Here is a 57,671-nt window from a genome sequence, read left to right on the forward strand (position 1 = left end):
GCACATAATCCCTTCGCTTTTTGCTAAAAAGCAACCTCACAATCCGGTAACACCAATACGCCGGTATCAGCCACTTATGCTTTACCAGTAGCGGATAATTCTCATACAGCTCCATTCCCGGAAATACTCTGTGCCGATAGTAACTAAGCTTTGACAGATTCTTCTTTCCATCTGCTTTTTTCTGTTTCTCCATGCGGTTTGCGACCATGCGGTCAAAGGTTCCGTACACGCCGGAAGAAAGATAGTATTGAAGCATCTCCAATTCATCTGCCGATAACGACTGTTTAAAGGAAGCCAGATCATATGTCTGTTGTGGTGCAAACACTTTCCTGCATAATATACGGTTATGCTGCTCGAAATCATCAATTCCAAGTTTTTTACACTCTGCCTGGATATAATCAAAATCAAGTGTGGCTTCCTTTGCATTCAGATAGGCATAGAAATCCAATAAGGTACGCAGGCCTGTACCACTACCGCTGTAATGCTTGTAAGCGTGGCTTGTGATGTAAATGTAGAAATCCTCGTCACTCATATGATAGCCATAGCTGGTGTTCTTTCCTTTACCGCCACATGCATTGTTTACTGCATGATTTGCATCGCCTGTATGAACAATTTCATCCGGTATCAGACGTTCCTTGCCCTTTAATTTTTGCTCTGCGCTTGTCTGAAACTCATGCGCATCCGTATCCTGCGTATAAATCATAAGTGTATCCACATCATCGTGATACCATGCAAACACTTCCGCAAGAATCGTCAGTGAAATTTCTCCGGCATTCTTCTTCAGCACTCGTCCTGTTGATAAGGTTCTTCCCGAAATCGGCCATTCATCATACATCTGCTTTAACCATTCTTCCGAAGAATCCATATCTAACAAATCGGCCTTTCGCACATTTCTGCGAAGATAGCGCATCAATTCTGATACTTTTGATACCGCAGCCTCTACAATATAGTACAGGTTTATATCCTCATCACCGACTAAAGCTCCATATTTAGTTTCATCAATCCAGTAAAGTGGGTATCCATTAGATATGAGTTGCTCAACATACACACTTCGATACTCTGAATCCTCGATTTCTTCCATTACCAACTTTGGTATAAGAATCAAATCTTCAAAAAAATCATTACGAACAAGGAATAAACGCTGATTTCAATCAAGATTATGCAATTGATGAGGTTCGATTATTTCGTTTTTTGAATGATACACAAGCCGAAGTAATAAAGGAACTTCATATTCTGGACAGTGCAGCAGAAAAGAAGAAATTTCTAGACCCCCTGAGTAAAAAGCTCTCCGATGATGGTGTTGTTGAGGTTTTGCGTAAACCATTTAAATACAAACACAAAAGCTTAGATTTATATATGGTTTTCCTTCTGACGGAAACAAAGAGGCTTCAGAACAATATGAAAAGAACATATTTAGTGTAACGCGGCAATTACAATATTCTAAGCAACATGGCCGCCGCGCACTTGATATGACTATTTTCTTAAACGGATTACCTATTATGACTTTTGAGCTTAAAAATCAGCTAACCAAACAGAATGTCCAAGATGCAATACACCAATATAAATCAGATAGCGAACCATCGGAACTTATATTTAATTTTAAACGATGTCTTGTTCATTTTGCAGTCGATGATAACGAAGTCTACATGTGTACCGAACTTAAAAAGGAAAAAACTTGGTTTCTACCATTTAACAAAGGTCATAACGATGGTGCAGGTAACCCACCTAATCCGATTGGAATTAAAACAGACTACCTTTGGAAAGAAATCCTTACCAAGGGTGAGCTTTCAAATATTCTAGAGAACTATGCACAAGTGGTATGCGAGGAAGACGAAGAAACAAAGAAGAAAACCTATAAACAGATTTTCCCTGACTTTACCGTGTCTCCGGCAAAGTCGCCGAGAGAATATGCAATGTCAAGAAACCCTTTATTTATCAGTGTTTTGAATAGTCCTATTTCTCAACCCTTGACATCAATACCACGCACTCCACATGTATCGCATAAAAGGACTTAAATAACAGGAACTCTCATCAGCAATTACTTCAGAAACAATGTGATTCATACCGAAGATAAAGACGAATTGTCAGAGACGGAAAATCGCTCCCCCCAGTAAATACAAGGATACGGGGGAGTATCCCAAAATGGACTTGTTAACAAACTCACTTTTTCAGTGTTTATTTCTGCATGTTTTTGAAATGCCATAAAACGGCTCGTAAATTCGGTTATTCAAACCGTTTTTACCAGCCGCTTTAAATTTAATGCCGTTGCCGATAAGAGACATTCTTCTGTCGCTTTCTGAAGACCTCTTTTCTGGATTTTATTCAATTTATGTTCTCGTTTTAAAACTGCGAATGTTCCTTCTTCCCATATCTTCCTAAGCCGCATGACCCTCAAATAATCACCGCTCCCTACTTTCTTGCTATATCGATAAAATGAAGGATAATAGGCACTCGCATTAATCCTAACTGTACCGAGCTCTGTGGCACAAGCTGAAAAATCCGGGCAGTTTTTACATTGTTCTGATATTCACAGATAGCTGTATAACCTTGGACTCTTAATAACTCCATCCCTCTGTGTATCGTTCCTATATCATATCCGCCAGATAACTCAGCCCCTTTTTACAAACCTGATGGATATAGCCACACTCTGGATCTGTCCGGCTTTTTAAAGATTCTTTCTCTTTTTTTACATTCTCCGGTTCTTTATAACTAGGAATGGACGAAAGCTCTGCTTCCAATTCTTCCATATATCTTACAGTAGAGCGTTGGACCGCCTCAACTGCCTCATAGCGGCTGTCCCAGGATAAAACGGTCCTAGGAATACAGTAATTTTTCTTTGTTCAACTGTCAAAGACAGGAATATACTACCTTTTCTTTCGAATTCCAAATAGGCAAATGCTCTCCATATATATATATAAGTTCATCGCATCTTGCTGGAACTTTTTCTGCGATATCATTCAATAAACCGAATGAATTTTTCCCCTTTTTAATTCTTCTGACATCTCATATTCACCAAACTTCTGTTCAAACCAGCACATTACTCTACCACCAGTGGTTCCTCCCTAAAGCAGCCAGCAATTTGGTACTACATGGCAGCCAAAGATTGAACGGGGTCTGATTTATAAGAATCAATACAAATACTGATTTCTCCCTCCTGGCCGCCCTGTTCTCGTATTTTTCCGTTTATTAACACACCTGATCCAAAAGTTTCGCATACAGCATCCAGACCACCTGAAACTATAGGGATCCTCTCACATAGACCTGACTCTGTGCATATTTTTTCGTCACACTGCATGACACGGATATAAAGCTGGTAGCATAACTGAACAAATTTATATCAGTAAAAGATTCATCCCCAATCCTATAATCCCGCAACAGCACATTACCAATATAGGATTACATTTCCATTTTCTCAAAACAATAAACGCTACTAAAAACAGTATCACACCTATCCAATTAATATGGGTCAAATCAATAGACTTTCCTTGAAAAACAACCAACTCCAAAATTGATAGGCCAGCAGATGCAATGAGTGCAACCACTGCCGGTCGAAGGCTTGCAAGTACACATTGAAGGCCTGACATATTTTTATAGCGAAAATAGACATATGCCAAAATAGACACGATTAGACAAGACGGAAGAATACAACCGAAAGTAGCAATAAGAGCTCCCGGAATACCGGCAATCCTAACGCCAACAAAAGTAGCAGAATTTACTGCGATAGGCCCCGGTGTCATTTCCGCAATTGTAATCAAATCAGTAAATTCATTCATTGTAAGCCAATTATGACTTGTCACCACTTGATTTTGAATCAACGGCATAGCTGCATAACCCCCGCCAATGCTAAACATTCCAACTTGTAAAAAACTTAAAAACATCTGTAAATATATCATGATGCATTTCCTTTCCTCTGTTCTACGACCGCTATAATGACTCCTACGAAGGCTGATATTATAATGATATAAATAACATTTATCTGAAAGATGAATGTAGCAACAAAAGCAGCTATTAAAATAATATAGTGAATCCAGTTTTTCTGCTTTATAACATTAGCTCCCAAACTGCATACTACATCAAGTATCACTGCAGCAACACCTGCCTGCATCCCCTTTAAAATAAGCGCAATGTAGGTATTAGTTGCAAATGCAACGTAGAAAAATGAAATGATAGTAAGAATAACCATAGGTGGAATTATTGTTCCTATTACCGCCACAACCATACCGGGAAGCCCACCTGTTTTCCATCCAACTAATATAGCTGCGTTTACGGCAATCGCGCCAGGGGAAGATTGTGCAATGGCCGTCAAATCAAGCATTTCCTCTTCATCAATCCAATGTAATTCATCCACAAATTTTTTCTTCATAAATGTAATAATTACAAATCCACCACCAAAGGTAAACGTACTAATATAAATAGTAGTGAAAAAAAGTTTTAATAATATGTATTTTTTTGAGTTTTTATTCATATTTATTTTTCCTCCTGTTCTCATATTACCACTTGTCAGCTAATAAGTAAAATGCTATTATATTATTATATATATAACATAAATTACATAATATTAAAGAGATCCATATGAATATTAGACATTTGAAAATTTTTGTCATCGTATATCAGAATATGAGTGTCACAAAAGCGGCAAAAATCCTGCATATAGCGCAGCCGGCAGTTACACGATCAATCCAGGATTTAGAAAATGATTATGGCGTGTGTCTGTTTGATCGCTTAAATCATCGTTTATATCGAACTCCACTAGCAGATGAATTATATACAAGGGCATGCTATATTCTTGACTCCTTGGATGAATTAGACAGCACACTCAGACATAATGGCAGATGCAAAATATTAAATATCGGAAGTACAATGACTATAGGCAATTTTATGCTCCCGAATGTTGTGTCTCAATTTAATAGGATATGTCCTACGGTACAGGTAAAAGTTGTTGTTTCGAAGAGTTCTGATATACAACAAAAAATATTAGACAATCGTTTGGACTTTGCTTTAGTTGAAGAAAATGTCAGCGCAGACTACCTGGATAAGGAATATTTAGCTACTGATTACATGCGTTTAATTTTGCCAAAAGATCATTATCTATCTGGTAAAAAAAGAATTTATATGAAAGACATTTCACAGTTTCCTCTATTATTGCGGGAAAAAGGAAGTGCAACGCGAACTTTTTTAGATCACATATTTGCAATTCATGAAATTGAAGTGAATCCCACTTGGGAAAGCGCCAACCCACAAGCATTAATTAACGCTGTATCGAAAGGAATTGGTATATCCATACTGCCCGAGAAATTGGTCCAACAAGATTTTGAAGCGGGCAGAATTGAATTAAGGAAACTCCAGGATGAAGAACTTAAACGTAAAGCATATGTCATTTGGCATCGCCAGAAAATAATGTCTGATGAGTTGAAACTATTAAAGGAATTATGTAAAAAAATTGCTTCAGGAGAGAAATAATATGTTACAAAATATTCTCATAAAACCGGCGTCCGGACTCTGTAATATGAGATGTGATTACTGCTTTTACTGTGATGAAGCTACCAAACGGAACATTCCATCTTATGGAATGATGGAAGAAAAAACAATAAAAAACATTATTCGCAAAGTATTGAGGCAAAACGTAAAAAATGTCTGCTTTGCATTTCAAGGTGGGGAGCCTACTTTACGCGGTCAGGACTTTTTTGAAAAAGTAATCGAATTGGAAAATCAATATAACACTCACCACTGCTCTATTTTAAATTCATTACAGACAAATGGTTTATGTATAGATGAAAACTGGTGTTCTTTTTTCAAAAAGCATAACTTTTTAGTAGGAGTATCTGTAGACGGAATAGAGTCTGTCCACAATTTGTATCGTCATGACAAAAATGAGCAGGGGACTTATCACAGAATAAGAGAAAACATCAAATTACTTGAAAAATACAACGTAGAATATAATATCTTGACGGTAGTAAATCGCCAAGTTGCAGAAAACATCAAACAAATTTACAAAGAGTACCGAGAAAACGGCTGGAACTATCAACAATATATCCTTTGCCTTGACCCTCTGGGGGAACAGCAAGGTCAAAAAGAATATTCTCTTACGCCTGAGATTTATGGGCAATTCTTAATTGATTTGTTCCAATTATGGTATAAAGATTGGAGGAGAAACAGAGCTCCATATATTCGACAATTTGAGAATTATATAGGTATATTATTGGGATATCCCCCTGAATCCTGTGAACAACGGGGAATCTGTAGTGTACAATGCGTAACAGAAGCTGACGGCAGTGTATATCCCTGTGATTTTTACGTCATAGATGAATATAAATTAGGAAACTTCAACACCGATCAGATTACGGATTTTTTTGAATCAAACAAAGCAAAAGATTTTGTAATGCAATCAAAAAAGCTACACAAAAAATGTCTGCAATGCAAATATCTCCCCCTTTGTAGATCTGGATGCAGAAGAAGCAGAATAAAAGACGAAATGACCGGAACATATTACAATTATTTTTGTGAGGGATATCGCCGTTTCTTTGAAATATGTGGTCCTGAACTTGCTAATATTGCAAAATATATTAAACGTCAAAAAGAAGGAATGAAGAAAAATCTGTAAATAGGATTCTTATACGATAAGACGTTACTCCATACCCGAGGGGGGAGGTGCGGACAAAATCTGGACTTCCATAGGGCTCCAAAAGGAGCCTCTTAATGAAATGTCTCACATACTTATCGATTTTGAATGCATCACAAAGTTTCGGATTGGTTTATTTGATAATCATTTTCACGAAATACTATCATATCCTTCCCGTCTATCAAATTTTTGTAAAACTATTCGATCTGATGAATCACTCAATCTGCAATGCCAGCAATGTGATTATCACTCTTTTCAACATTGCAAATCTCATGGTCATTCCTATGTCTATCAATGTCACCTTGGGCTTATAGAAATCATAGTCCCTATAAAAACTAATAGTTCAATTATCGGATATTTAATGTGCGGACAAATTTTTACGCAAAATATAAGCTATGAAAATTTTATAAGACAATATCCCCATATATCCAGTACATCAGTAGATCTCAAACAATTAAAATCAACATTACATAATAAAAAAATAGTTACAAAGGATATTATTACATCTACTACACGTTTTATGAATATACTTCATATTACTTATCACATGCCGAATACCTTTTTTTAAATCAAAACAAGCTGGCAATTTTAATTGATAATTATATTCTGGAACATCTTAAAGATAATTTAAACATAAACCAGTTATCTACAAAATTTAATTTTCATAGAACCACATTTTGTAATCTTTCTAAAAAGTTTTACGGAGTCGGTATTATGCAACATGTTCGTCAACTGCGCATTCAAAAGGCCAAACAGTATCTTTCTGACACAGATCTCCATATATATGAAATTGCTGAACTAGTTGGGATACCTGATTATAATTACTTTACCAAAATCTTTAAAAAAGAAGCCAACTGCACTCCAAAAGAATTTCGTGAAAACTCTATTAAACTTCCTCTATAGATAAAAAGTGTCATAAATCAGTTTTCAAAACCCATTTATGACACTTTTTATATTTCTATACTATACTCATATCTAATAATATTGTAAACGCAAAAATTGCGTTTACATAATATCAGAAATAAATAGTGTTATATCCATCGACTGCTTCATTGAATTGCAAATTCCACAATCTTATATTCATTCCAAATCAATTTTCTTCACGAATTGCAGCTACCAGATCAACTGCTTCTTTCGTCAACTGATAAATTTGCTCAAATGCTCCTTCTTTTATCAGTTTACTATTCACCATCCAACTACCACCACAACAAATAATTTTTCCAAATTCTAAATAATTTTTCAGATTTTTAGAATTAATTCCTCCTGTAGGCATAAATTTTACCATCGTATAAGGTGCAGCCATTGCTTTAATCATTGCAATTCCTCCTGCCTGTTCCGCCGGAAAGAATTTTAAAACTTTTAATCCTCGTTTTACAGCCTGCGCCACTTCAGAAGGAGTGATACAGCCAGGAAACACCGGAATATCTTTTTTGATACAATAATCCACTATTTCCGGATCGAATCCCGGACTCACAATAAATTTGGCACCTGCAAATACCGCTCTATCTACCTGTTCAATGGATAATACAGTTCCTGCTCCTACCAACATTTCCGGATATTTTTTACTAATCAGGCGAATTGATTCCTCAGCTGCTTCTGTACGAAAAGTCACTTCTGCACATTTTAACCCACCTCTTATTAATGCCTCTGCTAAAGGTAATGCGTCCTTTACATCATCCAATACAACAACCGGTACTACACCAAACTCATAAAATTGTTCTTCTACAGTTTTCACCGAATATTCCTCCCACTAGAGTCATAAATTTACAACATATCAGAAAATTATTAACGCTGCACACGAGCGCCTGCTCCTCCCATAATTGCCTCTACTTCTTTTTTTCTCGCCATGGTAGTATCACCAGGTGTTGTCATGGCAAGCGCACCGTGTGCTGCTCCATATTCTACTGCCAGTGCAGCATCCTGAGTCATCATTAATCCGTATATCAATCCGGAAGCAAAAGAATCTCCACCGCCAACACGATCCATGATTTCTAATCCTTTATAATCTCTGGCTTTATAAATCTGACCATCAGCCCAACAGATTGCGCTCCAGTCATTCACTGTCGCTGTCTTTACTTCCCGTAAAGTTGTTGCAACCGCTTTAAAATTCGGATATGTTTTGGCTGCCTCATTAATCATTTTTTTATAGCCATCCAGATTTAATGTCTGTAGATTTTCATCATTTCCTTCAATATTAAATCCCAGACAAGCAGTAAAATCTTCTTCATTCCCAATCATAACATCCACGTATTTGGCAATTTCTTTATTCACTTCCTGTGCTTTTTCAATTCCACCGATTGCACTCCACATAGACGGGCGATAATTCAAATCATAAGAAACAACAGTTCCATATTTTTTGGCTGTCTTTATAGCTTCCAGTACCGTTTTACATGACTGTTCTGATAAAGCTGCATAAATGCCGCCGGTATGCAGCCAGCGCACACCCAGTTTCCCAAAGATATAATCAAAATCAAAATCTTCCGGAGATGCTTTCGATATTGCCGTATTCGCTCTGTCTGAGCACCCTACTGCTCCACGGATTCCAAATCCTCTTTCTGTAAAATTCAAACCATTCCTGCAGATTCTTCCTATTCCGTCGGTTTTCATCCACTTGATCAGCGAGGTATCTACTCCGCCCTGAAGAATAAAATCTTCCATAAGCATCCCAATCTCATTCTCCGCAAATGCTGTAATAACCCCTGTCTTCATGCCAAAGCATTTACGAAGGCCACGAATTACGTTATATTCACCGCCTCCTTCCCATGCTCTGAAACTTCTTGCAGTCCGAATCCGTCCTTCACCAGGATCTAACCGAAGCATAACCTCTCCGAGTGAAACTGCATCAAACATACATTCTTTTTCTGATCTTAATTTTAATTCCATGCTACTCTCTCCTATGTTTACCTTCTCTGTTTATCCCACTTACCATTTACAACTTTATTTCACACGATATGCTTTCAATTTTTCATAGTCAAATTCAACACCCATTCCAGGGTTTTTACATGTCTCTAGATAACCATTTTTTACGCACAACGGATTAACTGTATACTTATAAATAGGAAAACTGTGAAACTCAACATATCCTCGATTCTGCAATGCTCCAAGCACATTGGCATGTAATTCCTGCATACCGTGTGAATGAACCTTAACCGAATACTCTTCCGCAAGTTTTGCGACTTTTAAAAATCCTGTAATTCCACACACATTAGAACAATCCGGTATCGGACAACTAATTCTTCCAATCTTCATTGCCAGCTCATGTTCATAGATAGTATGCAGATTTTCACCCATTGCAATCGGAATGGTTGTCGCCTGTCCGATTTTAGCATATCCCTCATAATCATCTGGATTTGTTGGCTCTTCCAACCATCCAATATTATATTCTTCTAATCGTTTTGCCATTCTGATCGCTTTCGGCACCGACCATACCATATTGGCATCCACCATAAATAATGCTTCCGGACCAATCAGATTTCGAACAGCTTTTACTCTTTGAATATCCTCTTCTTCATTCTCTCTTCCAAGTTTGATTTTCACAGCTGTGTGACCTGCCTCAAGCTGTTTCTCAATATTTTTAAGCAATTCTTTTTCCGAATACATCAAATCAATGCCACCATAATATGTACGTACTCGATCGGCACCACAACCATTTAAATCTTTCAATGCCAGATTTTCTGTTTTTAATTTAATATCCCAAAATGCTATATCCAGAGCTGAAATGGCAAATGAAGCAATCCCACCTCTTGCAACGTAATGAATATGCTGATTCATATAATCATTCATCTTGTCTGGTGTTGTCATTTCAATCCCTACTAGCTGAGAAGTTAAATCATTCTCAATAATTTTTGCGATAGCAGCTCCTCCAAAACCTCCTGTATAGGTATAACCCGTTCCATTTCTTCCATCCTCAAGCTCTATCTTTGCAATAACCAATTCAAAAAAATCATGTTTTCCATGCAATGCATCTACAAGATTTCCTTCCAAAGGCACTCGATAATATTCAGTTTTCACTGTTTTAATTTTATTAGACATATATAGTTCCTTCCTTGTACCCTCCAATACAATAATTAATTATTCTCAACAGACCCCACTCTGTGTTTTCGTTCTTTTTCATTTCTGTTAAATTTTCCCTATCAAAACATTCAATCAATCGACCTTTCAATCCTCTCAATTCTCCTTCCAGTATCGCTTCAACCAGATGAGCTATTGTCAGCGGTGATTGTTCCTTTCCCTGATAAAATGCCTGCTGAATTTCCGGCATATAGGTCTTGCCCTCCGTTGACTCACACAAGGCCAGCGTTCTTTCATTACGCACCAGACCAGGATTCGTACTAAATATGCCTATATTGAATCCTGCCTTCTGGATTTCCAGTGCAACCGACTCCGTAAAACGGGCAATAGCAGCTTTGCTGGTTGAATATGCTGCCGCAAAAACATGCGTTTTACTAGCACCCCCTCCACAGAAATTGAGAATTGTTCCATTATTTTCTAAACACATATATTTTAAGGCTATATGAGTTCCATTCATCGCACTTTTCAAATTCACTTCTGTTTCCATCCACAGATTTTCCGGATCAAGATCCCATAAGCGTCCAATTGCCTTATTTTGTCCTGCACAGTTAATCCATACATCTATTTTTCCGAAACATACGACAATGTGTTCTGCCATCCTGGCAAGATCATTATAATTTCTCGCGTCACCTGTATAAGAATACATCCTTTGATTCTTTCCTTTTGCCTGAGCGCATAATTTTTCCAGTCGTTCTTTTCTTCTGGCAAATATACAGGTGATCGCACCATGATCAGAAAAATACTCGCTAACAGCCGCACCAATTCCACTGCTTGCTCCCACAACAACAATGACTTTATCTTTTAATATGTTCATCTTTTCTTCAGTCATCTTTTATTGGTAATTCATATATACTGTTTTTTTCTGAAGATATCCTTCTAACCCGTGTTTTCCATCTTCACCGCCAATGCCACTGAGTTTATATCCATTATGAAAGGCATTGATCATTTCACCATTTTCTCTGTTAACATAAACTTCGCCGAATTCCAGCTCATTTACTGCACGCATAATGTTTTTAACATTATTGGTAAACAGGTATGCTGACAGGCCATATTCGCTGTCATTAGCGAATTCCAGTGCCTGATTAAAATCACGGACTTTCATCACAGGAAGTACCGGGCCAAAAATTTCATCATGCATAAGTATGTTATCATTATTTGGAACCTCAATAATAACCGGATACATCCAGTTCCCATTTTGAGTAGGTTTCATTTCCGGGGTCATATCTAACAGAACTTTTCCACCCTGTTCTACAGATTTCTGAACCAGCTGATTTATTTTTTCCACTTCGGCTTTATTTACTTTCGGACCAATAAAAGTATCCGGATTCAGTGGATCTCCCACTACTAATTCTGATGTTTTTTCGATCAGTCCCGCCACAAATTTTTCATAAATCGATTCATGTATATACATACGTTCATTACAGGTACAGATCTGTCCACAATTATTAAATTTTGCTATTACGGCTGCCTTTACAGCACGATCAATATCTGTATCTTCCATCACAATAAATGGAGCCTTTCCTCCCAATTCCAGCCGAACAGCCACACAATGATCTGCCGCTGCCCGAAATACTTCTAATCCAGCTCTGGTACTTCCTGTCAAAGTAACCAATTTGACTACATCATTCCTTACCAGAGCATCTCCTACTTCACTTCCTGAACCAGTAATAAAATTCAAGACTCCTACCGGAAGACTGCTTTCCTTTGCAATGATTTCTGCCAGCCGCATAACTGTTAGCGGGGTTTCTGACGGTGGTTTAATAATCATAGTATTTCCACACACCAGAGAATTTCCAAATTTCCTTGCCGCTAATGCTAATGGAAAATTCCAGGCTACAATTCCAACTGTAACACCATAAGGAACTCTTTGAATCCATGTTTGTTCCTGATCTATCTCTGAAGTCACAATTTCTCCTTCAATTCTTCTTGCAGATTCAGCCGCATATCGAATAAATCCACAGGATGCATCTATTTCATCTCTTGCCTGCGTCAATGGTTTTCCATGTTCTTTTGTTAATAATACTGCCATTTCTTCTTTATGCAGTTCTAACAGATCTGCAATTTCCACCAGATAAGATGCTCTCTTTTGTGCGGGCAACTTACACCATTTTTTTTGAGCCTTCTGAGAACTTTTAAGTGCTTCTTCTACATCACTTCTGGTACTTTTAGGCACTGTCCCTATTACTTCCTGATTATAAGGGTTTAATACTTCAATCACTTCTCCCGAAAGAGATGGTGATAATTTTCCATTGATATAATTATTCATTACTAACATTCGAATTCATCCTCCTAACATCTGATATCAGATCAGCTTATTCATACATGGTCCGGTTGGTATATACCTTTTTCTGCCATTCATCAATATCAAATCTCTTTATGTATCCATAATCAGCAAATACATAATGACACAATCCCCATTCCATTCCTTTTAATGGATTGTCCATACTTTCTTCCTGTCGGTATGGTCCACATGCCTCCGGTCCGCCCTTAATTACCGATTTAATTTCAAAATTCACTCCATCCTCAGCAAATTGAAGAGTATTTTTTTCTACACCGTCCGTACGGAGAAATGCTGCAATTCCTCCATTGTACTTCCATAAACAGGTTTCATGCCCACTGTTTGTAACCGGATTGTATTCACTTCTGACATAAGGACCCATGATATCATCTGCGATTGCTACTCCCCATTTTGTTTCTCGTCCGCCCATATACAATTCCTCACCCATTGGCTCTCCTTTGTAATACAGATAGAACTTGCCTTTAAACGGGAATAAAATGGGATCGTGAACTTTATGGCTGTCAAAACTTCCTTTTTTCTTTACAGCAAAACGATTGTCCTCTTCGCCATCCCAGATTCCATCTTTCGTAGGTTCTAAAATAGGGGCTTTTGATTTAACGAAAGGTCCATCCGGCGAATCAGCAACTGCAATAGCAATATTTTCAAAGCTTCGATTTACATATGGGTGTTGAACTACCTGGTACACCAAATAATATTTTCCCTCGTATTCCAGGACTTCCGGGGTAAATACACTTCGGTCATCATACTCACCCTTTTCTCCCCGGGCTACTGCAATCCCTTTTTCCTCCCATTTGTATCCATCTTTGGAAACTGCATACCAGATATCACAGAAATCCCATGGGAATACTTTTGCGTTTTCATCACCTGTATGGAATCCCACATGCTTTCCTACAGATTTTGTATACCAGACATAATATAAATCGCCGACTTTCAGCACACTACTTGGATCTCTTCTATGTACACCAGGCTCATAACCGATTCCTTCCACGTCTGATTCTTTAAAGTCGCAAAACCATTCACAACTCTGATAATAGTTTCTTTCTAACGCTCGTTTTGTTGCACTGCTCATCTTCATAGTCTAATCTCCTCTTTTTAAAACACCGGAGTATCAAAGAAATCGTTACAAAAAGTTTTACATATCCTAATAACTTCACCCTTCAATACTCCGGTACTCTATGCTATACAAAATCAATTTATTTTACGTTTATTATTACTTTATTGGAAATCACATTTCCACATTCAGCTGTAACTTCTATAATCCCAGGCTTATCTGCCTGAATAACCAGCATTGCTCTTCCCTGGTATGTCTCTATTTTCTTTCCCTGATAAGCGTAGACATTTTGTTTCGAACCATTATCAACACTGCATATACGACATGGACCTGATACGTGAAAGATTACTTCCTGTTCCTGATGTCTGATCCATCTGTTCATTTGATCCCTTAAAGCTAAAACCACGTGTACTGCATCATCTACATCTGCATGTAACTCATTTTTGTCTGCTTCAAGACTTAAAGCTTCGAAATCTGATGGCGTTACTAACTCGTCTTCCACTACATACTTTTGGTTTTCTATTCCTTTCACCTTAATCTGACCGGTTTCATATGGAATCACCCATTTTAAGATATGATCCGCATGATCTTTCAGGTACTGGATTCCATATGACTTATCATTGCAGAACAGTTCAGCACATTCACAGTTTGTGTAAGCTTCAATAACGATTTTTTCCCCTTCACGGTATGCCCAATACGGGTTAACATCCTGCCATAACCAAAGCATATGTTTCCAGTTGTCTTTCACCTTTTCAACCAGTACTCCATCTGCATCCATTTCATAAAGAGAATCTTCCAGTCTCTGTGTTTCCATATGGATATGAGGCTCTTCGTTCCAAAGAGCTTTAAACATATGGTAAGAAGGTTTTTCAAATCCACAGAAATCAATTAATCCGCTGCTGGTCCCTTTAACCGGCCACGGATTTCCACGTCCGGCTTCACCAAGATAATCCACCCCCGTCCAGATAAAGATACCCGAAACAAACTCTCTCTCCAGGACCGATTTCCACTCATGCCATTGACCAAGATTTTCTGTTCCAAGAATTGGTTTGTCAGGATAATTTTCATGACAATAATCGTATACTACCTGACGATAGCTGAAACCCACTATATCCAACGCATCGGTATAGCCTGATTCATAACTTGCACTTGGCAAAATACAGTTGGCAACAACAGGTCTCGTTACATCCATCTCTTTAGTCCAGGCAGCCAGTTTATGCGCTGTTTCCCCGATCTCATAATGTTCTCTGGGGATTTGTCTGATATTATCTTTGATTTTTTCTCTGGAATAAGGTGGTAATGTCCAGAAATAATTCCCACTGGCATCTGCATTAAAGTATCCTGTAGCAGCATTATATTTTGGATACGTCCATTCTATTTCGTTTCCAATACTCCACTGGAAAATACATGGATGATTCCGGTCACGTAAGATCGTATTCTGTAAATCACTCTTTGCATACTCCTGGAAAAATTCCGCATGTCCTCTTGTATAAAAATTCACCTTATCCGGGAATTCCGTTCCATTATTACGTTTATCTTTTGGATTGTCCCATTCATCATAAAACTCTTCCTGGACCAAAAATCCCATCTCATCACACAGATTCAGAAAATCTTCTGAAGCAGGATTATGAGCCGTGCGAATCGCATTACATCCGCACTCCTGAAGTTTTTCCAAACGCCTTCTCCACACAGCTAACGGAACAGCAGCTCCTACCGCACCACCATCATGATGCAGGCATACTCCTTTGATCTTCCGAGATTTTCCATTTAAAAAGAATCCTTTTTCCGGATCAAAACGAAACTCCCGAATTCCAAACCTTGTTTGATATGACTGTATTACTTCTTTTCCGGATACTATTTCTACTATAACAGAATACATATTTCCCTGATGTATATCCCACAATACAGGATTTTCTATCTGAAAGGATATATCAATTTCTCTTTTAGAACCTTTATACATCAGTACATTTCTCTTCTGTTTTTCAACCAGAGAAGATTCCAAATCATAAAGATAACAGTTTAATATCAGATTTTCATCGTGAATCTTATCATTGACAAGGGTTATCTTTCCACATGCCACTGCTTTCTCAGCTGTGACAAATGGTGTTGTAAAAAATGTCCCCCAAACCGGAATATGTACTTTCGGTAAAATGTACATAGAAACTTTTCTGTATATTCCAGATCCTGTATACCACCTGCTGTCTGCATATCGCTCATGATCCACCGATACAGCTATGATATTCTCGTCCCCCACTCCATTCAGATATTCTGTAACCTCTATACACAGAGGAGAATATCCGTATGGATGAAATTTCACTTTTTCACCATTCACATAGACCGTAGAACGATTATAAATTCCATCAAAAACAATATAAACGTTCTGGTCTCTCATCTCTTCCGTTGTTCTGAATTTTTTACGATACCATCCAAATCCTCCTGTTAAGAATGCAGTACAGGCTTCTCCTTCTACCGGGTCGAAATCTTTTTCAACGGACCAGTCATGGGGAATCTGAACATTTCTCCATGATGAATCATCATATTCCAGAAGATGTGCACCAGATTCATTTCCCAGCAAAAATTTCCAATTATCATTAAAACTTATTTTTCCCACTACAGCTCCTTCAAACCTTCTAAAAAGTAATCAGCGTTTTTACAATATCTTTTCCATTGGCAATTGTATCTTCAAAAGCTTTTTGAATCTCTTCTACCGGATACGTTCTTGAAATCATCAAATCGGCATTGATTTTTCCTTCATTCAGCCACTCCACTACTTTAGGGAACTGATGACAGTTCATACGTGAACCCACTAATGTCAGTTCCTTTTTAGTAATCTTAACCGGCGGAATCTGTGCAGGTTTGGCATCAAATCCTATAACTGCCACCCGACCAGTCGGACAGGTCAGATCAACAGCCTGCTCTGTCAGCGGTGCAATACCAACTGCATCTATCACTACACTCGCACCACCTGGAGAGAATTTTTCAACAGCTTCCGCAAGATTCTCTTTTGCAGAGTTGACAATCACATCCGCTCCCATTTCTTTTGCTTTTGCAAGTTTCTCATCCACCACATCGGAAACTAAGACCTTTGCCCCAACTCCCTTTGCTGCCTGCAGAATACAAAGTCCAATGGTACCACTGCCAATTACAACCACTGCATCGCTCTCTGATGTCATCGTTCTATTTACAATGTTAACACCTATAGAGAACGGCTCCGCTAATGCTGCCTGTTCATATGTAATACTTGGATCAAACGGATACAGATGATAGTCTTCAACCACGATATAGTCGCAATATCCACCGTCCATCTGTACGCCATAACATTTAACATCACTGCAGACATTCGGGTGTCCTGATTTGCAGATATCACAGGTATTACATGCAAATACCGGATCCAGGACTACTCTGTCACCCACTTTTACATTCGTAACATTTTTACCAACTTCTTTTACAAGACCAGATAATTCATGTCCCATTATTCTCGGCAATGTCACATCAGCTCTTCCATCGTGAAAAATGTGAAGATCTGTTCCACAAATTCCTACAGCTTTAACCTGAACCAATACTTCATTATCTTTTTTGATTTCAGGTTTTTCCATTTCAACTACTTCAATTTTCTGTACTTCCACTAATTTTGCTGCACGCATTTTCCTTCTCCTCAATTCAGATAATATATTATTTAGGCTGTTTTCCAATATATGCAAGAATACCACCATCTACATATAAAATATGTCCATTTACAAAATCAGAAGCTTCGGATGCAAGGAATACTGCAGGTCCTTCCAGATCTTCCGGTGTTCCCCATCTTGCTGCAGGTGTTTTCGAAATAATAAACTGATCAAACGGATGGCGAGAACCATCTGCCTGTAACTCTCTCAGAGGTGCTGTCTGAGGTGTTGCAATATATCCAGGTCCAATACCGTTACACTGAATATTATATTCTCCATATTCAGATGCAATATTTTTTGTCAGCATCTTCAGACCACCCTTGGCTGCCGCATATGCTGAAACTGTCTCTCTTCCCAGTTCACTCATCATAGAGCATACGTTAATAATTTTTCCATGTCCTTTTTTAATCATTCCCGGCACAACTGCTTTAGATACAACAAACGGAGCAATCAGGTCAATATCAATAACCTCTTTAAATTCTTCTGTACTCATGTCCGTCATTGGAATTCTCTTGATGATTCCGGCATTATTTACCAGAATATCAATAGTTCCCATTGTTTTTTCTATGTCCGCAACCATTTCTTTTACCTGATCTTCTTTTGTTACGTCACAGAAATAACCTTTCACTTCTATTCCGTCTTCTTTGTAAGCTTTTAATGCCTCCTCCATATGCTTTTCGCCACGGCAGTTAAATGCAATTTTTGCTCCGGCCTTTGCAAGAGCTTTTGCCATAGCATAGCCAATTCCGTATGCTGCCCCGGTAACAAGTGCAACCTTTCCTTCTAATGAAAACATTTTTTCTGACATAATAATCTCCTTTCTCTGACTCGAGCACTTTTTCTTTTTATTTATTATATACTATATTGTTCATCATTTCAACCTTTTATAATATTATTTAAACGAAAGTTTGACAGTTGAATATTGAAAAAAGTACTCGCAGGCCGCATAAAACCTGCTTTTTTGTGTCAATCGTTTTTATCTGTACTTGTTTGTAATTGTGCGCCATAATAAAAGAAAAGGACTTTTTATCATGTATATCACAATTACTGGCAGTAAAAATAATAAAGACGTATATATTTATCAGTCGTTCCGAAAAGAAGATGGAAGACCTTCTTCCCGTATCTATAAGAAACTTGGAAAATACAATGCCCTTTTAGAAGAATTCAATGGGGATAAGGATAAACTAATGGCATGGGCTAAAAATGAAGCAGCAAAAGAAACGGATCTCTACAACCAGCATAATGGAAAGGTCATCGTGGAGTTTTCCCAGGCATCCTGCATTCCTCTCAATGAAGCCCGCTCTTTTTATGCCGGCTATCTTTTTCTTCAGGAATTATGCACAGAACTCCGTCTTGATAACATTTGCAGAGTGATCAAAAGACGGCATTCGCTGAAAAAAATGAAAAAAGAAGACCGGGAGACTGCCATGGATCCAAAACAGTTCCGAAAAATAGGATCCGCTGATTTCGTTGACCTCACCACTTTAGACGAGACAGATGAAAGTGTTTTCAATTCGATCTACTACAAGGAAGTTCCTGTTGTTACAGGTGATATGGACGAAACACTGATCGTTACCTATTCTCCTAAATACAAAGCTTATCAGAAAAAAGTCAGAGCCCGCCAGATTGAACGTGCCGAAAAAATAATTCAATCATCTGGGGCAAAAAGAAAAGAAAAAAATCAAAACGATCCAATGCGTTTTGTAAAAAAGACTTCCATTACTGAAGATGGGGAGATTGCGGAAAAGAAAGTATACGAGCTTGACGCAGAACAGATTGCAAAAGAAAAGCTGTACGATGGTTTCTATGCGGTTATCACCAACCTGGAAGGGGATGTTGGTGAGATCATAAAGATCAACAAACAGCGTTGGGAAATCGAAGAAAATTTCCGGATCATGAAAACAGAGTTAGAAGCCCGTCCGGTATATGTACGAAGAGATGATCGTATCAAAGCACATTTTATGACCTGCTATATCAGTCTTTTACTTTACCGGTTGTTAGAGCAAAAACTCACCGAAAACTACACAGCAGAACAGCTCATAGCAACATTGCGTTCTATGAAACTAACACTATTAAATACCGCCAATGGTTATATTCCTTCCTACACAAGAACCGAAATAATAGATACGTTGCACAAAGCATTTGGTTTTCGTACAGACTATGAATTTATAAAAAAATCAACTATGCGAAGCATAATTAAACAAACTAAGAAATTAAATTTTCAAGATTAAGAGGAAAACAACATGTCTAAAGGGCGACTCCGCAATCTTTCAAATACAATAATAACAAAATAAATTCAGAGCCGCCATTAGACTTTATATATTTCTGCTTATATTTATCTTTTTCTCAAATCCTGATACACTTCATTATAAAAAAGCGCATTTTCAACTGGTGTATTTGCCGGGATATGATTTCCAACCGCCATAAAGAAACCAGGACACTTTTTACCAATATCCATACATCTTTTCACTTCCCGGTAAATGTCATCTTTTGTTCCATTTAATAAGACTCTGGTATCTACATTACCAATAAACGCATGTGTTTTCCCATATTTCTCAGCAATATATTTCATGTCAGTAATAGGTTCCAACACAAACCCATTAATTCCGCAATCCACTATGTCATCTATAAATTGCGTATAGTTTCCGTCTGAAGTATAAATTATTTTTTTTCCGGCTTCTCTCAATGGTGAAAACAGTTTTTTATAATTAGGAAATACATATTTTCTATACCAGCCAGGATTCACAAAAGCACCCGATGTCCAGACAATATCGTCATGGATTTTTACTACCGGTGCATCACAATCAGCCAGTGCTTTAAAATATTGAAGTATCCATTCTGTATATCGATCCGCAACCTTTCCAAATTGTTCGGCATCCACACCCAGAGCCATCAACAGCATATCCCATCCGAAAATCTCGATCAGACCGGAAACAAGTGTAATATAGATTCCCGTAGTATTTACCGCATCCGGTACCATTTCACATTGTTTCTTATAGTCAGCATTAAATTTGTCCACCTGATCGGAATGATTGATCGTCCCGTATACCTGCAGAGGATCAAATTCTAACACTTCTTCAACATCTTCAAAAGGACAAAACACTTGATTACTATAATCTGTTCCCTCTGCCGCAAAAGCTGCATGACCCATTTGTGTTCTGCATTGATCTAATTCTTTTACATGGACCAGTACATTCCATGAAAAACTGTAATCCCATGCCTTTTTAAAAGCGTTACTGGCAGCCTGCCTGATATCTTCGCTACTTTTAGCATTCACATCAATCCCTGTTACTTTTTTACCAGTTCCCAGTGCTGCGATGCTGAATACTCTGTTCTCGGAACTCTGGACGGCATTTCCAGATTCAGCGCAGCTATTCCATCCTGATATGACATCAAAAAATCTCCTCTCTTTTTAATCAACTATTATCTTGATTCCCACCGGTAAAGTCGTATTCATTCCTTTTGCACTCACTGACAGGTATTCATCACATAACTGAAATTCGCATCCCTGAGGGGCACCCAAAACTTCAACGTTACGAATGACTCCTTTAAAGTTTTTCGATTTTTTCCCAAAAGTTTTAATCCTCACTACTCCGTCCTCCGGCCATTTCATTGAAAAAGCAAAAATACACCCGTTTTTATAGGTGAATCTGAAATCTTCCGATGTAAAACTATGTTCCAGTACATCTGTAAAATGTCCTTCTTCTGTTACGGTAGGACCTTCTCCACTTTTTTTCCAAAATGAAGTTTCATAGATTCCTTCTCCATTGATATCCATCCATTCACCCAGCGCATTCAGTAATTCGATATCTTTTTCCGGCAAGGTACCATCCGCTTTAGGCCCAACATTTAACAACAAGGATCCATTTTTGCTCACTACATCTATCAGACAGCTTATGATTTCTTCCGGTTTTTTGTAATCGTTATTTTCTGTAAAACACCAGGAGTTTTTGGCTACAGAGGTGTCATTTTGCCAATAATCCGGAGATATATCTGACAATTGACCACGTTCAATATCACGTACTCCGCACTGATACATCAACGCATCATTTTTATAATTTACCGTCACTTCTTCTCCCCACTCAAGTGCTCTGTTATAATAGTACGCAATAAATTTTTTAAGATACGGTTTTGCAGCTTCTACTTGTATCCACCAGTCAAAATATACTATTCTGGGTCTGTACTTATCCACAATTTCACAGGTACGCACCAGCCAGTCCTGCATAAACAGTGTTTCTACCTCAAATCCCTGTATCTGTTCCTGATTATAATTTTCAAAAGGCTCTATATAAGAAGGCCAATAAAAATCTCCATACTCCAGTTTTTCCGGGATATCACTTTCTGTTTCTCTCATTCCTCCCATAAACCAGTAGTGCTCTATGCGATGAGAGGATGCAGTAAATACGAGATCATTTTTTTCAACTTCATTCTTGAGCATTCCCATCATATCTTTGCACGGACCTTTTTTAGCTGCACACCACTCTGATAATTCACTGTCATACATTTGAAAACCGTCATGATGTTCAGCAACAGGCATAATAAATTTTGCACCTGCTCTCTTAAATAATTTAACCCATTCCTCAGGATTGTAATTTTCCGCTTTAAACATTGGCACAAATTCTTTATATCCAAATTCTTTTAACGAACCATATGTTTCGATATGATGTCTGTATTCACTTGTATCTTTTTTATACATCCAACGCGGATACCATTCATTACCAAATGCCGGAACAGAAAACACTCCCCAATGAATAAAAATACCGAGTTTGGCATTTCTATACCAGTCCGGGACTTTATGAAAAGCAAGAGAATCCCAGGTATCTTTATAAGGACCTCGTTCTATTACTTCATCAATTTTTTTCAGATATTTTTCTAATTTATCTCTTCTCATCCATATCTCCTCCTGTTATTTGTATTTTTCAAACGTACGCTGCAATTCCACGTATGCTTCATCCTGATCCTGATATTTTTCTTTTAATTCACATAATAATCCTTTCAATTCTTCTCTTATTTCATAATAAGCAGGATCTTCATACACATTTTTAAGTTCGCTGGGATCTTTTTGTAAATCATATAACTCCCAACCTGGTTGCGTAGGTTTATCAACCGCTCCTTCTGCATCCAGAGCCAATCCATAATAAAAAGTAAGTTTATAATCTTTGGTTCGCACCCCATAATGTGCCGGGTTATCATGCTGATGTGCCAGATGCATCCAATATCTGAAATAAATACCTTTATGATATTCCTCTTGAGGCTTTCCAGCTATCATATTCCTGCATGAGATTCCCTGCATATTTTCCGGTATACTGATTTCCGCATAATCCAGCAAGGTCGGAGCAATATCAATATTGGCCATTAATTCAGTACAATTTGTGTGCGCCGGAATCTCCCTCGGATATCGTATCAGGAGTGGTGTGCGCAGACTTTCTTCAAAACTCCACCTTTTATCTTGGTAATCATGTTCCCCAAGAAACATCCCCTGATCAGATGTATAAATAACAACCGTATCTTCCAAAATTCCTTCTGCTTCCAATACATCCAGTAATTTCCCAACTGAATCATCAATCGCTGCAACTGTTCTTAAATAATCTTTCAAATATTTCTGATATGCTGCTTTCCCTTTTTCTTCATAAGTCATGTGCTCTGTTCCCTGTAACGGACCTGTAACATAATCCTTTTTACAGAAATCATAATATAAACTGCGGATCCTGCTCCGGGGCGTAACCGAACTTCCAAAATCTCTCGTAGCAGGGCTTCTATGGCTTCTGTCTTCAAAAAGACTTTCCGGTTCCGGTATGGTTTTGTCATCAAACATATGTTCATGCCGCTGTGCATATTCCCAGAAATCATGCGGTGCCTTATGGTGACACATCAAGAAGAAGGGTTGTTCTTTTTTTCGGTTTTTGATCCAGTTTGTCGTTAGATTTGTTATGATATCCGTCACATAACCCTCATACAAAACATACCCATTATTCTTATCTTTAAAGGAAGGATTAAAATAAACTCCCTGTTCTCCAAACATTCCCTGTCCTTCTTTAGCCAGATACTGGTAATCATCAAATCCTTCCGGATCACATCCCAGATGCCATTTTCCAAACATGGCTGTCTGATATCCGTTTTCTTTTAATATCCTTGCTAAATTCAACTCTGTTTCAGGATTCCATTTATCTCCCAATGTTCTTACACCATTTAACTGACCATACTGGCCAGTCATAATACTCGCCCGTGCAGGTGTACAGATTGCATTCGTTGCACAATAGGCATCCATTCGACATCCTTCCTGGTATAATCTGTCCATATTGGGCGTCTGGAAAACAGATTGTAGAATGGAATGATAACAGCTGATCGCATTTGCAGCATGGTCATCAGACATGATATATAATATATTAGGTCTCATCCTATACTCCTTCTTTCTACTACAATGAATTTATGAATAACCACTAATTCCGTCTGTTTATTGAACATGATAAAAAATACCTTTTACCGAAAACAGTCCGTCTTTTTTCACCTGTAAAATCATATGTACTTTCTCATTTGCCGAAAATCCCTTCAGGCTTATCATGGTATCCTTTTCCTCTTTATTCTCCAGGACTATTTGTTTGTCCAGAAATGTTTCCGGGGTTGGATTCGGCCAGCAATCTTTTTCATGAAAAATCCGGACTCTTATAGATCCCTTGAATTTTTTCCATATCAGGAATAATTCTTTGTTCTCATCAAACTTGGGGATTACAATCGTATTTGTATAAATTTCATAACCATCTCCCACCGTTCTCTGGCATTTCCTGAGATCCACCGGTTCACTTGTATTCATATCATTGAAATCATATCTCTGATCAATAGACATTAAATCCTGTGTATCCGGCCATTTACGAAAATTCTTAATTTCCATACCACCGGAGCATAATACCACTCTTTTTAATCCGGTTTTCTTTTGCGGTATATAAGATTCTGTTTTTATCAGTCCGATTTCCGGACAATTCCACTGTGCTTCAACAAGTTCTGCATTTTCCTCTACCCTGATAATTGTCTGCATTTTGCCGGAAAACATTGTTCTTTCATGCTTCAAACTACTCGACAGATCCTTAGGATCTCCATTGTCCAGAGACAGTATTTCTCCTCCCTGTAACACCTGACACTGAACCAGCGCATCTGCATCCGTACAGATATATCCGTTTTCATCTTCCATCCACAATTCATAAATCAATGCATCTTCACCAGTATCGGATGCTGAATTACACCTTTTTACACATAACTGAGAGGGCTTTCCGGCAGTATGCAATACTTTTTCCAAACAACGTCCATCTTCCATATACCCTGTTGCTTTTATTTCTCCCGGTTCATATATCACTTCATAAATAACAGGCTCAAACGGAGAAACTCTTCTTTTTTCATACTTCTCTCCGTTTACTTCCAGTTCAACTTCTTTCAAATTTGTATAAAGACATACTTCTACCTTCTCGCCTTCATGCCCTTTCAGATTCCAGGATGGCATGATATGCAGCATTGGTTCTTTATTCCAACAGGATTTAACCAGATAGCAATTATCTTTTTCCATGGCACAGTTATCATATATCCCCGAACCGCCGATTGTCATAGGCCACCTTGCCTCTCCACGGTATTCCATTCCTGCCCACAGAAATGTTCCTGCTATATATTCATGTGTTTCAGATTGTTTTATTGCATCACTATAGGAACTTCCAAATGCTACCCTTTTTTTATCATAAGCAGAAGCATATCCCCCTTTTCGTTCACATCCGCTTTCTTCAAAATATATCCCTCTATTATTATTAGATGCTCCTGATTCTGTAGCTACAATTGGCTTATCCGGGTGTATCTCATGCATTTTATCATATTCGTCTATACGATAGTTTACAGCAACTACATCCGAAGCAGTTGCTGCAAACGAATCATAGAATCCTCCATTTAACGCAATTGTTACCGGTCTGAGCGGATCAATTGTATGAATAAATTTTTTCATATTCTCTACTAATCGTTTTCCAACCTCAGAATCCTGCAAAGGTTCTTCATTTCCGACAGACCATAGAATCACAGACGGATGATTCATATCCCGATAGCACATAGATAAAATTTGTTTCTGAGTTTCTTCACTGAAATTAAACTTTCTATTTTCATCAATAACCAGCATCCCGAGACGATCGCATATATCCAGAATTGCCGGGTCCGGATTATGGTGTGCACATCGATATGCATTTACTCCCAGTTCCTTTAATTTTCTGATTCTATACTCAGCCACATTTGCAGGTACTGCTACTCCTAATCTTCCATGATCCTGATGCATACAGACACCTCTTAATTTTATCTGATTTCCATTCAGAAAAAATCCATGATCCGGATCAAATCTTATATCTCTGAAACCAAAGTCTGCACAATCCTGGTCTAGCAGCTCCTCTTTTCTGTATAAGCAAATTCTGACTTTATGCAAAGCACAATGCTCCAAATCCCAAAGAACCGGACAATGAATAGCTGCATTCATCTTTTTCCTGTTCTTTCCAAATTCAACGATTGTATTATCATCTCCTTCACAGACAACTGTCCCCTCTGAATTCAGAACCTGATAAACAATTTTCAGTTTCTGACATTCTTCAAAACTGTAAATATCTAAATCCATCTCCAGATCCCAGCAGTCTCCATGAAGTTTTTTTGGTTTTACCCTTATTCCCCACATATCCAGAGCAATTTTATTCGTTTTAATCAGCCAGACATTCCTGTAAATTCCTGCTCCTTCATACCACCATCCTTCCACATCACCATCATTTGTAATATGTACGGCAATCACATTTTCTTCCCCATTGCAGTAAACATAAGGAGTCAGATCCATATAAAAGCTATTATACATACTTGAATTCTGGCCTACCGGATGGCCATTCAGCCATACCTCCGTATTTTTTCCTGCTCCTTCAAAATATAACACTATTCTTTTATCCGAATCGTTTCGGTTTAATCGAAAAGTCCGGCGATACCATGCATTCTCTCTCTCATATCCCCCCTGCGATTCATTATTATCTGCCGAAGGGATCTGTTCAATCACATAATCATGCGGCAACACAACGTCTGAAAATGCACCTTCATAAAATAATTCTGAAGCTGCATTTTGTCCACTCTGAGCTTTCGCATGCATATACGTCGCAAAATGTCCTCTGATCGTATCATATGGAATTTCTCCCCGGTAAAATTTCCATCCTTGATTCATATTCAGTTTTTCTCTCATACACTTTTACCTCAAAAAAAGTTGTTTGTCCCTACGACCAAAATTTTCTTTTAGCTATCTTTTACAATTATTCGTCCACAAACTACTGAACAATTTTCCCCAAAACTAAATTTCAATTTTGTATCATTAGCACAAACAACTTTCCTTTTTTCTTTTTAACCTTTTATAGATCCAATCATTACACCTTTGACAAAATGCTTCTGTACAAACGGGTATATACATAAAATAGGTACAATTACCAAAATCATCGAAGCAGCCTGAATACCTTCCGGTACGGACTGTACTGTCGAAGCATCAATATTCAGACCAGTCTGAGATGCCATTGTTGCACCCATCATAATATTTCTCAAATACAAAGTAACCGGATAACGATCTCCATCATTCAAATAAAGCAATGCAGCAAACCAGTCATTCCAGTATGCAACCGAAATAAATAAGGTCATTGTCGCTAAAATTGGTTTAGATAAAGGCAAGGCAATTTTAGTAAAAAATCCCAACTGAGATAATCCGTCAATACTGGAGGCTTCTTCCAACTCAACCGGTAATCCTTCAAAATAAGTCTTCATCAGTAATACATTATACGGAATGATAGCTCCAGGTATAACAATCGCCCATATTGTATCTAACATATTCAGATTTTTAATCAAATTATACGTCGGGATCAGTCCACCACCAAAAAACATCGTAAATACAATTAATCTCAAAATGACTACTCTTCCAACCAGTCTCTTTTTCGATAAAGCATACGCACAGATCGTTGTCATAAAAAGGCCAATCACTGTTCCCAATACAGTATACACGATGGTATTTTTATAATTAATCCAGAACTTACTTTCTTTCATCAAACCTTTATATGTATCCAAACTGAAATCAATTGGTAAAAGTTTAACCTCTCCTGTTAAGATTCCTGTATTACTACTCAATGAAACCGCCAATTGATTTAAAATCGGGTATAAAGTAAGAACAATAAGGACGACCATCAAAATAATATTAAATATTTCAAATACAATTCTACTTTTGCTCTTTTTCATTCTTCATTGTCCTCCTACCACAATCCGCATCCCCAGCGTTTATTCGTAATACGATTTGCCATCCACAATAATGTCAGACTGATTACTCCCTGGAATAATCCAACTGCAGTACCATAACTATAATTAGCGCCCATAAGACCAATACGATATACAAACGTCTGAATAATGTCTGCTGTTTCATATGTTGTTGGAGTATACATAAGAAGTACCTTTTCAAAACCTATATTCAGGATATTTCCCAGAGAAATTATCAGATTAATGGCAATCGTAGGCAACATAATCGGGAGTGTAATATGAATGGCCTGTTTAATTTTTCCCGCTCCATCTACCATAGCTGCCTCATACTGTTCCTGATCTGCAGAAGAAAGAACCGCCATATAAATAATCGAATTCCATCCTACAAACTGCCATAATTCAGAGCATATGTAAATAATTCGAAACCAGAAAGGATCATTCATAAAATAAATGGCCTCTCCGCCAAAATATTCTATGATTCTGTTTACAATTCCTGTAGATGGTGATAACATGGCATTCATCATTGCCACTACAACGACCACAGAAAGAAATCGAGGAATAATCGTAACAGACTGCACTACTTTTTTAAATTTCTTTTGCATTAATTCATTCAAAAGAAGTGAAAAAATAATCGGTATCGGAAAACAGATCAGTAAACTGATACCACTCAGAACTACCGTGTTTTTAAAGGCATTCCAGAAAGCCTCATCCTTTAAAAACATTTCAAAATACCGGAATCCTTCCCAGGACACGCCAAAATATGATTGCCCCGGAACGTATTTACGAAAAGCAATAATATTTCCAAACATAGGAATATACTTAAATACTACAAAGTAAATAATAGGAAGAATCAAAAAAATATATAACGTTGTATTCTTTTTCATACTGGTTCCCAGTTCTTTTATGCCTGTAAAACCAGGTTTCTTTTCTTTTTTTTTGCTTTTTTTCATTTTAGGCCTCCGAACTTCACTCGGTTATCTACATGAATCAGATACGGCAGCAAATTCACTGCTACCGTATCCCTTCATTACTTTACAGTTTTCAACTCTTTTTGTCTATCTATTTGCCCATGCTTCACTGTACATTTCTTCTAACTGTTTGTAGCCTTTATTCTCGCACTTTTCCACAAAACTATCCCAGTCTTTTTCTACATCCATTGTTCCAAAAATAAATCCTTCCAAAGATGCACTTACATAGTCTACCAGGGTAGACGATACCGCGGATGTTTCATCCATCTGCTCCGGAGTCAACGGAGATGCCGGATTGACAGGCGGTACACAGTCATTTTCAACACAATAATCATAGATATCCACTACTTCCTGTGGAAGCGTAGCCTTATAATATTCGGTATCGAATCTTACACAGAAATTATTTTCGTAAAGACCATAGTCCGATTGATAATTGATCGTATCATCCAGAAACTTTTTCTTTCCATCTTCTACTTTATATGTAGTACCTTCTTCTCCAAAAGTCATAGCTACCATAGCTTCATCTGAATAAAGCCAATCAATCATTCGTAATATCGCTTCAAAATTATCCTGTTCTGCAACAGTAGCCGGAAGTACCCATGCCTGTTCCCATGGTCCGTTCCACTGCAATGCATATTCATTTTCTAAACCTTCAGGAGGTGCCATTGCAACCATATTGAAATTCTCATCAAAAGCCTTTCCTTCCTGATTGAAAAGTTTACAGTTTGTAGCCCAGTCATATACAATAAATATTTCGCCTTTGGCAATTCTCTGTTCGTACACACTAGAATCCTGTGTAGAAAATTCCGGATCTAACGCTCCTGATGCATATAATTCTCTCGCATAAGTAACAAACTGTTTCCAGTTATCAGTTGTAGGAGCAAACACCCAATTATCCTGCTTTTCATCATAAAACATTCCATCTCCTAATGTCCAGCCGGCAATTGTATTATAAGCGCCTGCAATTCCTGCCATAATATTGTTCGTATAGAAACGATTGGAAATAGGTGTTGATTCCGGATATAACTCTTTTAATTTTAACGCTACATCTTTCAGTTCCTCCAACGTAGTTGGCATTGGCAAATTATTTTTCTCCAGAATATCTTTTCTGATCAACCATTGATGATCCTGAATCGTAGCCGTTTTTGCTTTAATCGGAAGCATATAGTATTTTCCGTCTGCCATTCTCTGTCTGTCCATATATTTTTCCAAACCGTTGTCCTTCAGGTATTTCTGAAAGTTAGGAAGTTTATCCACATAATCACTGACTGGCAACAACAGACCGGACAAAGCATCCTTTGGTTTCGGGAATGTTTTTGTAACAATGTCCGGTATCTCCCCGGAATTAAATACCACCTGGGTTTTCGTAGCCTGGTCAGAAACCGGCACAGACTGAATATTCAGCTTTACATCTGCATTCTCTTCAATCATTTTTAAAGAAAGCCAATCTTCAGAAAACGGAGCAGCTGCATCTTCAAAAATCATCATTGAGATTTCATTGCTTCCCTCTTTTGCACCATTTGCAGAGTCTGATTTCTTGTTTTCACTTCCACAACCGCTCATACATCCTACTACCATTGCTGTAACAACCAGTAGACTTATCAGTTTCTTTTTCATTGTTTTTCCTCCTATTTAACATTTTATTTGACTTGTTTTTGTACATTTATTATATTCTATTTTTCTTTTCTTTTCAATACCTTTTGTAACATTCCATGTTTTACATAATTTTTCTTGTCACTTTTTATGTATTTTGCATAATTATGGATTTTCATATATTTATAAAATATTGATTCTTATCCCATTTTATATTTAATTTTGTATATTATATTTCCTCTAATTTCAAAAAAAAACGGGTCAAAACCAAAGTTTTATCCCGTTTTTTCTCTGATACTATCTTTTCTCATCCATCGTTGTCTTTTTTCTCACCGCTGTGATCATAGGTAGCCCTGTATCATAATCTAATTGCCTGGGCTCATATTCCTCATTTTCTCTTTGTCTTGTATAACCATCATTTTCCCAACGAGCAGTTTTATCTTTTCTCCATGGTCTGACACCCCACTGATATCCACGATAAGGATCTCTGGTCTGATTCATATGTTCCAACAACAAATCATGCAGTTCATTTCTTACACAACTATATTCTTCGTTGTTGATAAGATTATGTATCTCATACGGATCTTTTTCCATATCATACAGTTCATCACTGTCCAAAAGATGAATTACTAGCTTGTAACGTTCATTTACAACAGCCCGCATCATCTGTAATCCTCCGAAACCATCATGATCCGTCTCGTAACGTGTAAATTCAAGATATACTTCATCATTAATTTTTTCTTCATGATTTCGTATCTGTGGCAACATACTTTTTCCTTCCAACAATTTAGGAACAGGAAGTCCCATATAATCCATAATCGTCGGTGTAAGATCGATATGAGATGCCGGCTCTGTAATAACTTTTCCTTTCTCTCCCCCACGTATGATCAAAGGTATGTTCGCCACTTCTTTATACGCGGTTGCATTTTTCATTTGAAGTCTGTGGGCTCCTAACATATCTCCATGATCAGATGTATAAATTACAAGTGCATCAGGTAATAATTCATCAATCTTATCTATCACTCGTCCCATTTCATAATCAACAAAAGAATTACATCCTAAAAATAAAGCCAATTGTTTTGAAGGACGATTTATTTCCTGTATACTGGAATGAAGTGCATCACCCGCCCACAATCTTTGCATGAAAGGTTTCTTACTTAAGTCATCTTGAAAATTCGGGTTATCTGCAAACTTAAATCCGGAATACATGGTATTATAAGGTGCAGGACACAAACTAGGACCATGTGGTTCATCATAAGACACCACCAGAAAAAAATCTTCCTCTTTATATTTTTCCAAGAAATCAAGGGCACGGTTTGAACACTGATGAGCATAAGTAAAATCTTCACTCATATCCTCCTCATAAGAAGTATCTGATTTTCTGGATTTTATTCTCTCTTCTGCAGTTAATTCTTCAAGATAACAGCGCATATCATACCAATACTCTTCGTCCCACCCTTCTGGACATTTTCCCAATCCAAAATAATCTCCACCATCCAGATGCCATTTCCCGATATATCCACAATGAATATTATGATCACTGAGTCTTTGTCCAACTGTTTTAACATTATCTCCGAGTGCAACAGAATTAGTCACCATACCATTTGAATGAGGGAATACTCCGGTAAAAATTGCACTTCTTGCCGGACCGCATACTGGTTGACACGTGTACGCATTTTCATAGCGCAATCCCTGCGCTGCCAGCCTGTCCAGATTCGGTGTCTTCATTCTTTCATCCCCATAACACCCTAACATATCCTTTCTGGTTGTGTCTGTCATCAGTAAAATAATTTGTTTTTTCATTTTATTAATACCCTCTCAACTTGCATATTTATTTACATTTCATTATAAAGAGAAGTCACCATATTAAAAATTTTTTCATTAGAAAAAATAGAAGTATAATTCTCTTTTGTCTTTTTCAAGTGCAATAACATAGCATCTTTCACCTGAGCAATTTCTTTTTTCTTCAATGCTGCTAAAATTTGTTCATGCTCGTTATATGTTTCCATAAAACGTTCCGGTGTTAACTGTGTCAGCCATCGCGTACGCTGTGTCTGTAAATTAATCCTGTGATTAATGTCTAGAAATCGTTTGTTTCCTGCCGCTTCAAATAGAATTTGATGAAACTCATGATCACATTGAAAAATATTTTCCAAATTTCCTACCATGATATTTTCACGCAATTTTTTCTGTAATTCAGAAATATTTTCTAAAAATTCCAAGGATACCCTGTCTTTATTCAAAATGATTTCCAGTACTTTTACTTCTATTGCCTCCCGCACCTCAATGATTTCTATAATATCATCAAGATGAATAGGACTTACAATGAACTTGGATCTTTTTCGTTCTAACACCCCGTTATCAACCAAAAGCATCATCGCTTCTCTCACAGGCGTACGACTGACTCCTAATTCCTTTGCAATTTCCGCATCAGAAACCACATCTCCTGATTTTATTTCATAATTTTCTATTTTGTTCAGTAAAATTTCCGTTGCTGTCGCTACAGAATCCCTTCCTATTCTTGGCATAACATTACCTCCGCTTCTCATTTTTCATCATTGTTCTTCCCGTTTATTCACCGTGATAGAACTTTGGAGAGTATCCCATTTCTTCTTTAAATATTCTGCTGAACTGTGAAGATGAAGCAAATCCACACATCTGTGCAATTTCTGTACAGGAATAATTCTTTTCTTCCAATAAGGCACATGCATTTCGAATCCTCTGTTGAATAATGTATTTTTTAATAGATACCCCTGTGATCTTTTTAAATTTCTGCCGTAGATAGTCATAATTGTAATTCATTTCTTTTGATATATCAAATACATTTTTCCGAAATATCAGACTCGAATCTATTTCATTAATCAGCTGGTAAATATCCTTATCTTTATTTTCCACCCTGCTTTCTCTTTCCAGTTGTATCAAAATTTCCACAATTATCACATTACACAGATCATAATATCTTAATTTTTTATTAGTATATTCTTCCACGATACGCAAAAATAATCGATGCGCGATATTATTACCCAAAGGGTAGATTCCGGATTGTAACATTTGAATTTCTTTTTTACTTTTGAATCTTATACATATATATTCCGTATAACTTTCTGCCACATAATCTTTTATATCTGTATTTTTCATAAGCAGAACTGAATTCTTTTCATATTTGTAATCAGTTTTATTAATTCTTACTCTCCCGCATCCGTTACAAAAATAAATCATCTCATGACTGCTGTATGAAAAACCACTGATACATTCATCTGGCTGGTAAAACATGGAAAACACACTTTCTAATTGTATATCCATTCAAACCTCCGAATCATGCAAAAAAAACAGTTTAAACCTCTCCGATTTGATATATTATTTTTTCTTCTATATGTGTATTATATAATATCATAAGATAAAAGAAAAGAGGTTTTTGAATGAAAACAAACAAAGATTACTTCGCTTTAGAAGCAGGGCAGCCACTGCAGAAGCATCTTTCTACCACATCCGGCAGATGCGTTCAGGATTTAAGCGGCAGAAACTGGAAAATGGAAAAAATGCGTATTGGACAGGGAGTAGCTGAAGGAATTCACTTATTAAAAAGCGAATTGTCCGGCAACAATTTCAGTTGGAATGCTGCTTCTGTTCCAGGAGACGTCTATACGGATCTGTACTTGGCAGGAGAACTTGAAGATCCTTATTTCGGAAGAAACATGCACAAAGCAAAATGGGTACAGGAATATGAATGGTGGTACAATCGTGCCTTCAACGTAGAAGAAGACATGATTGGTAAAGATATCCAGCTTGTTTTCGAAGGTGTTGATTATTCCTGTGAGGTATGGTTAAACGGGATCTATTTAGGAACGCATGAAGGAATGTATTCATCCTTTTCATTTACTGTAACAGATCATCTTATTTACAGTCAGCCACATGTTCCTGTGAATCTGTTGACAGTAAAATTAGATCCACCGCCAAAAAATCAGCAGAATTTCGCTGGTATGAAACATAATTTCGCCGGTGATTATCTGACCGGACTGATCCCGTTTGGAATCTGGCAATCAGTAAAACTGATAGGAACACAAAAATCTGTTATTGAAAATTATCGATGTGAATATGACATCCATAACAATCTGGCCACGGCTCATTTTGATATTAATATCCGAAATCTGCAGCAAGAAGAATTAAACGGCGAACTTCAAATTCAATTGGCAGATCAGGATCTTACACACACCTGTAAACAATCTGTTTGTTTGTCTTCCGGTGATTCTACGATCTCCTGCTCCTTTGATATAGAAGACCCTAAATTATGGTGGCCTTACGATTTGGGTGAACCATTCCTTTACAATCTCATGATTCAGCTGACTGTAAATGAAACCATTCTGGATTCCATCCACGATAAAACTGGTATTCGTACCGTAACAATGCAGATGAATCCAGGTTTCACATCGGAAGAATCTCAGATTCCCTGGACATTTACTATTAATGGTAAAACAATGTTTTTGCGTTCTGCCTGTTGGGGTGGACAGCCGTCTTTCTTCTATGGACGGAATTCCTCTCAAAAATACAGAATGTTTCTGGAAAACGCCAAAGAAGCGAATATCAACAATCTACGTATTTTTGGCTGGCATCCTGCAGAAACCAAAGAATTTTACGATATCTGTGATGAACTTGGTATCACAGTCTGGACTAATTTTTCGTTCGCTACACAGGAATTCCGGACAGATCAAAGCTATCTTGACAAAGTAACGCAGGAAATTCAGGGTTCTGTGATTTCCAGAAGAAATCACCCTTCTAATATCATGTGGATGGGGGGCGAAGAAGTATTTTTTACTGAAGCACATGTGGAAAGTGGAAACAAAGCATTGATGCAGATGATTGGAAAAATCACAAATCAATTAACTAACGTCCCTTATGCTGATGCTTCCCCTCTGAGTTCAAAAGAAGGTATACGCATGGGTTACGCTACAAAAGAATCCGCTCATGCTAATTCTCATTACTATGCTGCCGGCGCAATTTTTATGGAAGATTATTATCCGAATCTGGATTATTGTATTATTCCCGAACTTACAGCTGCTTCCGCTCCAAATGTGGAAAGTCTCAGAAAATTCATTCCTCAAAACGAATTATGGCCTATGGGATTGAGCTGGGGATATCACGCGGCGGATATTGATGTTCTTAAAAATTTAAATTATGAAGTGTTTGGCGATACCAGAATGGGATCTCTGGAGGAATTTGTTGAAGCAACACAGATTTCTCAGGGTACTGTGGCACAGTTTGCCTTGGAACATTTCCGTCGCCAGAAACCACACGTAAGTGGCGTTGCTTTGTGTCATTTTATAACAAATTGGCCAATTATCAAATGGGATATTATTGATTACTATGGTACCAAGAAAAAATCTTTTGACTATGTCAAACGGTCCTATCAGCCACTCCTTCCTTCTTTGGAGTTTTCCAAACGAAGATGGCTTCCCAATGAGAATTTTTCCGGAAACTTATATATAATCAACGATTACTACAAGGAATTCCCTGACTTACATTATGTCTGCGAAGTGAAAGACTGTTTCGGAAACACCATTCATTCCGAGGTATTTGATGTGTCTGTAAAGATGAATTCTTCAAAGAGTTTCAAAGCATTACACTTTACACTGCCTGCTGATGCAAGAGAGTATTTCACAATTCATTTAAAACTTTTCAGCGATTATACACTGCTTTCCGAAAATGAATATCGTTTACTTATTGCAGATCAAGAAGAAGCAAAGAAAAAAGCATATGTGTTATATACCGAAATGCATAAAAAATCCCGAAAATATGGAAAAGGATATTATCGTTATTTCCCTCAAATTTTCGAAAACCTTTAATTGCTAACTCAAACTTCCTCCATCTCTATATTTAAAGCGGTACAATTATATATTAAGAGCCGGAGGTGCGGACATTTTCTTGGACTAGCTGAGCCTATGGAAAAAACTCACTTTTTCATTGTCTGTTTCTGCATGTTTTTTTTAACATTCATAAAACAGCTGGTAAATTCGGTTATTCAAACCGCTTTTACCAGCCGTTTTAGATTTAATGCCGTTACCGATAAGAGGCATTCTTCTATCGCTTTCTGAAGGCCTCTTTTCTGGATTTTATTCAATTTATGTTCTCGTTTTAAAACTGCGAAGGTTCCTTCTGCCCATATCTTCCTAAGCCTCATGATCCTCAGATAATCACTGTTCCCTACTTTCTTGCCATTTCGATAAAAAGAGGGATAATAAGGACTCGCATTGATTCTGACTGTACCCAGATCCGTGGCACAGGCTGAAAAATACGGACAGTTTTTACATTGTTTTTTTGAACGGCTATATAGACGGTAATAGTTCTGCGTTGACTTTTTATAAAGTAATTTCTGAAATCCTAAATATTCTCCCTGTCTACATACAAAGCGATCTGTTTCTTCCTCATAACAGAATCCTTTTTTCATTGCATTGTTCTGATATTCACGTATAGCTGTATAATCTTGGATTCCTAATAACTCCAGCTCCTTTTTCAAGCCTAGTACAAAATTGCATTAATTTTTGAATAATATTTCTATGGAAAATATTTCTAATATATGGAATAATTAAAAGAAAACGCAAGGAGATCATTCATATGCCATTTGTTGCTGCCCCTGTTAAAATACCAGAAGACATCCGCCACATTCTTTCCAATTTGCAAAAAGCAGGACATTTCCAGCCCGCCAGGTACAGCGTGGCGGGGACGTTTCCTCAAAAGTCTTCCTCTTTTTCAGGAGGTTGCCGAAAAAAAACTTCCCATCTGGAAGAAGCCGTTTCTTCCTTCCTTAATGATTGCCCACGTCCAGGACAGCCCTCACATTACACAGATGAGCAGATCATCAAAATCCTCGAGATTGCCTGCCGTGATCCGCAGGAATTTGGATATGAGGTCAGTCACTGGAGTCTTAATCTGCTTGTGGACGCTGTAATCAAGGAAGGGATTGTGGATTCCATATCTGCCAAAACGGTAAGCCGTTTTTTTAATATGGGGGAAATCCACCCACATCTCATCCGTTACTGGCTTCATTCCTCCGAGAAAGTGGATTCTCCGGAAACCTTTGCAGAAAAAGTGAATGAAATCTGTACTGTTTACCATGAGGCAGAAGAAGTCCGTGAAAAAGGCGGCCATACTATATCCGTAGATGAGATGACAGGTATCCAGGCATTAGAACACAAATATCCGGATAAGCCGGTAATACCCGGAAAAGCAGCCCGTATGCATAAGATCAATTTCACAAAACCAGCGGTAAGCAAGGTTAAGAGATACTTCCTCTTCAAGCCTCCGCTCTGATTTGATCCCATAAAGATAACCAATCAGCAGCATTTTTATCGTAACAACGGGATCGATAGATTTTCTGCCAACATGGGAATAACAGGAAGCTGCCTTTTCATATATAAAATCAAAATTTACACAGTTTTTAATTCGTCTCAGAAGATGATCTTCTGGAATCATGGAATCTATATCAAGGATTACCATCTGGAGTTGTCCGCTTTGTTTTCCCATCATAAGAAATGACCTCCTGCAATTGATATAATAAGTATACCATACAGAAAGCCATTTTTCTCTAGTTTGTCAACAGATCCAACGTTTCACACCGCCGATAAAAACAATGACTCATATATGGTCTTTCCCTATCCCATATGTTCAAAAGAGTCTAATAAAATTTTATCAAAATACCAATTGATTAAATCGTATTTATCCTTAAAATGAGGATAAAAAGTTTGTCTTGTCGATTCAGAAACTTCTACAATTTCTTTGACTGTAATTTTCTCTAGAGGCGTTCTTCTCATACAATTCTTCATTGCATCTGCAAATCAATATTTTGTTTTCTCTGCTTTTGCTTCCAGACCCATTTGCCTCTCTTTCATGATCTTTCTTCGCTCACATATTTTGCAATTTCCATAAGATTCGCTCCACATACTTGGAAAAATTTGCGATACCCTTCGCAAAAATAGTTTCGATAAGTACCTGCATCTTTTTCTCCTACTCTGCTTCTTCTGCATCCTGAACGACAAAGCGAAAAATATTCACATTGTTTACATTGCTCGCTCCATTTTTTCGATTCTTCTACAAACTGCTTTGATTCCTTTCGTTCAAAGAAGTCTGTGATTTGATCTGTATTAAAATTTCCTAGTCGGTACGCATCCATCGCGTAGAAATCACATGGATATACACTACCATCTGCTTCTGTTACGCATTGTACACTGCAAATTCCTCTCTGCTCACAAGATTCCGGCGGATATCCCAACAAAATACCAACATAATTTTCAAACTGGCGAATATAGGGAGCTTTTCCTCTTCTCCAATCTTTATACCATAACTGAAATAAATCAATGAGAAACTGTCCATAAATTTCTGGTGTAAGCGAATAAGGTCTCTGTCCCTGCGGTTCCCCAAATGGATCTAAGCAGGTAATATACTGTTGATATTTCCATCCATTTTGTTTGTATTCTTTGTATATTTCTTTCACATTCTCAGCTACCTGACGATTTACAACCGTTAAAATATTATATTCGATTTGGTACTTCTCGAACATTGCAATACTATCTCTGACTTTTTGATAAGTATCTGCTCCGTTTTTGTCATGCCGATGCAAATTATGAAGTGTTTCCGTTCCATCCACTGAAACTCCTAACAAAAATTCATGTTTTTTTAAGAAACGACACCACTTGTCATCTACACAGAATCCATTAGTTTGCAAGGTGTTTAAGATTTCACATTTATGGATATTGTATTTATGTTCGAATTTGATGACCTTTTCAAAAAATTCTAGTCCTCTCAAGGTCGGTTCACCACCTTGAAATGCAAAGCAGATATTTCCTTTTCCTTGCTTTAAAACTTTACGAATTATATTTTCAATGGTTTCGATTTCCATCATTCCATACGATGCAACGTCCCTTTTGGCAGCTTCATCACAATAAAAACAGTAATCACATTGCATATTGCAAAGTCCGGATGCCGGTTTGATCAAAACTGTTTGCAGCATACTACCACTCCCTCTCCGTTATATTTTTACATACTTCCTTTAAGTTCTTTAACTCCTCAGACATATTTTTTTGCCGATGCCAAATCAAATATGCCTTACATGTCAATTCTTCATCCTGTAATTTTCGAGATTCTATTCCTCCTTCCAACAAATCACGCTTCATCAATTTTTCCGGCAAAATAAAGATTCCAAGTTCTTTCTCCACTGCGTTGATTAACGCCTGTGGATTTGCACTTTCCCAAACGGGATCAATTGCAATATCATACATTGCAAAAACATGTTTTAAATAAGTACGATTGGCACTTCCTTCTTCACGTAAGAGCACTGGATATTCCACAATATCTTTCATATAGATTCTTTTTTCCCAAAAAGCGGATGTTCCTTGGGGAGAATTACGCACATGTAATCGATGCGAAGATATTCTTTTTCCAAATATTCATTATTAATATTTTCCTCAATGAGAGCAAAATCCAATCGATTATCCAGGATTCTCTGTTATATATCTGAACTATTTGACACGACCGCTTTCACTTTAACTGTCGGAAAGAGCTTACAGAATTCCGAAATGGCTGTCGGAAGTATAAAATTTCCCATTGTCATTGTTCCACCAATACACAGTTCTTCTATTTCACTGTTATTTCGGATGATCTTATCTAATTCTTCAACACATGCCAGAATGTGAACCTCTCTAGAATAAAGCTCATCTGCGCTTGAATCTTTAGATGTTTTAGTGTCATGTCCTTCTCCTTTATATCATTTTTGTTAGATTATTTATTAATAATAGCATTTTATTTATTATTCTACAAGTGATCTAAGCGTAGACACACGGAGGAGTTACTGTCAAGTAATCGTTGGCAACGTTCTTTAACTGGAAAAATCAGACACAGACGAATCAGGAGACACAGGAAACAGTGACAACAAGAACACTGTTCCTGAACGGAACCATCGCCGAGGAAAGCTGGTTTGACGATGATATCACACCGGCCCTTTTTAAAGAGGAGCTCTTAAGTGGCTCTGGCGATATCACTGTCTGGATCAATTCACCAGGTGGTGACTGTGTTGCAGCTGCCCAGATCTACAACATGCTGATGGATTATAAAGGCAGCGTTACCGTCAAGATTGATGGTATTGCTGCTTGCTTTATCAACAGCCTGTTTGTGTGATATACTTCCATTCCCCTGCAAAAGCTGTTCACCGCTCATTGTCAGAATCCGATCCAGATGCTCTGCCCAGTTCCTCATTGTCATAGCCTGTTCTCGTTCTGCCTGACGTTCTGCAAAATCAAGATATCCCGATACCAGCTGTCCCATTGCACGTAATTCTTTTTCTGCATCTGCTTTGTTATAGATTACTTCTGCTGCAGTTTGTCCATGAATTGCGTAGTGAATTTTGTTTTGCACTTTTTTGAAAAATACAATGGATATTTCCGCTTTCGGATCATAATCTATACTCGTTGCATAAATTTCCAGAATCTGACGATAAAACACTTTCTCGGATGCACGAATATCACGGATTCTCTCCAACAATTCCTTGAAATATCCACCGCCACCCAGATTTTTCAAACGATCATCATCTAAAGCAAAACCTTTTCTCATGTATTCTTTTAAAATCCCAGTTGCCCAGATTCTGAACTGTGTTCCTCGTTTTGATTTTACACGATAACCAACAGAAATAATAACATCAAGATTGTAATAATCTACGTAACTATTCAGTACCCCGTTAAGTACATCTTGATTTTTCGGCAAAACAGAGAAAATAAAATTTCTGTTTCGTCATCGTTTTAGTGTAAAATGTGGATAATTTTTCAGTTTGACGGCCAAGTACTTTGGGTTTGTGGATTACTGAAACATAACTTCTTAGTTTTATCCAGATAACAGCATTTTTGTGGATTTTATCCGAATGTTATCAGCATTTAATCTCTGATTTTTTCTGGTTATCCACCATCATTTTGACAGTATGCCAAAATCTTACGATTCGCTTTTTACCCCATTTTCCGTTAAAATAGAAGTATCAAATTTTAACGGAAGAAGGTGGTCTGATTGACAAAAGATGAAATGAATAAGCAGTTATTACAGCAGGTTAATTCATTAACATCAACTGTAGATTCCCTGAATGCTACAATCAATGCGCAAACACAGCTAATCGCTCAACTCAATCAGACGATACAGGAACTAAAAGAACAGCTTAATAAGAACTCCAAAAACAGTTCCAAACCACCTTCAAGTGATGGTTTCAAAAAGCCTGCCCCAAAAAGTCTACGAAAACCATCCGGTAAAAAGGTTGGTGGACAGAACGGACATCAGGGGACGCATTTAGCGGTAATAACAGCTCCGGATGAAATAGTCAAACATATGCCTTCCGCATGTGAAGAATGCCCACATTATCAGATATGCAGGGGCACTGCATGCATTGCATAGAAACGCCATATTATTGATGCGGTTGTTACAGTCAATGTAACGGAGCATCAAGCACTGGAACTTCCAATCTGTATGCGGTATGGAGATACACGCAGAGGTGCTTTCCCTTCTGATGTAAAAGCAGCCGTACAGTATGGCGAAAACCTTCAGTCATTAGCTGTTGCGCTAAATACCGTAGGTGCAGTCAGCATCAAACGCACCCATGAGATTCTTTCCGGAGTATTTAACATTCCAATTGCAACAGGAACAATCAGCAGCATGGTAAAAAGATGCGCTGACAGTCTGAGTGAAACAGTAGGTAAGATCAAGGATAAAATGATCGGTTCCGCACTTGGACATTTCGATGAAACAGGAACCAGAGTGGATAAAAAACTCTGGTGGGTTCATGATGCCTCAAACTGTGAGTACACCTATCTTGATATCAGTCCCAAACGTGGAAATGCAGGCATGGAACAATGCGGTGTTCTCCCGGAATTCAAAGGGATTGCTATGCATGACTGCTGGGCTTCCTACTGGAATTATTCGGATATTCAGCATGCAGTCTGCTGTGCCCATCTTCTCCGTGAATTAACGGGGATTGATGAAAATCATCCTGAGCAGAAGTGGGCATCTGCATTTATAGACCTTTTACTGGAAATGAAAAAGGTCAAAGACAAAGCTGTAGAGAAAGGTAAGGACTTTCTGAGCTATTATCACTATCATAAGTTTGATAAAAAGTATGATGAACTTATCGAACAGGCTCGGAAGGAAAATCCACTTCCCGAAACCCCGGAGAAAAAACGTGGTCGGAAGAAAAAAGGAAAAATCCTTGCCCTTGTAGAACGCCTTGCGAATTACAAGGCCTCAGTCTGCCTTTTTATCCATAACTTCAATGTCCCGTTTGATAACAACCAGGCAGAACGTGATCTTTGGATGATAAAGGTCAAGACCAAAGTATCTGGATGCTTCCGAACTGAGGGAGGTGCCAGAGATTATCTAAAAATCATGTCCTACGTAGGCACGGCATATAAACAGGGATACAATGCTTACGAAGCAATCAAAAATGCGATCACAGGTCACCCTGATTTCATCTTTGAGTAAAGCTGGTTCTGAATAGTTACAAAAAATTTTATATTTAAAGGATTATCAGATTATTTTAACTTAAACGTATATACAAAAGAAGTAAAATCTCCTTTATCTGTACCAGAATGATAAACTCCTTTATATGAGTCTTCCTGTATAAGTCCTGTAAATTCAGTTTCACAGATTAATCCAAAATTCATAAGCTCATCACCAAAATAAGTTTCTTTTGTTTCTTCACAATAATATTCTCCGTATGGAATAAGACCTTCAAGGCATATTTTCTTTAATGAAGGATTAGGCTGTGCCAAAACTTTATAGAAAGCAACAACGGCTGTACTCTTATCTTTCGAAATACACATCCAAGCAAATCTTCCGTTTTCTCCATTTTGTAAACGATAAAAATCTCCCAACTGTATAACTTCTCTATAGTTTTTAAAATACTCTATTTGTTTTTTTACTTCTGAAATTTCTTCATCTGACATTTTTGTAACATCTAATTCATAACCAAAAGTACCAAAATATGCTACATCTCCTCTCATTTTAAGAGATGTTTCTCTTGAAACCTGATGATTTGGTACAGCTGAAACATGAGAACCCATTGATGATATAGGATAAAGCATACTTGTTCCATACTGTATTTTAAGACGTTCTACTGCATCTGTATCATCACTAGTCCAAGCCTGTGGTGCATAATATAACATACCTGCATCAAAACGCCCACCACCACTTGCACAAGACTCAAAAAGAATATCTGGAAATGCAGTTGTAAGTTTTTCATACAGCTTATAAACTCCCAATATATATCTATGGAAAAATTCTTTCTGTCTATTATTAGGAAGTATTTTAGAATAAGCCTCTGTTATATTTCTGTTCATATCCCATTTTATATATGATATTTTTCCACAGTTTAATATATCAGCCATTTTATTGTAAATATACTCTACAACCTCATCATTTGAGAAATCTAAAACAAACTGATTTCTGCCATAGGTCATATTTCTATTTGGAACTGAAACTGCCCATTCAGGGTGTTTTTCGTAGAGTGAACTTATCTCGCTCACCATTTCAGGCTCAAACCATAAACCAAACATCATATCTAAATCGTTTATTTTTGTTGCAAGACCATCTATTCCATTAGGTAATTTTTTGTAATTTACGTCCCAATCCCCAAGGGAAGTACTATCATTATTTCTTTCACCAAACCAACCATCATCAAGAACAAACAATTCTATACCAAGACTTTTGGCTTTCTCTGCAATTTTAAGTATACTTTCCTCTGTAAAATCAAAATATGTTGCTTCCCAGTTATTAATAAGAATTGGTCTTACTTTATTAGCCCATTTACTTCTAATTAAATGATTTTTAAATAAACTGTGGAAAGTTTGGCTCATACCATTCATACCACTATTGCTATATACTATTACAGCTTCTGGAGTTTGAAAACTTTCATTTTTTTTAAGCTTCCACTCAAACTCAAAAGGATTTATTCCAATCATAGCTCTTGTTACATCATAATCATCAACTTCTGATTGAGCTATAAAATTTCCACTGTAAATAAGTGTGAAACCATATATTTCTCCCGTTGTTTCTGTTGTATTTTTTCTCTTTAATGCAAAGAATGGATTGTGAGATGCACTGCTTGCTCCTCTTGAACTGGAAATACTCTGTTTACCCTTTTCAAGTTTTCTTATATGAACATGTCTCTCTCTACTCCAAGCTCCATCAAGCTGAACCATATCATATTCAGAGTCAAAGAAATCAATAGACATTGACAATGCTCTCTCTAAATACAAATCATTATCACCCATATTTATAAAGTTAGCACTTCTTACTATAACAGGTAAATCTTCAAATATGCTATATGATAAAATTAACTGACAGTTTATAAGGCTATCTTCTAAAATTATGTCCAATGTTGTTACATCTTTTTCATCTCCAAAAGTTGCTGGAAGTCCTTCAAGTTTTTTCTTTCCAGAATAAATCTTGTGGGTTTTATAAATAAAGTTAGTAATTCTGCTTCCATCTTTCATTCTAAGTTGATAAGCCGGCTCTCTATAATCTCCTGTACCATAAGCTGGATATTCTTGTCTCATAAGTTCTAAAGAAAAATCAAGATTATTCTTATATGTACAAGGTGCAAGAATACAACCACGTTGTCTAAACATATGACTTACAGATATATTCTCACTAATCTTATTGCCATAATATAAATGTCCAATTTGACCATTATCCATAATATTCATAATATAACTTATATATTTATTACTTAAATTGAAATATTTTTGTTTTTCGTTATATACTATCATATTTTTTCCTTTCTAAATTAAATCAATCAGAACAAACAGCTTTTTATAATTCAAACTCGTTATTAATATCATCTTCATTAGCTTCAGTTTTTTTCAAATAAATTATATTTATAATTCTATTCATATATTCAGAATTAAGTTTGTAATATTTTTTATATATTATAAAACTTAATATAACAAATATAATAGGTAACCCAATCATAATAATACGCATACCATTTAATGTAGAGGCAGATTGTACAGCATCTGGAATATATCCTGTTGCATCTAATGCAAAACCTGTAAATAATGCCCCCATTGCTGATGCAAATTTTACCAACAATGTCTGAATTGAAAATATAACTGATTCATTACGTGTTCCTAATTTATATTCACCATATTCAACAACATCTGCTAATACAACTGTAACTGTTCCAAGCTGTAAACCAGAACCTAATTTTACACAAATTCCTGCAATTGCTGTTAAAATATAACTCTGTGGTGCAACTATTCCTGCAATAAAAAGTACTATTAAACCAATAACAGGTATACCACTTGCAAAGAAATAAACTTGTGTTTTAGATATTTTCTTTGCTAATTTGGGGAAAATAATTAAACCAAATATTTCTGCAAATGCAGCAAACATTGTAAATATTGAAAATAAACCTTTATCACCTGTAACATATATAAAATAATAAGTCTGTACACCATTTATACAATTAATAGCAAAGTTAAATGTTAAAATAGTTAATATAGCTATAATTAATTGGTCATTTTTTCTAATTACATCTACCATTTGTTTAAAAGAAGTTTTTTCCTGTTTTTTAGTTTCACTACGGTCAGCTGATTTAACATTTAAAACTGTAATGCCAACAGTTACTATAAACACAATAGCTATCAACCATGCAAAACGTGTAAATCCATCTTGTGCATTTCCTTTTCCTAAATAATCCATTATTTGCAAACCAAATCCACCTACTAATAAAGAACCACCTATAGAAGCAAATATTCTTGGAACTACAGCAATTTTATCTCTTTCTTCAGGGTCTGATGTTAAATTAGGAAGCATTGACCAATATGGTATGTCCATAATTGTATAAGTCATCCCCCAAACTACATACATAACAGCAGCAAAAACATACAAAGCTGTTCCAGATAAATTCCAATTTGTAAATAAACATACAAGAACAACTGCATTTATAATTGTTCCAATAGCTAACCAAGGTCTAAATTTTCCCCATCTTGTACGTGTGTTATCAATTATCATTCCCATACCTAAATCATTAACAGCATCCCAAAACTTTGCTAAAAAGAATAATGTCCCAACAAATGATGCTGATAGTCTTAATACATCTGTAAAATATAACATACAATATGTAAAGATAATTCCGCAACACATATCTTTACCAACTGCTCCAATACCATAAGAATATTTTTCTTTTAAAGATAATCCTTTATTACTCATATCTATCATTTCCTTTCTATTGTAATAAATGGTTCATTTGCTTCAACCATACCATACTTATTTACAGTTATATCTCTTCTATTTAAATTAGTAAAAACTAAAGGTGTTACATCAATACATTTATTTTTCTTCAAAATTTGAAAATCAAATTGTAATAAAAGTTCTCCTTTTTTTACATTTTGATTTGGTTCAACAAATACTTCAAATCCCTCTCCTCTTAAAATATTTGTATCTAAGCCAACATGTATTAAACATTCAATACCTTGATCTTTTAATACTAATGCATGTTTTAAATCAAAAACAAACTCTATCTTTGCATCAAATGGTGCATATACTTTATTATCAGTTGGAAAGATTACACAACCTTCTCCAGTAATTCCTTTTGAAAAAACATTATCTGGACAATATTCCAATGGTGAGACTTTGCCACCAATAGGACAACTAATTTCAACTTTTCTTTTAAACAAGCCCATTTTTATAACTCCTTATCTATAATTTATTAATATTACAATAATTTTTTAAAACTTATGCTATAAATAATCTATCTATTTTATATACTTACAATTTTTATACTTTTAAAAATACTAATATTTATTAAAAATCTAAAATTCTCTTTAGTGAACGCGCGTTTATAATATGTTAAAAAAAAAGTCAAAAGACTTTTTTTATTTTATTTTAGGCACACTATCTCTTATAACTAACTCTGGCTGTAACAATTCATAAATTCCTTTTTCACCACTAAATAGCATGTCTACAGCTTTTTCTGCAAGTTGATCCATATCTACTTTTACTGTAGTAAGCTTTAAACTACTCCAATCCATATACTGTAAATTATCAAATCCAACAACAGCTATATCATTAGGAAAATCAAGATTATATTCTTTTATTGCTTTGACTACACCTAAAGCCATAATATCATTTGCTGAAAAAATTGCTGTAGGCCTATTTTTTTCAAGCATTTTTTTTACTGAATTATAAGCTGTATCATCTCTGTATTCACCAGTTAGAATTAATTCATCATTTATCGGAATTCCATTTTGGGTAAGAGCCTCTTTATATCCCTGAAGTCTTTCAAATGATGATAATCTGTAATCACCTTTTACAAAAGCAATATCTCTATGTCCTTGTTCAATAAGATATTCTACTACTAATTTTGCACCTTTAACATTATCACAATTTACATTGTTTACATTTTTTGCGATACTATCATTTTTTTGCCATTGGTCGATAAAAACCATGTTATATTTTTTTTCTGATATCTCCTCTAATGCCTTCATATGATAAGGAAAACCTACAAAAATTCCTCCAAAAAGCATTCTATTCTTAAAGTGTTGTTCAAGCTGTCTACATTCTTCTTCTTTTGTAATAGTATTGACAAGAACCATGTATCCTCGTTTTTTACAACTTTGAATAACTTTTGATAATAATTCTGAATTGTATGGAGAATTTATTCCAACCCATTTCATATTATTATTTGTATGGTCAATGTCTGCAATGAACAAACCAATAATATCATTAGATTTACCAGCGAGAGTTCTTGCAGAGGAACTAGGTGTATATCCATATTTATCAATGACATCTTGAACTTTTTTTCTCGTTGTCTCAGGTACATTTTTATAATTGTTTACTACCCTTGAAACTGTACTCCTAGATACATTAGCAAGTTTTGCTATTTCTTCACTATTCATATTTTTTTCCTTATAAACACGCGTTTATTTTTTCTTTATAGTAATCTAATCGTTTCATATTGTCAATATATATATTAGTATTCATATTAACTTTAGCTAATATGTAGTAAATTAAGCATTCTTTTTTGTGCATATTTAAATTGTTTTTTTCTGATATTTTAAACTTTTTTATTATTATTTTTAAATAAATTTCTAATTTTGCTACTTCTATTTGATTAAGTCTAGCAAATCAAAAACAGGTACTAATTTATCATCTTCAGATAAGTTTTCTAATAGTCTTGCTCTGTAATATACTTGAAAAGTAAACGGTAGAACATGAGTACCTTGAGTCGCCCCCACCCGTGAAACGGGTGGCTCGTAGGACGGCTATAAGCCTTTAATGCTAGGCCAGCGTCTCAAGGCGCTGGCTTTCGCTTGTGCGCCGAGCATGGTACTAATCTTACTGGTGCAAGTCCAGTCACGGGTATTTACCGCCAAGTGTAGCGAACCACAAGTCGGTATCAGTAATGGTATGGATGGAGGAAGTGGTATAGCAAAATCCTTGAACCTACGTACAGAAACTTGATAAGGCGATTAGGTGGGTAAGGTTGCAAGGCAAACCGAAGCCCTAATGGTAAACGTATACCGAAGTTGTAAATCAAGAGGTTGTGGGATGAAAGATTAGTGTCTTACCTCGGGAGACCCTACTCACATACTGAAAGGTATGGTCGGAAAAGGTTTGGAGAGGGAGTCAGATGATGTCATAGTAGGCAAAAGCCGAAGGACTGAAACGATTTATAGTACAAATCGTTATGTTTAAAATAATACATGAGCCAGAAATCGGATGGACAGGAAAAGTAGGAACGTAACCAAGGAATACTGTTTATATCTAGAGGGGTGTTATGTATGAATCTTAGGATAAGTCAGAGGAGTAACAACAATGGAATTAATCGAAGTGATTTTAACAAAAGAAAATCTGAACAAAGCCTATAAGAAGGTGGTAGCCAACAAAGGTGCAAGTGGAGTTGATGGAATTACTGTTGAGGAACTGGGAGATTATATAAGGGAGAATAAGGATGCGATTGTCACATCCATTAGGAATAGAACTTATATGCCGAAGCCAGTACGGAGAGTATACATTCCGAAAGACAATGGAAAACAACGTCCGTTGGGAATCCCTACAGCATTGGATAGAACTATCCAGCAGGCAATTGCTCAGCCAATATCTGATATTTATGAAGAAATATTTAGTGAATACAGCTATGGATTCAGACCAGGAAGAAGCTGTCATGATGCAATCAGACAGGCCCTCTGCTATCTGAACAGTGGCTATGAATGGGTAGTAGATATTGATATTGAACAGTTTTTCGACAGGGTAAATCACGATAAGTTAATTCAGATACTAAGAGAGCAAGTAAACGATAGTACCACATTAAATCTGATTCGGAAATATCTGAAAGCAGGAGTAATGGAAAAAGGACTGGAAAAAGCGACTATCACGGGTGTACCTCAGGGTGGCCCACTTTCGGTTGTATGTTCTAATGTCTATCTTGATAAGTTAGATAAAGAACTGGAGCAAAGAGGACTTTGTTTCACAAGGTATGCTGATGATGTGCTGATATTCACCAAAAGTGAGATGGCAGCCAATCGAGTAATGAAATCCATTTGTAGTTGGTTAGAAAGAAAGCTATTCCTGAAAGTAAATGCTACGAAAACAAAAGTGGTAAGACCGACAAGAAGTAAATATCTTGGATTCACATTCCTAAAGAATGGTTCGGAATGGAAAGTCAGACCAACCAATGAAAAGAAAAAGAAACTGAAAAAGAAGCTAAGCGAATATCTGAAAAGAGGAAAAGCGGTAGCGAGACCACTTGCAGTTACAATTAAGAGAGTAAACGAGATTGTACGAGGGTGGATAAATTATTTCAGAATTGGAATGATGAAGCTGTTTATGGAAGAACTTGGGGAATGGCTGAGGCACAAAATGCGAGTGATTGTAATGAAACAGTGGAAAAGACCAAAAACCATCTATAGAAATTTAAGTTATCTAAACTGGAAAAATAAGACTGGATGTAATCAGGAAGAAATTTTTAAAGTTGCGAACTCAAGACTTGGATGGTACAGAAGATGTGGAATGAACGTAGTAAATTTCATTATCAGTAAAGATTTACTTGAAAATAGGATAAAAGACGGAGCTAATTTGCTCAATCCCCTATCCTATTACTTAGTTAAAGTTGGAATATAAGTTGTAGAGCCGTATACGAGACCCGTACGTACGGTTCAATGGGAGGGGCGAGAAAAAAATTTTTTTCTCCCTCTACCCTATTGCTCCAGCCACATGGCTCTTGACTCGTCGCCGCCCTTAAAAGGGCATTGGTACTACTTCGCCTTAACCCTTAAAAGGGTCTTCATATTCTTTTACGCTAAGTTTATCCTGCATAATATCATATTTTTCCTGTTCTTGGATGTATTTGCGCACTGTGGCGTCATTTACGCCTACTGTACTAACATAAAATCCCTCACTCCAAAAATGTCTGTTTCCAAACTTGTACTTTAGATTTGCGTGTCTATCAAATATCATAAGTGCTGACTTTCCTTTTAAATATCCCATAAAACTAGATACGCTATATTTGGGTGGTATGCTGACCAACATATGAATATGGTCGGGCATAAGATGCCCTTCGATAATTTCCACTCCTTTATAAGAGCATAACTGTTTTATAATGTCTCGAATGTCAGCTTTATATTGATTGTAAATTATTTTTCGTCTATACTTGGGAGTGAAGACAATGTGATATTTACACATCCATTTTGTGTGTGATAAATCATTCGTTTTCTTTGCCATAAAATCACCTTTCCTTTCATAATAGTGGCTGGACACCTCTATTATAGTACGGAAAGGTGATTTTTGCGTATAACAATGGCCACCACCCGCAAAGCAGGTGGGTTATAGTTTAAAATGTCTACACGCTGCGTAGACATTTTGAACAGGCTAAAGCCGTACAAAGAGTTGGTCGCTTTTGCGACCAACTTATTTTTCTGTTTCTTTAACAAGTTTTCGAATATGCTCTGGTAATGTTTTTGACCATGGCAACAGTTCTATCAGAAAATATGTGTTTGTATCATCCTCATGTTTTGGAAGTTCAGTAAGCAAATATTCAAAATAATCATATGGTTTCAAATTATTCGCTTTTGCAGTTTCTGCAATACTATAGATAATCGCAGAACTCGTTGCTCATTAATCGTATCAATCATTTCCCAGTTCTTCTTTTTATGTTCTTAAACACATAATTTCGGCCAATCACAAACGGACGGATACAGTTCTCAGCTAATGAATTACTGATCGCACAGTTTCCATCTTTCAGATAATTGAAAGATTAACAGGTACTCGCCATATCTCTCCATAACTCTCCATAAGTGATACCCGTATTACCTTTTTGGGATTTCTACTTTCCCTAACTCGGCCTATCACATCATATCACGCTGTAAGTTTAGTATAACAATAGTATAAAGAAAAGCCTTAACCATTTGTTTCGTGGTCAAGGCTTTTGTTTTTACTGTATTTCTTCTATTTCGCCAGTATCTTTGTTTACATAGTATTCTTTAAGAAGCATACCGCTGAAAAGCAATTTTGCGTCATGTTCTTCTTTATTCTCAGGACATCTCCCTTAAAAAACAGCTTGAAAAAGACGCCGCTGCTTTCCGAGAAGAAAAATTTCGTCCTGATCCGGAACAATACACAGAATTGTTGGATACCAGAATCCAGATACGTCCTGATTTTCGGGATAAATTGATTGAACAGCTCAAAGGTACTTTCGGTAAATATTATGACTATACCCAAAAGCTCCCGAAGGAGCTTTCCATTACCTTAAATATACACTAATTCTTTTAACACAATCTCTTCTGCTGCATTCCGGATGTTATTTATAACTCCAACCCACGCCATCTGATCACGAGCTTTTAAATCCTCTGTAATGCCTTGCTTCTCCATCATCTGACGCACCAGAACATCCATTCTCTCCTGTGCTTCATCATCCACAGCATTCAGATGTGCTGTCAGCCTGTCTTCCAACATATACAGAGAATACATTGTCGGACAATGCTCTTTCAGATATGTTCTCCGTAACATCCCATATTTCCCATAATGCGGTTCTTCATCTGTACTAACAAGGTTCGGATAGTAAATTCCATCTGCTCCCAGTGTATAGGTTCCACCCATTTTTTCAAATGTGCTTTTCATGTGTTATTCCTCCTTGAAATCAGCGATATCCTTAGATCATCGCAAAATATTTCAGGGCAGCCTTGATAGCATCTTCTTTCTCTTTCGGACACTGTGGCACTTTTGGATTTTCTGTCCTTGGCAGATTATAGTTCTCTCCTACTTCGATTCCACATTTCCTTTTGATTTGAGAAATATATAAATTTGAAACCTTCAAGCCAAATTCTTTCAGCACATAATCTTTGATTTCCTGATAGGTCGCTTTCGTCTCTGCACTGGTTGCATCCAGTTCATCCAAGTCTAAGTCGATCTCTATCGTGTCATCTGGTTTCTGTTGGGACAAAAGAACAACGGTCTCCTGAACCAGCCTCCCAGCCAATAACACTCAAATTGTTACGATATGCATTTTCCGATTGTCCGACAAACTGTATAACGCTCAAATTTGTAAGCATCAACGATCCGGCCACGACAATTGCCGTCAGGCTATGCCCGCCAAGGAAATATCCGTCACTGGTTTCCATATTATCGTTTCTGGTTTTGAAATACGTAATAACTGCAACCAATCCGGCAAAAATTATAAATGATATAATTATCATAGAACTATTTACTTTACTTTCCTCCTGTTCTCAGTAGTTAATTTGAGAAAAAGATCAAGACTGCATAGAGAATGTCCTGATAGCTTTTTCAACATTTTCCTGCATTTTTTCTGTTGCTGCAGCTGCGATCTCATGATAAAACGCTACCTCTCCATTATGTTTTTCCAGACACGATTTCACTCCGTCTACACCTGCTTTTCCCATATAAGAGTAATAGTTGATCTTACGAATACCACAGTGAATTGCTTTTACATAGTCTTCTGCATTCACGCCAGATCCTCCATGCATAACCAGCGGAATCTTTACCAGACTCTTTATTTTCTCAATCCTTGCAAAATCAAGTTTAGGTGCAACAGTGTAAAACCCGTGTGCCGTTCCGAAGGAAGCCGCCAGTGCATCAATCTTTGTTTCCTCCACAAATCGCTTTGCATCTTCCGGATCCGTATACATATCCTCCGGTTTTATGCTCCCTACATTTGCTCCTCCTGCTTCACGTCCACCCATAATACCAATTTCTGCCTCTACATCTGCACCGTATCTTCTTGCATATTCAACTGCAATCTTTGTGTTTCTTACGTTTTCTTCATATGAAAGTTCAGATCCGTCATACATAACTGATGTAAACCCAAGTTCTAGGCAACGCTTTAAGCGTTCCAGATCACTGCAATGATCCAGATGTACTGCAACCGGAACTTTAGCATTTCTGGCAACCGCAACCATTACAGGTGCCATAAATTCCACAGGAGCAATATCCTCAAGCAGTGGAATATACATCAATATAACAGGCACATTGTACTTTTCAGCGGTCTTCACAACCGCAAACATATTTTCTAAATTCGGGGTATCAAATGCACCAACCGCAATATTTCTAGCTTCTGCGATCTTCAGCACTTCGTTCATTGTTGTTAACATTTATGCTTCCTCCAAAAGTTTTATCTTAACACCATATTTTACTATTTCATTTTCCTTCAACATTACAAGCTTACCACTTTGATTAACCTTTTTACGGCCGTTTGGATTACAGTTTCCGGGTTCCAGTCCCAGTACATAATCGTATTTCCCCATCATTTTCCACTCTGTAAAACACGGGAGTGATTCGGGATCAAAAGATATCTCCACACCTTTTTTAATATCAGGATTATATATCTTTGCAACTCCTTTTTCTTCAAAAGAATGGTAATAGCAAGCCTCCTCTGTCATACTGCCCGGCTCCGAAATCTCTTTCCAAGTAGAAATGTGTTCCCTTGCATATTCATTCCTAGGCCGAACATCACATGAATTTATTTGTAGCTGCGCATGTTCTGATAATAATGGATAGCCCATGTTCATGTGGTACATAAACATACAGGCGGATTCCTTATCTCCTTTATTTTGAATCTGATCCTTAATTTCGATCGTATTATTTTTTTTGCCTATATGAATTTCTCTAACCAACTCCATCTTGTCCATAAACAAAGCCGCCTGCGATATAATTGCGTGGATGGTATAATCGTCATCATTTTCACTCCAATAGCAGTGTTTGGCTGGCTGATTACTGATCCTTCCATGAAGCGGGTATGTAATTCCATCTATTTCACAAACCTCTCCCACATTATCTAAACCGCAGGTTGTCAAGAAGCCCCCTGTGAAAGAACGCACCATTTCCGATTGATTTGCATCATAATATTTGGACGAAACATAACCACAAGGTGCAAAATACCCCATGTTATCTCCCTTAAATATTACCCGGGTAATATCAGCACAACGATCTGGACAGACTGTTACCTCCAGCCCCAGTCCATTTCGAACGCGCATGATTCGCACACCATCAGCTTTTCCCTCCAAAAGATAACATTCTTCTACACCACGTATCTGATCTGGATTTCCAAAATAATAATCTTCTTTCACCACTTTTTCTCACCTTTTTCTTAATCAATATTAACAATCTCATATCCTAAGTAGTATTTAAACGCTTCTTCCAATACCTTCTTCATATGTCCAACACCAACTGTTGTATGATGTTTAAATCCATTTCTGGCAAGCTTGTTCAGCTTATTTTCAAGATTAGGAATTTCAGCTACACCTCCGCAGCCAAAATATCCATCTTCAATAACATCATCCGTAAATCTTCCTTCACTGAAATAGATATAAATCTTTCCGTCTTCCATCTTGCAGTTTGAAAATGTCATATCAAAAGGCCTTATTCTTCCTTCATTTGCTCCCCAGCCGTGTCCGGGTGCCGTCTTGGCAATCATCTTATGATCAATAACATTACCTTTACAAGTCATCAATGACTGCGGAACAGGTCCACAATGGAAAAGAATAACTTTATTTTCTTCCTCTCCATAATTATTGTTCCAGTCAAGACAAGTAGATGCTTCTTCCGATGCAAGAGACAGGGCTTTCATAGTAAGTGCAGAACAGAGATCCATTTCACATGAAGCAATAATTCCTCTGTCATTTAATTCGCCTAACAATACACACGGAGTGATATGAAGAATATCTTCCATTTCATTCCAACAACGTAACGTCAGTGCATCCAAATGATATTCTTTTATATATTCGTCCAGAACAACACTTGTCTTAGCAAGTGTATTCATATTCTCTTCCGGCACACAGGAGCAGTTGGTGTAGTTCTCAAGAATTCCTCTCTTAATAATTACATCCTCATCATCGTCATTCTTGTTCTGTACCTTAAAAATTAATTCTGACAAATCGAAAGATTCAATATTAATGCCATATCTCTGTGCCGTTACCTCATCGAAACGAACAGTCTTAAATGCAGTTGTTCTTGCACCAATGCATCCCACATTCAACTTTTTCATTCCCTTTACAACACGACATACTGCAGCAAAATCTCTGAGATTTTCAGCAAATTCTTTTGAAAGAGGATGTACTACATGGGGGTAAAATACTGTATATGGTTTCTTATATTGTTCAAAAACATCCGTCACGCTGAATTTTCCACAAAATGCATCCCTACGATGAGCAAAATCCATTTTTCCGATTTCGTCAGGATATGCCTGCATCAAAATTGGAACTCCTGCATTCTCCAGTGCAGTAATGGCCCCATTTTCATCAATAAAAATGGGCATACATAATATAACTCCATCGAATTCTCCCCGGTGCTCTTCCAGCCATTTTGCATAAATGCGTCCTTCTTCTCTTGTCTCAACCGCGCCATATCGGGTTGCTTTTTCATCCATAATCAGGTAATCATAACCTGCGTTTTCAACAGCTTCTATCATCTCCTGTCTTGCAGAACTGAGAAGCTCTGCAGGCATAAATCCTCTGTTTCCAAAATATAAAACAAATGTCGTCTTCTTCATTTTTTATACTTTCCTTTCTCCTTTATTTCTCATACAGCCTCGGATAAATCATCCTGTATCGATCAAATAATTTTTTATATTTTTCCTTCACGCCTTTTCGTGGGAAATAAGTATTTCTATAAGTGATAAATACTTTTGACGCTTCTTCCAAATTCCTGAATCTTCCACATGCAACTCCGGCAAGCAATATACATGCAACTGTTCCTGATTCAGCGGCTCCCAATGATATTATCTCTTTATCATATATATCTGCCTTTATATGTAACCACTCTTTTGAGTTTGCCCCTCCTCCTGTAGCAAAAAGTTTTTCTACTGCAATTCCTGCTTTTTGGAGGTAATCAAGATTTAATTTCATTTCATAAGAACACCCCTCCATAATTCCCTGATAAATCTTCTCTTTTGATGTGTCCATTGTAAGACCAGCAATTATTCCCTTTGCACTATTGTCCATATAAGGTGTTCCAGCGCCTGCGAAATAGGGAAGAATCAATAATTCTGACGGTTCTCCATCAGAAACTCCCCTGTTATATACCTCGTATGGATTCTGCCCGTTTTTATACGCTTCCTTTGCCTCCATAGGAGATACTTTATCCCGATACCACTTTAACAACGCACCTCCGGTGTAAGAAAAAGCATATGTAACAAACAAATCCTTCATATACGGAACGATCGCAAATCCAGACTTCTGCAAAAGCATTTTATCGATTTTCTGACCTTTCGAGAAAGCAACTGTGATGCATTCTACAGTTCCTGTACCATCTACTCCATGCCTCTCATTAAATACTCCGCTTCCAATAGCCGCTGCAATCTGATCATGGCATCCTGACACTATAACCGGCCGGTTCATAAATCCGAGTTCTTCTGTTATCTGCAGACTCATATTTCCAGCTTTCGCTCCTATTGGAACAACCTTCGAAAGCATGGACACATCGATCTCCGCAGCATCCAGTATTTTGGTATCCCATTCTAAGGAATAAATATCAAATGCCATTGTTCTCGTTGCAAGTGAATAATCAATCTGTCTGACTCCTGTTAGTTTGTATACAATATAATCTTCAAACAGGCATATATATTTCACTTTTTTCCAAATCTCCGGCTTATGTCTTTTCT

At 37.0% G+C, this 57,671-nt stretch carries 51 protein-coding genes and 2 pseudogenes (2 of these 53 cut by a window edge); 11 read left to right on the plus strand and 42 right to left on the minus strand.

The genetic code is table 11. The features are described from left to right. Window positions 1-1,081: the 5' portion of a nucleotidyltransferase family protein gene (locus DWZ38_RS14355; protein WP_117853669.1), read on the minus strand. 62 nt of this gene lie to the left of the window's left edge; 1,081 of the gene's 1,143 nt are visible here — the first part of the coding sequence; it begins with the start codon at window positions 1,079-1,081; its stop codon lies beyond the left edge, outside the window. A 110-nt stretch (window positions 1,082-1,191) separates the two neighbouring features. Between DWZ38_RS14355 and DWZ38_RS22840 the strand changes: the two genes are divergently transcribed. Both DWZ38_RS22840 and DWZ38_RS14360 read left to right on the plus strand, forming a co-directional pair. Beyond that, on the plus strand, window positions 1,192-1,422 hold the full coding sequence (locus DWZ38_RS22840; RefSeq protein WP_243000274.1) for a hypothetical protein: 231 nt from the start codon (window positions 1,192-1,194) through the stop codon (window positions 1,420-1,422). Next, window positions 1,410-2,015, plus strand: coding sequence for a type I restriction endonuclease (locus tag DWZ38_RS14360; RefSeq protein ID WP_243000285.1), 606 nt, complete (start codon window positions 1,410-1,412; stop codon window positions 2,013-2,015). Before DWZ38_RS22840 ends, DWZ38_RS14360 begins: the two co-directional genes overlap by 13 nt. Before the next feature lie 570 nt (window positions 2,016-2,585). Here the strand turns inward: DWZ38_RS14360 and DWZ38_RS22495 are convergent. From DWZ38_RS22495 to DWZ38_RS14375, 3 genes are all read right to left on the minus strand, one after another. After that, window positions 2,586-2,747, minus strand: coding sequence for a hypothetical protein (locus tag DWZ38_RS22495; RefSeq protein WP_178105345.1), 162 nt, complete (start codon window positions 2,745-2,747; stop codon window positions 2,586-2,588). A gap of 585 nt (window positions 2,748-3,332) precedes the next feature. Then, window positions 3,333-3,893 (minus strand): chromate transporter, encoded by a 561-nt coding sequence (locus DWZ38_RS14370; RefSeq protein ID WP_117627931.1) that lies wholly within the window; start codon window positions 3,891-3,893, stop codon window positions 3,333-3,335. Further along, window positions 3,890-4,465, minus strand: a complete 576-nt coding sequence (locus DWZ38_RS14375; protein WP_117627932.1) for a chromate transporter — start codon at window positions 4,463-4,465, stop codon at window positions 3,890-3,892. The genes DWZ38_RS14370 and DWZ38_RS14375 overlap by 4 nt, the downstream gene beginning before the upstream one ends. Window positions 4,466-4,572: 107 nt before the next feature. On the opposite strand from DWZ38_RS14375, the gene DWZ38_RS14380 reads away from it, so the two are divergent. Together DWZ38_RS14380 and DWZ38_RS14385 are read left to right on the plus strand one after the other, a co-directional pair. Continuing rightward, window positions 4,573-5,460: a LysR family transcriptional regulator gene (locus tag DWZ38_RS14380; protein ID WP_117853673.1), complete on the plus strand. Its 888-nt coding sequence runs from the start codon at window positions 4,573-4,575 to the stop codon at window positions 5,458-5,460. Between the two features lies 1 nt (window position 5,461). Beyond that, entirely contained in the window at window positions 5,462-6,601 is a 1,140-nt protein-coding gene (locus DWZ38_RS14385) for an anaerobic sulfatase maturase (RefSeq protein WP_117853676.1), read from the plus strand. Window positions 6,602-7,709: 1,108 nt separating this feature from the next. On the opposite strand, the gene eda is transcribed toward DWZ38_RS14385, so the two are convergent. The 9 genes from eda to DWZ38_RS14440 form a co-directional block, all read right to left on the minus strand. Next, the gene (eda, locus tag DWZ38_RS14400) at window positions 7,710-8,354 is read right to left on the minus strand and encodes a bifunctional 4-hydroxy-2-oxoglutarate aldolase/2-dehydro-3-deoxy-phosphogluconate aldolase (RefSeq protein WP_117853683.1); all 645 of its coding nucleotides are present in this window, start codon (window positions 8,352-8,354) and stop codon (window positions 7,710-7,712) included. 50 nt (window positions 8,355-8,404) lie between these two features. Further along, entirely contained in the window at window positions 8,405-9,502 is a 1,098-nt protein-coding gene (locus DWZ38_RS14405; protein ID WP_117853685.1) for a sugar kinase, read from the minus strand. Window positions 9,503-9,556: 54 nt separating this feature from the next. Beyond that, a complete protein-coding gene (locus tag DWZ38_RS14410; RefSeq protein ID WP_117853687.1) occupies window positions 9,557-10,651 on the minus strand; it encodes a mandelate racemase/muconate lactonizing enzyme family protein in 1,095 nt (364 codons plus the stop codon). After that, a complete protein-coding gene (locus tag DWZ38_RS14415; protein ID WP_117853690.1) occupies window positions 10,644-11,519 on the minus strand; it encodes an SDR family oxidoreductase in 876 nt (291 codons plus the stop codon). The genes DWZ38_RS14410 and DWZ38_RS14415 overlap by 8 nt, the downstream gene beginning before the upstream one ends. 3 nt (window positions 11,520-11,522) lie before the next feature. Next, window positions 11,523-12,965 (minus strand): aldehyde dehydrogenase, encoded by a 1,443-nt coding sequence (locus DWZ38_RS14420; protein ID WP_117853692.1) that lies wholly within the window; start codon window positions 12,963-12,965, stop codon window positions 11,523-11,525. A gap of 37 nt (window positions 12,966-13,002) precedes the next feature. Further along, complete coding sequence (locus DWZ38_RS14425; RefSeq protein WP_117853694.1) at window positions 13,003-14,064, minus strand: family 43 glycosylhydrolase; 1,062 nt, start codon at window positions 14,062-14,064, stop codon at window positions 13,003-13,005. Between the two features lie 118 nt (window positions 14,065-14,182). Beyond that, window positions 14,183-16,651, minus strand: a complete 2,469-nt coding sequence (locus DWZ38_RS14430; protein ID WP_117853696.1) for a sugar-binding domain-containing protein — start codon at window positions 16,649-16,651, stop codon at window positions 14,183-14,185. Window positions 16,652-16,670: 19 nt separating this feature from the next. Then, on the minus strand, window positions 16,671-17,684 hold the full coding sequence (locus DWZ38_RS14435; RefSeq protein ID WP_117853698.1) for an alcohol dehydrogenase catalytic domain-containing protein: 1,014 nt from the start codon (window positions 17,682-17,684) through the stop codon (window positions 16,671-16,673). A 28-nt stretch (window positions 17,685-17,712) separates the two neighbouring features. After that, on the minus strand, window positions 17,713-18,513 hold the full coding sequence (locus DWZ38_RS14440) for a gluconate 5-dehydrogenase (RefSeq protein WP_117853700.1): 801 nt from the start codon (window positions 18,511-18,513) through the stop codon (window positions 17,713-17,715). A 223-nt stretch (window positions 18,514-18,736) separates the two neighbouring features. Between DWZ38_RS14440 and DWZ38_RS14445 the strand changes: the two genes are divergently transcribed. After that, window positions 18,737-19,936, plus strand: a complete 1,200-nt coding sequence (locus DWZ38_RS14445) for a transposase (RefSeq protein ID WP_117853702.1) — start codon at window positions 18,737-18,739, stop codon at window positions 19,934-19,936. 104 nt (window positions 19,937-20,040) lie between these two features. Here the strand turns inward: DWZ38_RS14445 and DWZ38_RS14450 are convergent, their stop codons facing one another. The 10 genes from DWZ38_RS14450 to DWZ38_RS14495 all read right to left on the minus strand — a co-directional run bounded on the left by DWZ38_RS14450 (window position 20,041) and on the right by DWZ38_RS14495 (window position 33,844). After that, complete coding sequence (locus DWZ38_RS14450) at window positions 20,041-20,982, minus strand: uroporphyrinogen decarboxylase family protein (protein ID WP_243000275.1); 942 nt, start codon at window positions 20,980-20,982, stop codon at window positions 20,041-20,043. Between the two features lie 135 nt (window positions 20,983-21,117). Next, window positions 21,118-22,596, minus strand: a complete 1,479-nt coding sequence (locus tag DWZ38_RS14455) for an alpha-L-fucosidase (RefSeq protein ID WP_117853704.1) — start codon at window positions 22,594-22,596, stop codon at window positions 21,118-21,120. Between the two features lie 15 nt (window positions 22,597-22,611). Next, the gene (locus DWZ38_RS14460) at window positions 22,612-24,102 is read right to left on the minus strand and encodes a sulfatase (protein ID WP_117853706.1); all 1,491 of its coding nucleotides are present in this window, start codon (window positions 24,100-24,102) and stop codon (window positions 22,612-22,614) included. Between the two features lie 57 nt (window positions 24,103-24,159). Then, on the minus strand, window positions 24,160-26,934 hold the full coding sequence (locus DWZ38_RS14465) for a glycoside hydrolase family 2 TIM barrel-domain containing protein (protein WP_117853709.1): 2,775 nt from the start codon (window positions 26,932-26,934) through the stop codon (window positions 24,160-24,162). Window positions 26,935-27,089: 155 nt separating this feature from the next. Further along, window positions 27,090-27,965 carry a carbohydrate ABC transporter permease gene (locus DWZ38_RS14470; protein ID WP_117853712.1) on the minus strand — a complete coding sequence of 292 codons (876 nt, stop codon included), beginning with the start codon at window positions 27,963-27,965 and terminating at the stop codon, window positions 27,090-27,092. Window positions 27,966-27,979: 14 nt separating this feature from the next. Next, window positions 27,980-28,930 (minus strand): ABC transporter permease subunit, encoded by a 951-nt coding sequence (locus DWZ38_RS14475; protein WP_117853714.1) that lies wholly within the window; start codon window positions 28,928-28,930, stop codon window positions 27,980-27,982. A gap of 105 nt (window positions 28,931-29,035) precedes the next feature. Further along, the gene (locus tag DWZ38_RS14480; RefSeq protein ID WP_117853716.1) at window positions 29,036-30,565 is read right to left on the minus strand and encodes an extracellular solute-binding protein; all 1,530 of its coding nucleotides are present in this window, start codon (window positions 30,563-30,565) and stop codon (window positions 29,036-29,038) included. A gap of 273 nt (window positions 30,566-30,838) precedes the next feature. Further along, window positions 30,839-32,344, minus strand: a complete 1,506-nt coding sequence (locus DWZ38_RS14485; protein ID WP_117853719.1) for a sulfatase-like hydrolase/transferase — start codon at window positions 32,342-32,344, stop codon at window positions 30,839-30,841. Between the two features lie 32 nt (window positions 32,345-32,376). After that, window positions 32,377-33,069 (minus strand): GntR family transcriptional regulator, encoded by a 693-nt coding sequence (locus tag DWZ38_RS14490; protein WP_178105346.1) that lies wholly within the window; start codon window positions 33,067-33,069, stop codon window positions 32,377-32,379. A gap of 43 nt (window positions 33,070-33,112) precedes the next feature. Then, window positions 33,113-33,844, minus strand: coding sequence for a helix-turn-helix transcriptional regulator (locus DWZ38_RS14495; RefSeq protein WP_117853723.1), 732 nt, complete (start codon window positions 33,842-33,844; stop codon window positions 33,113-33,115). A 116-nt stretch (window positions 33,845-33,960) separates the two neighbouring features. Here DWZ38_RS14495 and DWZ38_RS14500 point away from each other — a divergent pair, with 116 nt between their 5' ends. Beyond that, a complete protein-coding gene (locus DWZ38_RS14500) occupies window positions 33,961-36,381 on the plus strand; it encodes a sugar-binding domain-containing protein (protein WP_117853725.1) in 2,421 nt (806 codons plus the stop codon). A 176-nt stretch (window positions 36,382-36,557) separates the two neighbouring features. Here the strand turns inward: DWZ38_RS14500 and DWZ38_RS22845 are convergent, their stop codons facing one another. Continuing rightward, window positions 36,558-37,052, minus strand: a complete 495-nt coding sequence (locus DWZ38_RS22845; RefSeq protein ID WP_243000276.1) for a transposase — start codon at window positions 37,050-37,052, stop codon at window positions 36,558-36,560. Between the two features lie 98 nt (window positions 37,053-37,150). Here DWZ38_RS22845 and DWZ38_RS22850 point away from each other — a divergent pair, with 98 nt between their 5' ends. Then, window positions 37,151-37,846 carry a helix-turn-helix domain-containing protein gene (locus DWZ38_RS22850; protein WP_243000277.1) on the plus strand — a complete coding sequence of 232 codons (696 nt, stop codon included), beginning with the start codon at window positions 37,151-37,153 and terminating at the stop codon, window positions 37,844-37,846. A gap of 341 nt (window positions 37,847-38,187) precedes the next feature. On the opposite strand, the gene DWZ38_RS14520 is transcribed toward DWZ38_RS22850, so the two are convergent. The 3 genes from DWZ38_RS14520 to DWZ38_RS14530 form a co-directional block, all read right to left on the minus strand. Beyond that, window positions 38,188-38,358 (minus strand): hypothetical protein, encoded by a 171-nt coding sequence (locus tag DWZ38_RS14520; protein WP_347519866.1) that lies wholly within the window; start codon window positions 38,356-38,358, stop codon window positions 38,188-38,190. A 62-nt stretch (window positions 38,359-38,420) separates the two neighbouring features. After that, window positions 38,421-39,542, minus strand: coding sequence for an anaerobic sulfatase maturase (locus DWZ38_RS14525; protein ID WP_117853732.1), 1,122 nt, complete (start codon window positions 39,540-39,542; stop codon window positions 38,421-38,423). A 1-nt stretch (window position 39,543) separates the two neighbouring features. Continuing rightward, window positions 39,544-39,942, minus strand: coding sequence for a substrate-binding domain-containing protein (locus DWZ38_RS14530; protein WP_347519869.1), 399 nt, complete (start codon window positions 39,940-39,942; stop codon window positions 39,544-39,546). 511 nt (window positions 39,943-40,453) lie between these two features. Here DWZ38_RS14530 and DWZ38_RS14535 point away from each other — a divergent pair. After that, window positions 40,454-40,678 (plus strand): annotated as a pseudogene (locus DWZ38_RS14535) (ATP-dependent Clp protease proteolytic subunit); the annotation flags it as partial. Here DWZ38_RS14535 and rhuM read toward each other — a convergent pair. Further along, window positions 40,676-41,242: pseudogene (gene rhuM / locus DWZ38_RS14540) on the minus strand (RhuM family protein); the annotation flags it as partial. The pseudogenes DWZ38_RS14535 and rhuM sit on opposite strands and share 3 nt — an antisense overlap. A gap of 339 nt (window positions 41,243-41,581) precedes the next feature. Between rhuM and DWZ38_RS22500 the strand changes: the two are divergent. Further along, window positions 41,582-41,959 (plus strand): DUF6444 domain-containing protein, encoded by a 378-nt coding sequence (locus tag DWZ38_RS22500; RefSeq protein WP_117853736.1) that lies wholly within the window; start codon window positions 41,582-41,584, stop codon window positions 41,957-41,959. A 12-nt stretch (window positions 41,960-41,971) separates the two neighbouring features. Beyond that, entirely contained in the window at window positions 41,972-43,039 is a 1,068-nt protein-coding gene (locus DWZ38_RS14550) for an IS66 family transposase (protein ID WP_347519902.1), read from the plus strand. Window positions 43,040-43,089: 50 nt separating this feature from the next. Here the strand turns inward: DWZ38_RS14550 and DWZ38_RS14555 are convergent, their stop codons facing one another. The 4 genes from DWZ38_RS14555 to DWZ38_RS14570 all read right to left on the minus strand — a co-directional run bounded on the left by DWZ38_RS14555 (window position 43,090) and on the right by DWZ38_RS14570 (window position 48,459). After that, window positions 43,090-45,327, minus strand: coding sequence for an alpha-galactosidase (locus DWZ38_RS14555; RefSeq protein ID WP_117853740.1), 2,238 nt, complete (start codon window positions 45,325-45,327; stop codon window positions 43,090-43,092). Window positions 45,328-45,370: 43 nt separating this feature from the next. Further along, a complete protein-coding gene (gene melB, locus DWZ38_RS14560) occupies window positions 45,371-46,771 on the minus strand; it encodes a melibiose:sodium transporter MelB (RefSeq protein WP_117853743.1) in 1,401 nt (466 codons plus the stop codon). A gap of 5 nt (window positions 46,772-46,776) precedes the next feature. Next, window positions 46,777-47,244, minus strand: coding sequence for a PTS glucose transporter subunit IIA (locus tag DWZ38_RS14565; protein WP_117853745.1), 468 nt, complete (start codon window positions 47,242-47,244; stop codon window positions 46,777-46,779). Window positions 47,245-47,436: 192 nt separating this feature from the next. Then, the gene (locus tag DWZ38_RS14570; protein WP_117853747.1) at window positions 47,437-48,459 is read right to left on the minus strand and encodes a LacI family DNA-binding transcriptional regulator; all 1,023 of its coding nucleotides are present in this window, start codon (window positions 48,457-48,459) and stop codon (window positions 47,437-47,439) included. Window positions 48,460-49,378: 919 nt separating this feature from the next. Here DWZ38_RS14570 and ltrA point away from each other — a divergent pair. Next, window positions 49,379-50,683 (plus strand): group II intron reverse transcriptase/maturase, encoded by a 1,305-nt coding sequence (gene ltrA, locus DWZ38_RS14580; protein ID WP_117853751.1) that lies wholly within the window; start codon window positions 49,379-49,381, stop codon window positions 50,681-50,683. Between the two features lie 144 nt (window positions 50,684-50,827). Here ltrA and tnpA read toward each other — a convergent pair whose 3' ends face one another. The 10 genes from tnpA to DWZ38_RS14625 all read right to left on the minus strand — a co-directional run. Beyond that, the gene (gene tnpA / locus DWZ38_RS14585) at window positions 50,828-51,283 is read right to left on the minus strand and encodes an IS200/IS605 family transposase (RefSeq protein ID WP_117853754.1); all 456 of its coding nucleotides are present in this window, start codon (window positions 51,281-51,283) and stop codon (window positions 50,828-50,830) included. A gap of 186 nt (window positions 51,284-51,469) precedes the next feature. Continuing rightward, window positions 51,470-51,619: a hypothetical protein gene (locus tag DWZ38_RS23595; RefSeq protein WP_347519872.1), complete on the minus strand. Its 150-nt coding sequence runs from the start codon at window positions 51,617-51,619 to the stop codon at window positions 51,470-51,472. A gap of 70 nt (window positions 51,620-51,689) precedes the next feature. Beyond that, window positions 51,690-51,803 (minus strand): hypothetical protein, encoded by a 114-nt coding sequence (locus DWZ38_RS23600; RefSeq protein WP_178105351.1) that lies wholly within the window; start codon window positions 51,801-51,803, stop codon window positions 51,690-51,692. A gap of 503 nt (window positions 51,804-52,306) precedes the next feature. Further along, window positions 52,307-52,678 carry a TnpV protein gene (locus DWZ38_RS14600; RefSeq protein WP_117853756.1) on the minus strand — a complete coding sequence of 124 codons (372 nt, stop codon included), beginning with the start codon at window positions 52,676-52,678 and terminating at the stop codon, window positions 52,307-52,309. A gap of 31 nt (window positions 52,679-52,709) precedes the next feature. Further along, window positions 52,710-53,000 (minus strand): hypothetical protein, encoded by a 291-nt coding sequence (locus tag DWZ38_RS14605; RefSeq protein ID WP_347519875.1) that lies wholly within the window; start codon window positions 52,998-53,000, stop codon window positions 52,710-52,712. Then, window positions 52,978-53,253 carry a hypothetical protein gene (locus DWZ38_RS22505; RefSeq protein WP_178105341.1) on the minus strand — a complete coding sequence of 92 codons (276 nt, stop codon included), beginning with the start codon at window positions 53,251-53,253 and terminating at the stop codon, window positions 52,978-52,980. Before DWZ38_RS22505 ends, DWZ38_RS14605 begins: the two co-directional genes overlap by 23 nt. A gap of 54 nt (window positions 53,254-53,307) precedes the next feature. Then, window positions 53,308-54,165: a class II fructose-bisphosphate aldolase gene (locus DWZ38_RS14610; protein ID WP_117853758.1), complete on the minus strand. Its 858-nt coding sequence runs from the start codon at window positions 54,163-54,165 to the stop codon at window positions 53,308-53,310. After that, window positions 54,166-55,140 (minus strand): aldose 1-epimerase family protein, encoded by a 975-nt coding sequence (locus DWZ38_RS14615; protein ID WP_147343022.1) that lies wholly within the window; start codon window positions 55,138-55,140, stop codon window positions 54,166-54,168. Window positions 55,141-55,160: 20 nt separating this feature from the next. After that, window positions 55,161-56,561, minus strand: coding sequence for a hypothetical protein (locus DWZ38_RS14620; protein WP_117853762.1), 1,401 nt, complete (start codon window positions 56,559-56,561; stop codon window positions 55,161-55,163). 22 nt (window positions 56,562-56,583) lie between these two features. Then, window positions 56,584-57,671, minus strand: partial view of an FGGY-family carbohydrate kinase gene (locus DWZ38_RS14625; RefSeq protein ID WP_117853764.1) — the 3' portion only. The gene runs 445 nt beyond the window's last position; 1,088 of the gene's 1,533 nt are visible here — the last part of the coding sequence; its start codon lies beyond the right edge, outside the window; its stop codon occupies window positions 56,584-56,586.

The sequence above is a fragment of the Ruminococcus sp. AF31-8BH genome, assembly GCF_003460605.1.
Taxonomy (GTDB): Bacteria; Bacillota; Clostridia; order Lachnospirales; family Lachnospiraceae; genus Blautia_A; species Blautia_A acetigignens.

Excerpts from the sequence above, each read along its gene's own strand:
- DWZ38_RS14490 (WP_178105346.1), bottom strand. The coding sequence starts at position 33,069 with ATGCCAAGAATAGGAAGGGATTCTGTAGCGACAGCAACGGAAATTTTA.
- DWZ38_RS14465 (WP_117853709.1), bottom strand. The coding sequence starts at position 26,934 with ATGAGAGAAAAACTGAATATGAATCAAGGATGGAAATTTTACCGGGGA.
- DWZ38_RS14475 (WP_117853714.1), bottom strand. The coding sequence starts at position 28,930 with ATGAAAAAAAGCAAAAAAAAAGAAAAGAAACCTGGTTTTACAGGCATA.
- DWZ38_RS14370 (WP_117627931.1), bottom strand. The coding sequence starts at position 3,893 with ATGATATATTTACAGATGTTTTTAAGTTTTTTACAAGTTGGAATGTTT.
- DWZ38_RS14495 (WP_117853723.1), bottom strand. The coding sequence starts at position 33,844 with ATGGATATACAATTAGAAAGTGTGTTTTCCATGTTTTACCAGCCAGAT.
- DWZ38_RS14455 (WP_117853704.1), bottom strand. The coding sequence starts at position 22,596 with ATGAGAAGAGATAAATTAGAAAAATATCTGAAAAAAATTGATGAAGTA.
- DWZ38_RS14425 (WP_117853694.1), bottom strand. The coding sequence starts at position 14,064 with ATGAAGATGAGCAGTGCAACAAAACGAGCGTTAGAAAGAAACTATTAT.
- ltrA (WP_117853751.1), top strand. The coding sequence starts at position 49,379 with ATGGAATTAATCGAAGTGATTTTAACAAAAGAAAATCTGAACAAAGCC.
- DWZ38_RS14485 (WP_117853719.1), bottom strand. The coding sequence starts at position 32,344 with ATGAAAAAACAAATTATTTTACTGATGACAGACACAACCAGAAAGGAT.
- DWZ38_RS14610 (WP_117853758.1), bottom strand. The coding sequence starts at position 54,165 with ATGTTAACAACAATGAACGAAGTGCTGAAGATCGCAGAAGCTAGAAAT.
- DWZ38_RS14620 (WP_117853762.1), bottom strand. The coding sequence starts at position 56,561 with ATGAAGAAGACGACATTTGTTTTATATTTTGGAAACAGAGGATTTATG.
- DWZ38_RS14565 (WP_117853745.1), bottom strand. The coding sequence starts at position 47,244 with ATGGGCTTGTTTAAAAGAAAAGTTGAAATTAGTTGTCCTATTGGTGGC.
- DWZ38_RS14420 (WP_117853692.1), bottom strand. The coding sequence starts at position 12,965 with ATGTTAGTAATGAATAATTATATCAATGGAAAATTATCACCATCTCTT.
- DWZ38_RS14415 (WP_117853690.1), bottom strand. The coding sequence starts at position 11,519 with ATGACTGAAGAAAAGATGAACATATTAAAAGATAAAGTCATTGTTGTT.
- melB (WP_117853743.1), bottom strand. The coding sequence starts at position 46,771 with ATGAGTAATAAAGGATTATCTTTAAAAGAAAAATATTCTTATGGTATT.
- DWZ38_RS14555 (WP_117853740.1), bottom strand. The coding sequence starts at position 45,327 with ATGATAGTATATAACGAAAAACAAAAATATTTCAATTTAAGTAATAAA.
- DWZ38_RS14480 (WP_117853716.1), bottom strand. The coding sequence starts at position 30,565 with ATGAAAAAGAAACTGATAAGTCTACTGGTTGTTACAGCAATGGTAGTA.
- DWZ38_RS14410 (WP_117853687.1), bottom strand. The coding sequence starts at position 10,651 with ATGTCTAATAAAATTAAAACAGTGAAAACTGAATATTATCGAGTGCCT.
- tnpA (WP_117853754.1), bottom strand. The coding sequence starts at position 51,283 with ATGGCAAAGAAAACGAATGATTTATCACACACAAAATGGATGTGTAAA.
- DWZ38_RS14380 (WP_117853673.1), top strand. The coding sequence starts at position 4,573 with ATGAATATTAGACATTTGAAAATTTTTGTCATCGTATATCAGAATATG.
- DWZ38_RS14375 (WP_117627932.1), bottom strand. The coding sequence starts at position 4,465 with ATGAATAAAAACTCAAAAAAATACATATTATTAAAACTTTTTTTCACT.
- DWZ38_RS14600 (WP_117853756.1), bottom strand. The coding sequence starts at position 52,678 with ATGAAAAGCACATTTGAAAAAATGGGTGGAACCTATACACTGGGAGCA.
- DWZ38_RS22505 (WP_178105341.1), bottom strand. The coding sequence starts at position 53,253 with ATGATAATTATATCATTTATAATTTTTGCCGGATTGGTTGCAGTTATT.
- DWZ38_RS14570 (WP_117853747.1), bottom strand. The coding sequence starts at position 48,459 with ATGAATAGTGAAGAAATAGCAAAACTTGCTAATGTATCTAGGAGTACA.
- DWZ38_RS22850 (WP_243000277.1), top strand. The coding sequence starts at position 37,151 with ATGCCATTTGTTGCTGCCCCTGTTAAAATACCAGAAGACATCCGCCAC.
- DWZ38_RS14525 (WP_117853732.1), bottom strand. The coding sequence starts at position 39,542 with ATGCTGCAAACAGTTTTGATCAAACCGGCATCCGGACTTTGCAATATG.
- DWZ38_RS14520 (WP_347519866.1), bottom strand. The coding sequence starts at position 38,358 with ATGAAGAATTGTATGAGAAGAACGCCTCTAGAGAAAATTACAGTCAAA.
- DWZ38_RS14500 (WP_117853725.1), top strand. The coding sequence starts at position 33,961 with ATGAAAACAAACAAAGATTACTTCGCTTTAGAAGCAGGGCAGCCACTG.
- DWZ38_RS14470 (WP_117853712.1), bottom strand. The coding sequence starts at position 27,965 with ATGAAAAAGAGCAAAAGTAGAATTGTATTTGAAATATTTAATATTATT.
- DWZ38_RS22495 (WP_178105345.1), bottom strand. The coding sequence starts at position 2,747 with ATGGAAGAATTGGAAGCAGAGCTTTCGTCCATTCCTAGTTATAAAGAA.
- DWZ38_RS14440 (WP_117853700.1), bottom strand. The coding sequence starts at position 18,513 with ATGTCAGAAAAAATGTTTTCATTAGAAGGAAAGGTTGCACTTGTTACC.
- DWZ38_RS14385 (WP_117853676.1), top strand. The coding sequence starts at position 5,462 with ATGTTACAAAATATTCTCATAAAACCGGCGTCCGGACTCTGTAATATG.
- DWZ38_RS14405 (WP_117853685.1), bottom strand. The coding sequence starts at position 9,502 with ATGGAATTAAAATTAAGATCAGAAAAAGAATGTATGTTTGATGCAGTT.
- DWZ38_RS14460 (WP_117853706.1), bottom strand. The coding sequence starts at position 24,102 with ATGAGACCTAATATATTATATATCATGTCTGATGACCATGCTGCAAAT.
- DWZ38_RS14435 (WP_117853698.1), bottom strand. The coding sequence starts at position 17,684 with ATGCGTGCAGCAAAATTAGTGGAAGTACAGAAAATTGAAGTAGTTGAA.
- DWZ38_RS14445 (WP_117853702.1), top strand. The coding sequence starts at position 18,737 with ATGTATATCACAATTACTGGCAGTAAAAATAATAAAGACGTATATATT.